The following is a 56992-nucleotide window of genomic DNA, read 5'->3' as shown; positions in this document are numbered from 1 at the left end:
GGTAAAACCGCTGGAGAAGGTCAGTTCCAGCTGGTCGACAATCACAAAGTCACGGATGGTCAGCAGGGTCAGCATGAATACAGGCTCAGAGCAGTTGTTCGCCCCAGTGCAGCTTCTGGCGCAAGACATCGTAGTAGTTGTAGCCCAGCGGGTGCAGCAGGGTCAGGGCGCGTTCCGAGCGGCGGATCAAGACCCGGTCGGTTTCCTGCAGGTCAACATGGAACTGGCCATCGAAATGGACCCGGCTCTCAAAGCCCCGCAGCAGCACAAACTCAATCTCGGCCCGGTCGCTCACGGCGATCGGTCGGTTACTCATGGATTGCGGGCAAATCGGCACCAGTGCCAGCGCAGGTACAGAAGGGTGCAGTATGGGGCCGCCAGCGGCCAGTGCATAGGCGGTGGACCCGGTCGGTGTCGACACAATCAAGCCATCGGAGCGCTGGCTGTAGACAAACTGGTTGTCGATGAAGATCTCAAACTCGATCATGGCGCCAAGTGCGCCACGACTGAACACCACATCGTTGAAGGCGCTGCCGCTGGCGATGACGGCACCATCACGCATCACGGTGGTTTCCAGCAGCATGCGCTCTTCGGGTACAAAGCGGCCTTCCAGCATGCCCTGAATCACAGAGAGCATGCGGTCCAGCGGAACGTCGGTCATGAAGCCGAGCCGGCCCTGGTTGACGCCAATGATGGGTACTTCATATCCTGCCAGCAGGCGGGCGATACCCAGCAGGGTACCATCGCCACCAATCACTATTGCCAGGTCTACCTGGCTGCCGATGGCATCCCGCTTCAGCAGTGGAAAGTCGTGCGCGTGGCCGGTGGGGACGGCTTCACCATCCAGATAGACGGCCAGACCTTGCTCGCGCAGGAATTCGGCCAATTGCAGGACCGACACCAGAACATCCGGTGTGCGGCGGCGTCCAATGATGGCAATGCGCGGGAACAGTTTGTTCATGCCGGCATTAAAGCACAAGCCGGGGAGGGCGACCAGCGCTTGTCATGGTCGCCCGGGCGGGGGTGACCACGGCCCGAAGTTTGTGGTAAATAGAAAGCATGCTGAATCCACGTGCCCAATTGCTGCTGAAGACCCTGGTTGAACGTTATATTGCTGACGGTCAGCCGGTGGGCTCACGCACCTTGCTGCAGCTGTCCGGGCTGGATCTCAGCCCGGCGTCAGTGCGCAATGTCATGGCACAGCTGGAGGAGCTGGGCTTCATTGCCAGCCCGCATACCTCGGCAGGCAGGATACCCACGACATTGGGCTACCGCTATTTTGTGGACACCCTGATGACGGTCAGCTCGGAGTCCGGCGAGGTATTGCGCCAGCAACTGGCATCGCAACTGCACCCGGATAGCCCGCAGCGCCTGATGAATACCACCTCGCAGTTGCTGTCGGAATTGACCCGCTTTGCGGGTGTGGTGGTGACCCCCAAGCGCAAGAATCTCGCGATTCGCCATATTGAATTCCTGCGAATGAGCCCGCAGCGGGTGCTGCTGATCCTCGTCGCCACCGATGGCAGCGTACAGAATCGCTTTCTGCAAACCGACCGCGACTACTCGGCGGCTGAATTGACCGAGGCCGCCAATTTCCTTAATCAGCACTATGCTGGCTGTACCTTTCTGGTGATGCGTGCCCGCTTGCAGCAGGAGCTGCAGCAGTTGCAAAGTGATATGACCGCATTGATGAGTACGGCATTGGCAGTGGGCGAGGCTGCGCTGGCGGAGGAAGAGGAAGAGGTTGTGCTGTCTGGAGAAGGTAATCTGCTGTCCAGTTCCGACTTGGGCGGCAATCTGGAGCAGATGCGCCGTCTGTTCCAGGTGTTTGAACAAAAGACCGTCTTGCTGCAATTGCTGGATGTTAGCCAGCGGGCGCAAGGCGTGCAGATTTTCATCGGCGGTGAGTCCGGCCTGTTGCCACTGGACGATTGCTCGGTGGTGGCGTCACCCTATGAGATTGATGGTGAAGTGGTCGGCACCCTCGGTGTGATCGGGCCGACCCGCATGGCTTATGAGCGGGTGATCCCGATCGTGGACGTCACCGCCAAGCTGTTATCCAATGCCCTGTCAGGCTGAGTGCGCTTGCGACAGCCTGAGTTGTCCCCTTACTGAAAGTGACCATGTCCTACCCGATCGCCGAACCTGCCTTTCAGCACCAGCACGCTGCCCGTGTCGGGGTGTTGCTGGTGAACCTGGGTACGCCGGAGGCCCCCACGCCCAAGGCGTTGCGTCCCTATTTGCGGCAATTCTTGTCGGATCGTCGGGTCATCGAGATTCCACGCCCGGTCTGGTGGTTGATCCTCAACGCCTTCATTCTGCCATTCCGCCCACGCAAATCGGCGGAGAAGTACGCCACCATCTGGACCCCGGAAGGCTCACCCCTGAAGCTGCACACCGAGAAGCAGGCCAAGTTGCTGAAAGGCTTGCTGGGTGACCGGCTGGGAGATCATGTGATGGTGGGCTGGGCCATGCGCTATGGCAAGCCGGCGGTGGCCGATGTCCTGGCCGAGATGAAGGGCAAGGGCTGTGACCGCATCCTGCTGCTGCCCATGTACCCGCAATACGCGGCGAGCAGTGTGGGGTCTGCCATGGACGAAGTGTTCCGTGCCTTGCAAGGCATGCGCAACCCGCCTGAGCTGCGGGTGATCAAGCATTTTCATGATGAACCTGCCTATATCGAGGCGCTGGCAGACAAGATACGGCGGCATTGGGCGTTGAATGGGCGGGGTGACCACCTGCTGCTGAGTTTCCATGGTGTGCCGCGTTTCACGCTGGACAAGGGCGATCCCTACCATTGCGAATGCCTCAAGACCGGGCGGTTGTTGCGTGAAGCGCTGGGTTTGCCCACCGAGCAGGTGACGGTGGCTTTCCAGTCCCGCTTTGGCAAGGCAGAGTGGCTAAAGCCCTACGTGGTCGATAGCCTGAAGAAGCTGGGCAAGGCCAAGGTCGGCAAGCTGGATGTGATCTGCCCTGGCTTTGTGGCGGACTGCCTGGAAACCCTGGAAGAAATTGCCATGGAAGGCAAGGCCACTTTCCTGTCAGCGGGGGGCGGCGAATTCCGCTACATCCCGTGCCTGAATGAGGACGCGCCTTTTATTGCGGCGCTGGCCGGTCTGGCTGAGCGCCACATGCAAGGCTGGGATCTGGCCAAACCCGATCCCGCCGTGCTGGAGCAGCGGCGGCTACAGGCCAAGGCGGCAGGCGCCGAGGCCTGAGCGTTCAGCGAAGGGGCGCCAGCACCCCATCGGCTTGGCGGGCGAAGCCATAGGCCCGTTCCACCTTGCACACCCGGGTGGCCATCACTTCGTACCATTTCTGTTTGCCCAGCTCACGGGCGATGACATGCTCAGCCTGCTCTCGCCAGGCCTGGATGCTGGCTTCATCCTGCCAATAGGACACCGTGATGCCAAAACGGTCATCGCCCCGCACGGACTCTACCCCCAGATAACCCGGTTGCTGCGCGGCCAGCGCCACCATGCGGCTGGCCATTGCGGCATAACCTTCGTCACCCTCGTGACGTACGGAACTGAAAATGACCGCGTAGTAAGGGGGCTCAGGCAGGCGGGCGACGGGATCGTGTGACATGGACTTTCCTTTATTTGCGCAGCATCAGTACGTTGCCAGACAGGCACAGGGCCATGCCGAAAAAGGCAGACAGATGCCACTGATAGTCTTCAAAAAAGGTGGACAGCAGCAGCGCCACCAGCGGGATCAACACCCCGGCGTAAGAGGCTTTGGCAGGACCAATGCGCGCAATCAGCGTCAAGTAAGCGCCAAAAGCCAGCACTGAGCCAAAAAAGGCCAGATAGAGCAGGGACGACACATAAGGTACGGTCAGCGGGATACTGGGCACATGCCCCTGCAGCAGGCTGACCAGTAGCATGGTGCCCGCGCCATAGGCCATGCTGACAGCGTTGCCCGACATCACGCCCATATTGTCGCGGGCATTGCGCGCCGACAGCAGATTGCCCGCACTGGCAAACAAGGCCGCCAGAAGCCCCAGTCCTATCCCCTGCAGGGTTTTGGCGTCGCCGCGCAGGCTTTGCAGCTCCGGCAGAAAGACCAATGCTACCCCAAGCATGCCCAGTAACGCCCCACCTGCTGAGCGACGGGTGATGGGGATCTGGAAGAAAACGCGGCTGCCGAGCAGATTGACGCCAATGATGGCGGTAAACAGCACCGCCACCAGGCCGGAGCTGATGTGCATCTCGGCCAGATAGATCAGTGCATAGTTGATGCCATACTGGCACAGGCCCAGCAGGAGCAGCCAGCCATGCTGCTGCAGCGTGAAGCGGACCGGCAACTTGCGCCACCCTAGCCACAGCCAGAGCATCAGGCTGGCCAGCCCAAAGCGCCAGGCCAGCGAGACGGTGACCGGCACCGTACCCAGCTGGAAGGTGATGGCAATCCAGGTGGAGCCCCAGATCAGAATGGTGGACAAATAGAGTTGCCAGGTTTGCATCATTTTCTTTCATGATCCGGCGGCACAGGCCGCCGGGGTAGATCAGCGTTGCTGCATGGCATGAACCAGACCCGCAACAGGTGGGGGCAGGATGCCTTGCAATGCGCTACGTTCAGGTTGGAACAGGCTGGCAATGAAGTAGGGGTGGCCCTGCAGCTCAATGGCACGTACCTCGCCCGCATCGTCGTGCCCCACGGCACGCAAGGGGCCCTGTTGCAAATGCGCGGTCAGGCGTGGGCTCGGCCCATAATTGCAGCGGAAGCCTTCTTCAATCCGGGTGCGACCGTATAGTCGGGCCAGCTGGCTGTTTTCTGACAGCATGATGCCAGCTTTGACATCAATCAGGCTACAGCTGAGGCGGCTGATGACCGCGTGGGGCGAATCCGGGTCGATCTCGGCATGGGTCGCCTCGGCCCAGCCCAGCACATGGCGTGCGTACTCCAGCAAGGCGTGCTGGAAGCCGCCACAGCTGCCCAGAAACGGGATGTGCTGTTCTCTGGCGGTGCGGATGGCCAGCAAGGCACCCGCTTCACTGCGATAGGGGCTGCCGGGCACGCACCAGATACCATGAAAATCATTGAACAGCGCGGGGTGATCAATCTCATCGGTAGTCAGCCAGTGCGACTGAATGTCGTGGCCACTGGCCTCCGCGGCCAGCTGCAAGGCCACGGGGATGGCCTGATGGGCCGTGATGTCTGGTGAATAGTCGCCTACAAGGGCAACCCTCAGCGTTTTCATGGGGATTTCCTGTCTGGTCTTGTTCAAGGGGTTGGCGACGTCGCAGGGATGAATTCTGGCGGGCTGGGCGCACCGGAGCAAACGGAATATACTGTTACACTGCATAAATTCTATTCATGAACATGGCTCAATCCCCACTCGAGCTGCGCCACTTGCGCACTTTGCTGACGCTGGCGCGTACTGGCAGCCTGACCGACACCGCACGGGAACTGCACCTGACCCAGTCCGCCATTTCTTATCAGATCAAGGCGCTGGAGGCGCATTACGGCTGTGCCCTGTTTGCCCGCAAATCGGCGCCACCCCGGTTTTCTCCCGCGGGGCAACGACTGTTGCAGCTGGCCAGACAAATGCAGCAGGCACAGGCCGAGGCGGAGCAGGACCTGCAAAGGATTGTCCGTGCGGAGGCTGGGCAACTGCGCATCAGTGTGGCCTGTCATTCCTCATTTGACTGGCTGCTGCCCGCCAACGAGGGATTCCGCGAGCGTTGGCCTGATGTGTCACTGGATTTCCTGCTGGGTTGGCAGGCGGAGCCGGTGGCCCTGCTGCGCGAACACAAGGCGGACCTGGTCATCCTGTCTGAGCCGATCCAGCCGCAGGATGTGGTGCTGCACCCCTTGTTTTCCTTTGAGATTGTTGCGGTACTGCCCAAGGCGCATCCCTTGCTGCAGCGGGCGGTACTGGAACCGCAGGACTTTATCGGCGAAACCCTGATCAGCTACCCGCTGCCCGACCATCGGCTGGATCTGGTACACAAGGTGCTGCGCCCGGCCGGGATTGAGGTGCGACGTCGTACGGTGGAGCTGACGGCAGCCATCATCCAGCTGGTGGCATTGCGACAGGGTGTGGCGGCGCTGCCCGCCTGGAGTGTCAGTGACTATGCGGGCAAGGGCTACGTGGAAACCCGGCGCATTACGGCTGAAGGCTTGCGTTGCGACCTGTTTGCAGCCACCCGGGCGGCGCAGGCAGATGAGCCCTTTGTGCAGGACTTTCTGCAGGAGGTTCGGCTTGCCGCTGCAGAGCGCGTGACACCGGTGGCCGCTGTGATGGCGGAGAGCTAGTTCGGGCTGGATATAGATATTGAAAAGATCGAACGATCGTGCTTTAATTGGATTTATTGAGGTTGGTTTCCATGGGAAAAGGTAGTAACACTCGGGCGTTGATCATACGGACTGCCATGCAGGTCGCCAGTGAGGTGGGGCTGGATGGTTTGACGTTTGGCGATCTGGCCAAGAAGCTGAAGATGTCGAAGAGCGGCCTGTTTGGCCACTTTGGCTCGCGAGAAGAGTTGCAACTGGAGGTCATGGCCCAGTCGTTGCAGGAGTTTGGCGAGGTGGTGGTCAAGCCGGCCATGAAGCAACCTCGCGGTATCCGGCGCCTGCGTGCCTTGTTTACCGGATGGCTGGAAGAAGCAGCCTTGCCCTGCAATTGCCTGCTGGCGGGCGCTGCGTTTGAGTTTGAGAAAAAGCCGGGGCCGGTTCAGGATGCGGTGTTCAGCCATTATCGTACTTGGCAAGGCTTTATTGAGAAAGCCACCCTGCTGGCTGTAGAGGAGGGTGAGCTGCCTGCGGATACCGATGCAGAACAGATTGCCTTTGTGACGCTGGGTCTGGTGTTTGCAACCTATGTGTACCGGGGCCTGGAAACCACCGAAATGGTACGAGAGCGCACCACCCGCAGTTTTGAGCACATGCTGCAACAGCCACCCAGGTTACCTGCAGCCCGTTAGCATGTTTTGACCGGATTAACCCTGATCACGGGTTAATCCCTCTTTGAGTAAAGAGAGGATCACCATGTCATCCAACAGTGACGTCGCTTACATCAAAAAAAACACGAACGTTCGCACTAATAATAAAAGCGCTACCCTTGTAAAACGCCTGATCCCCTGGCTGAGTGCGCGCTATCCCGGCTACATGAGTCGTTGGGCACTACGGCAGTTCACCACGCCGCCCAAACCCCAGGAAACGGCAACACAACGCCAATGGCGTGCCAAGGCCGAGGTGATTCCGCTGTGGCATGAGCAAAGTCGCTGGTTGAATACCCCACAACGGGGCGGGCAGTTGCTCCGCTGGGGGCAGGGTGAGCGAAAAATCCTGCTGGTACATGGCTGGGGTGGCTGGGCGACACAGTTTGCGGCCTGGTTGCCGCCATTGCTGGCCAGTGGCTGTCAGGTGCTGGCGCTGGACATGCCGGGGCATGGTGAATCGCCCAAGCGCCAGGTCACCCTGTTTGATTTCATGGCTGCGCTGCGGCTGGTGGAGCGGCTGATCGGGCCGGTAGATGCCGCAGCGGGTCACTCGCTGGGGGCCTCCGCCTTAACCCTGACGGCAGCGGAGGGATGGTCCGCCGGGCGGCTGGTCATGCTGGCGGCAGCTGAGAACATTGAGATGGCACCTCGCCAGTTTGCGCGTATGGTGGCGTTGCCAGACAACATCCGCCTCAACATGCAAGAAGCGATGGCGCAGCGGCATGGTGTGTCGTGGCAAGAACTGGATGGTCGACTCATTGCGCACAATGCCCGTTATCCTGCTTTGGTCATTCATGATCGCCAGGACAAGGAAATCCCCTATGAGCAAGGGGTGCAGCTGGCTGCACGCTGGCCCGGCGCGCAACTGGTGACCACTGAAGGGTTGGGCCACCGCCGTATCTTGCAAGACAAGGGCGTGATGCAACAGGCCATTGATTTCATGCTGTTGGACTAGCAAGGTGTCGCCAAGCATCGGAACGGCGTCTACACTTGCAGCATGCGGTTTCTGCACCGTTCCTCTTTTGCTGATGATCACACCGCGTCTGGCCAGATGCCCAGGCGGAGGTGGCGTCTTGCCTCCAGCTGGACGCAGGTGCTGGCGTACGGCGCACTGCTGACCAGTGTTCTGGTGCTGGTCGGGTGGCTGATGTCGCTACTCCTGTTTGGCAAAGCCGTGCAAGGGTGGTGGGGGCTATTGGCCTTGCCCGGTTTCGGCATCGGCCTGCTGATACTAGCGCTGGGTCGGGAAAACCGGCGTCTGAGGCAGCGCCTGCGTGAGGCTCGTCAGCGCGAGCAACGTCAGCAGGTGTTGTTTGATCTCTCCATCGACTGGGTGTGGGAGATGGATGCGGAGTATCGGTTTACCTACATCGAGGCGGGCATGGGGGCCGCAGTCCGCTTGTCGCCTGAGGGTATCCTGGGCAAAACGCCGTGGGAGCTGCCCTATCTTGGCCCCTGCAATGACTGGGGTGCCTTCCATGAGGTGTTTGCAAGGCGGCAGGCGGTGCAACGACTGGAGCTGATCCGCCAGCGTGATAATGATCCCCCCAGCTATGTAGCCATCAGTGGTATCCCGGTGTTTGATGCTGCCGACCAGTTTACCGGCTGGCGCGGCATTTCACAGGACATTACCGCGCAAAAACGGGCCGAAGTGGCTCTGCGCCAACACCGGGACCAGTTGCAACGCACGGCGGATGCGCAGACCGAGCGCCTGATGGCCGTATTTGATGCCAGCCCTATGGGGATGGCGCAGGTGATCAACCGGCACTTCGTGATGGTCAATCAGGCTTTCCTGGAGCTGTTTGGCTGGCCTGCTGAACAGATGTTGGGGCACTCGACCCGCATGGTTTTTGAAAGTGATGCGGCCTTTATGGACGTGGGGCAACGCGTTACGCCGGTCCAGTTCTCCGGGCTGACCCATACCGTCAATACCCCTTTTGTCCGGGCTGATGGCCGGGTATTTGACGGCGTGGCCTATGGTCGGGCGATTGACATTCATGACCCGTCCAAAGGCCAGATGTGGTTATACCAGGATGTCTCCGCGGAACGGGAGGCCGCCGCAGCACTGGCGCGCAGCGAGCACGCCTATGAAGAAGCGTCCAGCATTGCCCACATTGGGCATTTTCGCTGGAATGTCAGCGAAGGTGTCATTTGGTCGGCGGAGACGTTTCGTTTGCATGGCTTTGATCCGGCTGAGCCTACTCCGGACTTGGACCAGATTTTGCAGCGCATCCATCCGGAAGATGCAGAGCATTGGTTCCGCTTGGCGGCACTGGCGGTGGAAGAGGGCCTGACTTGCGACTATCACTATCGCGTGGTGCACCCGGATGGCAAGGTTTTGATTCTCAAAGAGTGCAATCGCCTGCTGCTGGATGAGTTTGGTAACATCGTGGGCCAGTTTGGAACGGTGCAGGATCAGACCGAGATTTTTCAGGCCGAAGATGCCTTGCGACTGGCGCGGGATGAAGCCGAGCAGGCCAATCGTGCCAAGTCTGTATTTCTGGCCAATATGTCACACGAGTTGCGCACGCCCATGCACGCCATCCTCAGCTTTGCCGAGCTGGCCGCTGACCGGCTGGACAAAGCGCCCGCAGAGAAGATTCAACATTACCTTGGCAACATCCGTCAGGCGGGGCAACGCTTGCTGGGATTGCTGAATGACTTGCTGGACCTCTCCAAAATGGAGGCGGGCAAGATGAGCTATCAGATGACATCGCAGCCCTTGCTGCCATTGGTGCATGATGCCATTGCCGAACTGCAGCTGCTGGCCATGGCGCGAGCGCAGCACATTGAACTGCTGGCAGAGCGTGAGGACCTGGTGCTGCCGTTTGATGGTATGCGACTGGGGCAATTGCTGCGCAATCTGCTGGCCAATGCCATCAAGTTCAGCCCCGAGCGTGGCTTGATCCAGGTCTCCATACGCCAGGGCACCCTGCCGGGTCGAGGTGTGGCTGCCGTGTTGCTGGCGGTGCAGGATCAGGGGGTGGGTATTCCGCACGGCGAACTGGAAAGCGTATTCGACAAATTCATTCAGAGCAGTGCCACGCGCTCCAACGCGGGTGGTACCGGACTGGGCTTGCCGATTTGCCGGGAAATCGCCCGCGGACATGGCGGCATGATCTGGGCCAGCAACAATGATCCCGGCCCAGGGGCGACGCTTACGGTGGCCTTGCCCTTGATGGCTCATCCTCAGCCCGAATGGGTTCGCGCTTGAAAACCAGAAGGTCTGTCCCCAATTAGGCTGCATGCGGCAAAGCCGTTTTGTCAGTCAACGAGGATAGCCATGAGTGTGAACAAGGAAACGCTGGGTTTTCAGGCAGAGGTCAAACAACTGCTGAAGTTGATGATTCACTCGCTGTATTCCAACAAGGAAATCTTCCTGCGCGAGTTGATCTCCAATGCATCGGATGCCGCAGACAAACTGCGGTTTGCCGCCATTGCGGATGGCAGCTTGCTGGCGAATGACCCTGAACTGCAAATCCATGTGTCCTTCGACAAAGATGCCCGTACTGTCACCATCGCGGATAACGGCATCGGCATGAGCCGTGAGGACGTGATCCAGCATATCGGCACCATTGCCAAGTCCGGTACCCGCGAATTCTTTGAAAAGCTGTCCGGCGATGAGCGCAAGGATGCCAACCTGATTGGCCAGTTTGGCGTGGGTTTTTACTCCGCCTTTATCGTGGCAGACCGCGTGACGTTGACCACCCGTCGTGCTGGCAGTACGGCGGATGCCGCCGTGCGCTGGGAGTCTGCGGGTGACGGTGAGTACACGCTGGAAAACGTCAGCAAGCCGGGCCGGGGTACCGAGATTGTGCTGCACCTGCGTGAGGGTGAAGACGAGTTCCTCAATGAGTGGCGTCTGTCCAATGTCATCAAGACCTACTCGGACCATATTTCCTTGCCTATCCTGTTGCACAAACCCAAGCGGGACGACAAGGGTGAGCTGCTGAACGAAGAAGAGATCGAAACGGTTAACCAGGCTTCGGCCTTGTGGACCCGGTCCAAAGCGGACATCAGCAAGGAACAGTACGAAGAATTCTACAAGCACGTGGCGCACGACTGGGAAGCCCCGCTGGCGTGGAGTCACGCCAAGGTTGAAGGCCGCCAGGAGTACACCGAGCTGCTGTACATCCCGCAGCGCGCACCGTTTGACCTGTACGACCGTGAACGCCGCCAGGGCATCAAGCTGTATGTGCGCCGTGTCTTCATCATGGACGATGCCGAGAAGCTGCTGCCGCAATACCTGCGCTTTGTGAAGGGGGTGGTCGACAGCAATGACCTGCCGCTGAACGTCAGCCGGGAAATCCTGCAAGACAGCAAGGATATCGACGCCATTCGTGCCGGTTGCGTGAAGAAGATTCTGAGCCTGCTCGACGAGCTGGCGGGTTCGGAAGAGGACGAAGGCAAGGAGAAATTCCGTACCTTCTGGAGCCAGTTTGGCACCGTGTTCAAGGAAGGCATTGGCGAGGACTTTGCCAATAAGGAACGCATTGCCAAGCTGTGCCGTTTTGCCAGCACGCTGGCGAACACGGCCGAGCAGTCGGTGTCGCTGGACGACTATATTGCCCGCATGAAAGACGGGCAGGACAAGATTTACTATGTGACCGCAGACTCCTTTGCCGCCGCTGCCAACAGTCCGCATCTGGAAATCTTCCGCAAGAAGGGCGTGGAAGTGTTGCTACTGTCCGACCGGGTGGACGAATGGCTGGCATCGTCGCTCACCGAGTACAGCGGCAAGAAACTGCAGTCGGTCAGCAAGGGCAGCCTGGACATGGATGCGCTGGCCGATGAAGCCGAGAAGGCCGAGCAGAAAGCCGCTGAAGATGATTTGAAGCCGGTACTGGAGAAGGTGCAGGCCAGCTTGGGTGAGCGCATCAAGGAAGTGCGCGTAACCCATCGTCTGACCGACTCACCGTCCTGCCTGGTGGCGGACGACCACGCCATGAGCGGACATCTGGAGCGACTGTTGAAGTCCGCCGGGCAAAACGTACCGGGCAGCAAGCCGATTCTGGAGCTGAATCCGTCGCACGCACTGGTGAAAAAGTTGTCTGCCGAGCCTGCGCACTTTGATGATCTGGCCCATGTGTTGTTCGAGCAAGCCTTGCTGGCAGAGGGTGGCCAGCTGGAAGACCCGGCGGGCTTTGTGAAGCGCGTCAACAGCCTGTTCCTGTCAGGCCTGTAAGCCAGAGAGGGCGACGTGAAACTGTTCGACTGGTTGCGTCGCCCGCCGCCTCCTCCAGAAATCTTGCTGCCGCAGTGGCAGGCCGTACTGGATCTGCCGCTGTTCGTCGGTTTGAACCGTGATGAAGCCTGGCGCTTGTGTGTACTGGGCGAACGGTTTCTCAGCCGCAAACAATGGGTCGGCACCGAAGGTTTGGTGGTGACCGATGCCATGCGCCGTCTGCTGGCGCTGACCGCCAGCCTGCCCATTCTCAATTTGAACGAAGACAGTTTTGACGACTGGCGCGGGGTCATCCTGTACCCGGCACCCTTTGTGGTGCGCGATGCGCGCCCGGAAATGCTGTCTGTGACACAGTGGGGTGGGGTAGGGGTGGTGCATGAGGAAGACCAGATCCAGCTGGGGCAGGCCAGGGGCGACGGTCCCATTCTGCTCTCCTGGCCGGATGCTGAGCGGGCCAGTCGGCAACTGGATGGTTTTAATGTCATCCTGCACGAAATTGCCCACAAGCTGGACATGCTCAATGGGGTGGCCGACGGTTTCCCGCCTCTGCACCGGGGCATGCAGCGCATGCGCTGGACAGAGGTCTGGCAATCCAACTATCGCCTGATGCGCTGGCAGGCGCGCATGGGGCAGTTGCCGCACTGGCTGGATGCTTATGCCTGCAGCAGCCCGGCGGAGTGTTTTGCTGTACTGAGCGAGACGTTTTTTGAGCTACCCTTTGCCGTTGCCGCAGATTACCCGGCCCTTTATCAGCAACTGGTGTTGTTTTACCGGCAAGACCCCCGTGCTCGAATGATGGGCCCGCGCCGGGCTGAAAGTACGACCTGACTGGCATTTTCCCTGTGCTTGGCTACACTGCGAGCATGACCGGATGAGTGCTGGCATGCTTTCAGACCCTGATGTTTCCTTGCTGACTGACCTGCTGACGGTGGTGCAGGACCCCATCTTGCTGGTGGATGCGGGCGGCCGGGTGCAGGCATGGTCATCCGGTGCCAGCCAACTGCTGGATTTACCCCCGGATGCCCACGGTTGCCTGATCAACGACTGGGTTCCCGATTGGGATGTGATGTGGCTGGAGTGGCCTTCTGCCACCCAGCAAAGCATCAAGCCACTACCGGTGGCGACCCGGGCTGGCATGCAGGTCATGCAGCTTCGTCTGCAGCGTTTATCCCGCCATGGGGTGCCGTGCTGGGCGCTGCAGCTGCTAATGCCGGAAGCGCACACTGCCCAGGCATTGAACCGGTCCATCCTGAGCAGCGCCAACTTTGCCATCATCGCGACTGATCCTGAGGGTTTGATTCACACTTTCAATCCCAGTGCGGAGCGTTTGCTCGGCTACACGGCCGCTGAGGTCGTCGGGCAAATGACCCCGGCACCCTTTCATGACCCGGGCGAGGTGGTGGAACGGGCCCGGATGCTGAGTGAGGAATTGGGGCAAACCATTCTCCCAGGGTTTGACAGCTTCGTTGCCAAGACCCGCTCGACACGCACCGCGGATGAACGGATCTGGACCTATGTCCGCAAGGATGGGAGCAGGCTGCCGGTGCTACTGTCCGTAACCGCACTGTCGGATGCTTCAGACAATATTATTGGTTACCTCGGCATTGCCTTTGATGTGACCCGCACACAGACCATTGAGGCGGAACTGCAACGCGCCCGGAATTTCCTCAACAGCATGATCGAGGAGCTGCCTAACGGCGTGTTCGTCAAGAGCGGCAGGCCGGAAGACTTTGGCAAGGTTTTTCTCTGGAACAAGGCGTGTGCGCAGACCTTGGGCATTCCGTCTGCGAAGATCATCGGGGGCTATGAGCGGGAACATTATCCTCCCGAGCTGGCGGCGTCCTTTCTGGAGAAAGACCGTCAGGTGTTTGAGTGTGGTGTGGAAACCCTGCCAGTGCAGCAAATGCTCTCTCACACCGGGCAAGAGTTGCTGCTCTCCATCACCAAGATTCCCATTTACGATGAGGTGAATCAGCCCCTCTACATGCTGGGTGTAGTGACGGACATTACCCACTCTGAACGGACCCTGCGGGCATTGGCCGAGCGGGAAGCGGAGATGCGCAAGCTGGCCGTAGTCGCCAGCCGCACCGACAACGCGGTGGTGATTACGGATGCAGCGGGTCGTGTTGAGTGGGTGAATGCGGCGTTTACCCGCATCAGTGGCTACGCGCTGGATGAGGTACGTGGTCGCAAGCCCGGGGACGTCCTGCAAGGCCCGGGTACTGAGCCGGTGACCGTCGAGTATATGCGACGACGCCTCGCTCATGGCAAGGGGTTTACCGTTGAAATTCTGAACTACCACAAGTCAGGCCACCCTTACTGGCTGTCCATGGATGTGCAGGCGGTACGCGACGAGCGGCAGCAATTGATCCAGTATGTGGCGGTGCAACGCGACATTACGGCGCAGAAAGACAGCGAAGCACGCATGCTGCTGCAAAACCGCTTGCTGGGAGCGGTGCGTTTCGGCCTGACCCTGTACATTGCCGAGCAAGACCCACGGCGGGTTTTCCAGCTCCTGCTCAATGAGATGCTGGTGTGCACCGAGAGTGCCTATGGAGGCATGCTCGCCATGCAGGGTGAAGGCCCAGGGCCGTTGGTCGAGGCGGGCAGTCTGCCCGCACTGGGTGATACCGTGTCCATGGTGAACCACTTGCTGGATGCCAGTCGTCGCAGTCGTGGCCCGGTGAGCCTGAACTGGCCACCTGGCGCCCGCAACAGTCAGCCTGTGCTGGCACTCCCGTGCTTTGCACTGGATACCTTGCTGGGGCTCATCGTTCTGGCAGGGAGGCCGGAGGGTTACAACGACGATTTACTGGAGCTGATCCAGCCGGTTGTGGTCAGCGTGACCAGTGTGATTCAGGCGGTGCGCCATGAACAAGAGCGCCAGAACTTGCTGGACGAGCTGGCGCAGTTCCGGCAATGGCTGGACAGCACGCTGGACATGATCTGTTGTTACGATCCGCAACAGTCCCGATTAACCTATGTTAACCAGGGCATGCGGGAGCGCTTGGGCTATCTGGAGCATGAGCTGGATCAATTGCCGTTTGATGTGTTGCTGGATCCGGCAGAACAGCTGGTATTTCAGCAAAAGCTGGCGCTATGCCTCTCGGGGCAACATCGTGCACTGCAGTTTGAAACCGTTTTCCTGACCGCATCACGTGATGCTTTTCCGGTTGAGATTCTGCTGCAGCTGAATCATGACCACCTCTCCCGCCCCTTGTTTGTCTCGATCGCGCGCGATGTTTCCGAGCGTCGCAAGATGGAGCGGATGAAGTCCGAGTTCATTTCGACGGTCAGTCATGAGCTGCGCACCCCGTTGACCTCCATTGTCGGATCGCTCAGCCTGTTGACGGCAGGGGCAATGGGCGGCTTGCCACAGCCTGCCATGGAATTGCTGGGGATTGCACAGCGCAATGGCCAGCGCTTGCTGGCATTGATCAGCGATATCCTGGATATCGAGAAAATGGAAAGCGGGCGCTTGCGCCTGCAATGTGAGCTGTGCGACCTGATGCCATTGCTGCAGCAATCACTGGACAATAACACCGGCTATGCTGACAGCTTTGGCGTGTCTATCCAGGCCGGAGGAGCATGGTTACCTATTAAAGTCTGGGCAGATCCTGGCCGGCTGGCACAAGTGCTGAACAACCTCATTTCCAATGCCATCAAGTTCTCGCCCAAAGGGGATCGGGTGCTGGTGTACATGCAGCAGCAGGGGGCGCGTGTCACCATCGTGGTGGAAGACCGTGGCTCCGGTATTCCTGAGGCTTTCCGCAGCCGTATTTTCCAGAAGTTCAGCCAGGCTGATGCCAGCGATACCCGACTCAAAGGGGGAACCGGGCTGGGCTTGTCCATCAGCAAAATGCTGATTGAGCAGATGCAGGGAGAGATCGGCTTTGACAGTCAGACCGGTCTGACCCGCTTTTTCTTCAGTTTGCCTGTCACCGAGACACAGGAAGGGATGTCCATATGACTGAGTTGCAACGCATCATGTATGTCGAAGATGAGCCGGATATTCAGACCGTAGCCCGGCTTGCGCTGGAAATGATCGGCAAGTTCACTGTGCTGGTGTGCAGTTCCGGGCAAGAGGCGCTGGACAAGGTCACGGAATTTGCGCCCCAGATGGTGCTGCTGGATGTCATGATGCCCAATATGGATGGCCCGACCACATTGTCTCACTTGCGGGGGCTGTCCGTGATGGCAGGTGTGCCGGTGGTATTCATGACCGCCAAGGCTCAGCCTTCCGAGGTTCAGCAGTTTCGTGATCTGGGCGCAGTGGATGTGATTCCTAAACCGTTTGATCCCATGCAATTACCGAGCCAATTGCGTAGCATATGGACACGCTGTCAATAGGAGTCCAAGCCTCATGGCTGATTCACCGGTGCCCGATGATTTTGCTGCTGTACTGGCAGAGCTGAAGGCCAATTATCTGCAAGAGTTGCCTGACAAGCTGCTGCAGGTTGAGCAAGGCTTGCAGCAGGCGTTTTTGGCAGGCGCGTCCGATGACGACTATGCAACCCTGGTCCGGATCGTGCACTCGCTCGCTGGATCGGCGGGCTCGTTTGGCTTGCCCGAGCTCTCAAAGGTTGCCAAAGCCATGGAACTGGCTTTGCGTGCGCAAACGCCTGCGGCGCTGGCACAAAGCCCGGCCATTCAGTCAGACCTCATTCAGCAATTTGCCTTGATGCGCAGTCAGTGTGTTGCTGCAGACAGTAAGCCCGTATCCAATCGGCTGCAGCCTGCGGTGCGCCGGGCTTCTGCCGCTGTCGCCGCATATGGTAACCGGGTGCTGCTGGTGGAAGACGAGGTTGACACAGCGGAGCTACACGCTACCCAAATCCGCTTTTTCAATTATGAAGTGATGGTGTTGCATGACCATACCCGGCTGAGGGAAACGCTGGATTCCCTGGGGGATGTCGCCATCATCCTGATGGACATGAGCTTTCCGGACCACCCGCTGGGTGGTGCCGAGGCGCTGATGACCTTGCAAGGCAGCGATCATGAAACACTGCCGGTGCTGTTTCTGTCCAGCCGCGATGATTTTGAATCCCGCTTGCACGCGGCGCGGGCTGGTGGCAATGGTTACTTGCTGAAGCCGGTGGAAATTGCCAATCTGGTTGAAGCGATGGACAGGCAGCTGAACCGGGTGCGGCCGGAGCCCGAGCGCATTCTGATCGTGGACGATGACCTGGCGGTGTCCCACCTGTATGCCCGTGCCTTGCAGCAAGAAGGCATGGTGGTGCAGACGGTATCGGAGGCTTCGCACATCGAAGCGGCGCTGGCTGAGTTGCATCCGGATCTGGTTCTGCTGGATTTGTACATGCCGGTCTGGAGCGGCATGGAAATCGCTGCCGCCATACGCCAGCATCCCGCCTACGTCAGTTTGCCGATTGTGTTCCTCTCCTCCGAGGAGGATGTCAGCCGACAGCTCAGTGCCATGCGGCAGGGGGCCGATGAATTCCTGACCAAGCCCATTCAGCTGCCGCACCTGATTGAATCGGTGCGCACCCGGGTGGAGCGCTATCGTGCCTTGCGCGGTTACATGCTGAATGACAGCCTGACCGGGGTGCTGAATCATGCGGCAATCATGAACCGGCTGGATGTGGAGCTGGCACGCGCCATCCGCACCCAGAGCCCCTTGTCGATTGTCATGCTGGATCTGGACCACTTCAAGCGGGTGAATGATGATTATGGCCATCCGGTTGGCGATCGCGTGCTGAAGAGCCTCACCTACATGCTGCGCCAGCGCTTGCGTAGCTCGGACAGTGTGGGGCGCTATGGTGGCGAAGAGTTCATTCTGGTGATGCCGGATACCCCGCAGGATGCTGCGGTCAAGGTCATGGGCCAGCTCTGTGAGGCGTTTGCCAGCCTGCAACAGTATGCCAATGAACGCGCCTTCCAGGTCAGCTTCAGCGCCGGCGTGGCCAACTTTCCCACCCTTGTTCATGCCGTTGACCTGATTTCTGCTGCAGACCAGGCCTTGTATCTGGCCAAGCAAAGTGGACGGCGACAGGTGCAACGATACACCAAGCCCTCATGATGAATGTAACCATGCTCAGACCGGTGCAGATTGCTGTGGTAGAGGACAGCGAGACCTTTCGCCGCCTCTACCAAAGCCTGCTTGGCGGGTTTGAGCATTGCTCGGTCAGCATGTATGCAACAGCAGAGCAGGCGCTGCCTGGTTTGCAGCAAAACCCGCCAGATTTGCTGATTCTGGATTATGTGTTGCCTGGCATGAACGGGCTGGAGCTGTTGCAAGCCCTCGATGGCACAGGGGTGCAACCGCAGGTGCTGCTGGTGACGGCACAAAGTGACCGCACGCTGCAGATGCAGGCCTTGCGCATGGGCGTGACAGACATCATCAGCAAGCCGCTGGATGATGTGCTGTTTCAGCTGCGTGTACGCATGTTGCTGCAAGGGATACAGGAACGTCAGGCCCGCCTGCGGCAAGAACATGCGATGGCGACCCTCTCAGCTGCAGCCCCCATCGGCATGGCGCTGCTGGCAGCGGATGGCCGCTGCATCAGCCTGAACCCGGCACTGTCACGCCTCTTGGGCTGCTACCCCCCCTTGTCACCGGATTATCGCTTGGGTTTGCAGCTGGAGCAGATGGGGCTGCAGGCAGGTAGTCACTGGTTGCTGGAGGAGGGGGTTGGGCTGGATGCGCGCGAGGCATTGCTGATGCTGCCGGATGGTCGTGAACAATGGCTGCGCCTGCACCGGGCCTGTACCTTAAGTCCTGAAGGAGAGCGGACCATCTGGCTGCATGTGGAGGACATCCAGGTAACCCGGCAGCTGTTGAGGCAATTGCAGGAGAGCCAGTTGCGGCTACAGTTTGCGCTTGAGCTGACCGAAGACGGCATGTGGGAATGGGATATCCCCAGTGGTAACCTGCTGCTGAACCAGCGCTGGCTGGACATGCTGGGGCTGGATGCATCCTTTCCGCATCACGTGTCCGCCTGGGAGCCGCTGGTGCATCCCGATGATGTGGGCCCAGCCATTCAACGACTGCAAGCCATGCTGGATGGTGTTGCCCCTGCTTATGAGTTTGAGCATCGACTGCGCCACCGGGACGGGCACTGGGTCTGGGTACTGGGGCGCGCCAAGGTGGTGGTATACGGCCCGGAGGGCAAACCGGTGCGAGTGGTTGGCACCAATGTGGATGTTTCGGCCCGACGAAATGCCCTGGAAGCCAGTATGGAGATGGGCGAGAAACTGCAGATGGCAACGGCGACGGCCGGGATTGGCATCTGGGAGCTGGATCTGGAGAGCAACCAGTCACGCTGGGATGCCCAGACCTATCGCTTGTTCGGTACTCAGGCGGATGATCCCCGCAGCACGCAAACCATCTGGAATGAACAGTTAAGCGAAGCCGATCGCCAGCGCATGGCAGACAACATCACGATTGCGCGCATGGGCGACGGCATGGTGGTGGACGAGTTTGCAGTGGTCTGGCCGGATGGTAGCCCGCATGTGCTGCGGGTGCATGCTCGCGTGGGTCGCAAGTCGGAGGGCGGCGCCGGGCGGCTGATCGGGGTCAATATCGACGTGACCGAGGACCGCAAGCGCGAACAGGCTCTGGCCGAGGCTGAGGCACGCTGGCGCTTTGCACTGGAAGGCAGTGGTGACGGCGTGTGGGATTGGCAGGTGCAGCGTGGTGATGCCTATCTGTCCCCCCGCTGGCTGCAAATGCTGGGTTATGAGGCCGATGAGCTGCCCATGCATGTCGGGACCTGGCTGAATCTGTTGCACCCTGAGGACAAGCCTCGGGTGCTGGATGCCGTGAATGCCTGTATTGGTGGGGTGATACCCCATTTCCAGTTTGAATGCCGCATGCGCAACAAACAAGGGGGATACCAATGGGTGCTGGACCGGGGAACAGTGATCGAGCGGGATGCCGCAGGTCGAGCCGTCCGCATGATTGGTACGCACAGTGACCTGACGCGACTGTACGACGCGGAGTCCGCATTACGTCGCTCTGAGGCACGCTTGCTGGACATTACCGACCATTTCCCGGGGGTCATTTATCAATGGGTCTACAACACCCGCTTGCGGGAAGGCACTTTTACCTATGTGAGTTCACGGCATCAGGACCTGTTTGGCATTGCAGCGGAAGCGATCATGGTGAACGACGATCTGTTCACCAACTGCATTCATCCTGATGATCGTCAGGCATACCTCGACAGTGTGGATGCCGCAGTGGCGGAGGCCGGTGAGTGGCGCTATGAAGGGCGTTTCAGACGGCCAGACACGGGGCAGGAAATCTGGTGGCAGGGGGCTTCCAGTCCGCAACAGGAAGAAGGGCTGTTGATTTATAACGGGGTATTGCTGGACATTACAGAGCGGAAGCGGATGGAGCGCATGCGGGATGAGTTCGTGGCGACGGTCAGCCATGAACTGCGCACACCGCTGACCTCCATCCTCGGCTCGTTGAAACTGGCGGACTCTGGCCAGTTGGGCGATGTTCCCGCGATGGTGGCCGAACTGCACCGCATCTCCATCCGCAATGCGGACCGGCTGCTGCTGTTGATCAATGATCTGCTGGACATGTCCAAGATCGAATCCGGCATGTTGTCCCTGCAGCTGGAGACCCTGCCGCTTTTACCGATCGTGCAGGACGTGATGGCCATGAATCAGGCCTATGCCCAGTCGTTTGGCGTCACACTGCTACTGGAGGCCCCCGCTGGTGATGTCGCGGCCACAGTGGACCGCAACCGCTTGCAACAGATCCTGACCAATCTGTTGTCGAATGCCTGCAAGTTTTCGCCAGCGGGTGAACAGGTGGTGTTGTCGCTCAAGGCACAGGGTGGACAGGTATGCCTGTCGGTGACCGATCATGGGCCAGGGATACCCGATAGCTTCCGCCATCGCCTGTTCTCCAAGTTTGCCCAGGCGGATTCTTCCGACACCCGCCAGAAGGGGGGCACCGGGCTGGGGCTGGTGATTACCAAGGCCTTGGTCGAACGGATGGCGGGTCAGATTCAGGTGGAGTCTGTCCCCGATGTGGAAACCCGCTTCAGCGTGATATTGCCGGAGGCCGCGGCGACACGGACCGCCGTTGCCACTGCCGACGGTATACCGGCCAGCGCCACATAAGCTGCACCAGTAGCCAGCCAGCGCCACCAATCAGGCTTGCCAGCGCAAACAGGCCCATCACAAATGGCCAGCCCATGCCGGCAAACCAGTGCAACCAGCCTTGTAACCAGTCCATGAAGGGGAGCTGGTCCCAGTTTGGCATGGCGGGTAGCTGCCCGCTATGCCCACCGGTCAGCCATTGCCCCAGTGTCCACGCGGCGACATAGAGCGGCACGATGGTCAGCGGATTGCTGTAGAGCGTAAACGCCACGGCCACGGGCAGATTGACCCGGAACAGCAGGGACAGGATCAGCGCGGTCAAGACCTGAAAAGGGCCGGGTATCAGGCCAGCATAGGCCCCGACCAGCACACCACCTGCCACCGTGTTGGCACCCAGCCGCCACAGGCTGGGGTGATGCAGCAGGCCCCGGAATGGACGCAACCAGCGGCTGCGCTCAATCAGGTTACGGGTCGGGTGCAGGGAGCGTTTCAGTGTACGGCGCAGCATGCGTGTGGGCAAGTCCAGGATATATCCTGGCTTGGACTGCGCGCCGGGCAGGCGGTTCCCGTGTATTAACGGTGCAAGCGATCGGGCAGACTGCGAATGGCCTCCGCATTGCTGGGAGAGAATACCACTTCGGCAGCGGCTTTCCACGGTAGCCAGCGGTAAGCGATATGCTCATCCACGGCGAGCGTCACGGCTTGTGTCTCCGGCACGCACAGGGCAAACCAGTGCTCGCGGTTGTAGCGAGTGCCGGGCGCATAGCGGTGACGCCACTCTTCGTAAATCTCATAATCGACCGCATATTGCCAGTCTTGCAGCAGGGCAGGTGGGCTGGACAGGCCGGTTTCCTCCAGCACTTCCCGCCGGGCGGTATCCTGCAGGGATTCTTCACCCTCCCGGCTGCCGGTGACCGATTGCCAGTAGCCGGGATGTCCGGCGCGCTCCAGCAGCAAGACCTGTAGATCAGGGGTATGAATAACAACCAGAACCGAGACCGCTTGCTTGTACGGCATGGCATGCCTTTGAGAGGAGGGTGGCGTATTGTAGTTCGCCTGCCCCGGGCTGTGCAGGCTTTCACGCCATCCGGAACTTCCCGCATCGGCAATTTGGCATGGCGAGGGTATAATGCCACCCACGATACCCATAAATTGACCTGATCGCCCCCCTGTGTTGTGTTGAATCGCGACAGACCCCGAATCGAGGAGTTAGCATGGATGAAGAGTTGCGCAAGAGCGCACTGGAGTATCACCGTTACCCCACCGGCGGCAAGATTCAGATTTCCCCCACCAAGCCTCTGACCACCCAGCGTGACCTTTCCCTGGCCTACTCGCCGGGCGTGGCCGCTGCCTGCGATGCCATTGTGGAAGACCCGCGTGAAGCGATGACCCTGACCGCCCGCGGCAATCTGGTGGCGGTGATTTCCAACGGTACTGCCGTGCTGGGCCTCGGTAATATTGGTGCGCTGGCAGGCAAGCCGGTGATGGAAGGCAAGGGCGTGCTGTTCAAGAAGTTCGCCGGTATTGATGTGTTTGATATCGAAGTGGACGAGAACGACCCCGACAAGCTGGTTGACATCATTGCGGCACTGGAGCCGACCTTTGGTGGGATCAACCTGGAAGACATCAAGGCACCAGAGTGCTTCTACGTTGAGAGCAAGCTGCGCGAACGGATGAAGATTCCGGTGTTCCACGACGACCAGCATGGCACCGCCATCATTACCGCTGCAGCGGTATTGAACGGTCTGCGGGTGGTGGAAAAGGAAATCGGCAAGGTGCGGCTGGTGGTGTCCGGTGCTGGCGCAGCGGCCATTGCCTGCCTCGACTTGCTGGTGGCGCTGGGCATCAACCCGATGAATGTGCTGGTGTGCGACTCCAAGGGTGTGATCTACACCGGGCGCGACGAGAAGCTGGACCCGTCCAAGGCACGCTACTGCCGTGACACCGAAGCGCGCAGCTTGAAGGATGCCATTGCGGGTGCAGATATCTTCCTCGGACTGAGTGGCCCGAAGCTGGTGACGCAGGACATGGTGCGCTCGATGGCGGACAAACCCATCATCCTGGCGCTGGCCAATCCGGACCCGGAAATCCTGCCGCCGCTGGCCAAGGAAGCCCGCCCGGATGCCATCGTGTGTACCGGCCGTTCGGATTTCCCGAACCAGGTCAACAATGTGCTGTGCTTCCCCTTCATCTTCCGTGGCGCGCTGGATGTGGGTGCCACCACCATCAACGAAGAAATGAAGCTGGCCTGCGTGCGTGCCATTGCCGATCTGGCACTGGCCGAGCAAAGCGATGTGGTGGCCTCGGCCTACGCCGACCAGACCCTGTCGTTTGGCCCGGAATACCTGATTCCGAAGCCGTTTGATCCGCGCTTGATCATCAAGATTGCCCCGGCTGTCGCCAAGGCGGCGATGGAGTCCGGTGTGGCGACGCGCCCGATCGAGGACTTCACCGCCTACATCGACAAGCTGACCCAGTTCGTCTATCGCACCAACATCTTCATGAAGCCGGTGTTTGCGGCAGCGAAGAAGGTGGAAAAGAGCAAGAAGCGTGTGGTGTACGCCGAAGGTGAGGATCAGCGCGTGCTGCACGCTGTGCAGGCAGTGGTGGATGAAGGCTTGGCCTCGCCGATCCTGATCGGTCGCCCGGCGGTGATCCAGCAGCGGATTGAAAAGCTGGGGCTGCGCATTCGCCCGGGCGAGCACTTTGAGCTGGTCAACCCGGAGTACGACCCGCGCTACCGTGAATATTGGAGCCTGTACTACGAACTGATGCAGCGCAAGGGCGTGACCATTGCGGACGCCAAGCGGGAAGTGCGTCGCCGGGTGACCATGATTGCCGCGCTGATGATCCGCCGTGGCGATGCGGATGCCATGATCTGCGGCATGATGAGCCACCATCACCTGCACTTGCAGACCATTACCGACATCCTCGGCTATCAGCCTGGCGTGAAAACGCTGGCGGCCATGAATGCGCTGATCCTGCCCACCGGCAACATCTTCATTGCTGATACCTACGTCAATCACGATCCGACCGCCGAGCAGCTGGCCGAAATCACCCTGATGGCGGCAGACAGCATTCGTCGCTTCGGGATTGTGCCGAAGGTCGCGCTGTGCTCGCACTCCAGCTTTGGCAGCCTGGCTTCGCCCAGCTCGCTGAAGATGCGCAAGGTGCTGGAACTGGTCAACCAGATGGCCCCTGAGCTGGAAATCGACGGTGAAATGCATGGTGATGCGGCCTTGAGCCCGGAAATCCGTCAGATGATTTTCCCGAACTCGCGCCTGAAGGGGGCGGCCAACCTGCTGATCATGCCGACGCTGGATGCTGCCAATATCTCCTTCAACCTGCTGAAGACCAGCGCGTCGGACGGGGTGACCATCGGGCCGATCCTGCTGGGGGTGGGACATACGGTGCATATCCTGACCCCGACCTCGTCGGTGCGCCGTATCGTCAACATGACCGCGCTGGCGGTGGTGGATGCCGGTTCGCGTCAAGCGTAAACGTTGCATCCTCGATAAGGGCTGCCTAACAGGCAGCCCTTTTTCATTTGTTTTATTGATGAAGTTCGTGCAGCCAGCGGGGCTTTTGACTACACTAGCAGTGTTCACGCAAACAGGCAGGAGATGGTGATGGCCGATGATTTCAGTGATCCGTTCAAGATGTTTCGCGATCTGTGGAAGCCCCTGGAAACCCCGATGCCAACCCTGCCGGGCTTATTCAGTGCCGAAGAGCTGGATCGCAAGATTACCGAATTGAAGACAGTAGAGAACTGGCTCACCGTTAACCTCAACATGTTGCAGATGAGCATCAAGACGCTGGAAATGCAGCGTGGTGCATTGGCCGCCATGCAGGCGGTTGCCAAACCGGACAAGGATTCCAAATGAGTACGCATGAACTAACCGAGTTGCCGCCAGGGCGACAACCTGCGCTGCGGGTGATGCCCATGCCGCGTGATACCAATATGCACGGCGCCATTTTCGGCGGCTGGATGATGGGGCAGGTGGACTTGGCCGGTGCCGCTGAGGCGATGATGGTGGCTCAAGGTGCCGTGGTGACCGTGGCGGTCAATGCGTTCCAGTTCAAGGAGCCGGTGTTTGTCGGCGACGTGGTGAGCTTCTATACCGAGCCACTGCGGATCGGCAATACCTCGGTGACCATCAAGGTGGAAGTCTTCGCCGAGCGTAATCCGGAGGCAGTGCAAGTGGTCAAGGTGACCGAAGCCACGCTGACCTATGTGGCTGTCGGGGCCGATGGCAAACCCCGCACCATCCCGCCGCGCAAAACTGCGCCTTGATCCGGATCTGAAGACCACATGACCCTGACTGAACTGCGTTACATCCTGGCGGTGGCCACCACTCGCCACTTTGGCCGTGCGGCAGATGCTTGCCATGTGAGCCAGCCGACCTTGTCGGTGGCGGTGAAGAAGCTGGAAGAGGAGCTATCACTGCAGATTTTCGAGCGCAATGGCGAAATTACCCTGACGCCGATGGGTGAGCAGATCGTCGCGCAGGCCCAGCGTGTGCTGGAAGAGGCCGATGCGCTGAAGCAGATGGCCAAGGCGGGACAGGATCAGTTATCGGTACCACTGCGGCTGGGCGTGATCTATACCCTGGCGCCCGGTATTCTGCCTTGCCTGATACCCCGGTTGCAGCCGCTGGCCCCGAAAATGCCGCTGCTGATTGAAGAGAACTACACCAGCCGTTTGTGCGAGCTGCTGCGGCAAGGCAAGCTGGACGCGATGCTGCTGGCACAGCCTTTCAACGACAATGGGCTGGAAGTGCTGCCCTTGTTTGATGAGCCCTTTGTGGTCGCCACCCCGCATGAGCATCCTTGGGCCAAGGCTGGCCAGCCGGTGCCACCCGCCCAACTGGCGGAGGACGATGTGCTGTTGCTGGGGGCGGGCAACTGCTTCCGTGATCAGGTGCTGCAAGTGTGTCCAGCCTTGAACCGAGGGGGGCAAGCGGGCCTGCAGCGTACGCTGGAAGGCAGCTCGCTGGCTACCATCCGCCAGATGGTGGCGTCCGGCATGGGCATCACCGTATTGCCGGTAACGCAGGTCGCTGAAGGTGAGCCCAGCCATCGCCTGCTGTCCATCCTCCCGTTTGCGGGCGGGGCGCCCAATCGCCGTATTGTATTGGCGTGGCGCAAGCGTTTCCCACGCCCACAAGCCATCGACGTATTGCAGCAGGCGTTGCGTAGCTGTGTGCTGTCAGGCGTGGACTGGCTGGAGCAGCCACAGGCTGCTTGAGCCATTCAGGCGCGTACGAGGGCGCTCAGTGCGTCCTGGTAGCGGTCCAGCAATTCTTCCTGGCAGGAAATGCTGACATTGAGGTTGTGCAGCAGCCCGTTGCTGAGCCGGTATACCCAGCCGTGCACCTTCAAGGGCTGCTGACGCAGCCAGGCATCTTGCACCACCGTGGTCTGGCAGGCATTCAGTACCTGCTCGATCACGTTCAACTCGCATAGGCGTTCGCTTTGCAGCTCGTTTGGCAGGGTTGCCAACAGGCTCGTATGCTTCTGGCGAATGTCGTGGATGTGGCGCAGCCAGTTATCCACCAAGCCGACCCTACGGCCCTGCAATACCGCATTGACTCCGCCGCAACCATAGTGTCCGCACACAATGATGTGCTTGACGGCCAGCACGTCCACACCGTATTGCATGGTGGAGAGGCAGTTGAGGTCACTGTGTACAATCAGGTTGGCCACATTGCGGTGTACAAAGACCTCGCCTGGCAGCAAGCCAATCAACTCATTGGCGGGGACGCGACTGTCGGAGCAGCCGATCCACAGGTATTCTGGCGCTTGCTGATGGGAGAGGGTCTCGAAGAAGGCCGGGTCTGCCCGGCTGACCTTGCTGGCCCATTGGCGGTTGTTGTCGAACAGGGTCTGGATGGATTTCATGGCGTGGGCCTGCGGCTGTGGTCGGGCGATGGTAGGGGAGACGGGCGGACATGGCAAGTACAACAGGGCGCGATCAGGGTGAACCCAGTGCGGGCTGGCCGGTCTCAGAACCTGAAGTGGCGGGCATGATGGTGGTGTCGTCCGGCTTACGGTGCCGCGGGCGTGCTGTGCATCATGGCATACATGGCAGATAAAGGGTGATCCATGGGTTTGAGCTGGCAGATGTTTCGTCGGGATGTACGGCATAACAGTGTGCTGTTTGTGGCATTGCTGTTGGCGGTGGCAGCGCTCAGCAGTGTCTTTCTGGCTACCCAGCGACTGCAGAGCGGCCTGCAGCAGAAAGCAGCCTCGCTGATTGCTGCAGACGTGCTCCTGCGGGCGGATGAGCCCATCCGGGCTGAGCTGCTGCAGCGTGCGCAGCAGTTGCAATTGCGAACAGCGCGAACCGTGCAATTCCCCAGTATGTTGCTGGTGGGCGAGCGCAGCATGCTAGTGAGTGCCAAGGCGGTAGAGGCAGGGTATCCGTTGCGCGGTGAACTGACTCTGGATACGGGGCAGGGGGCAAAAACGTTGCAGGCCGTGCCTGCGCCAGGCACAGTATGGCTGGATCCGCAGATCATGCGACGCATGCAGCTGAAGCCTGGCGCGGAAATCCAGCTTGGGGAAGCCCGTTTTCGGGTGGCAGCCAGCTTGCAGCAGGAGCCGGATGCTACGTTGTCCTTTGCCGCACTGGCCCCTCGCCTGATGTTCAACTGGATGGACCTGCCGGGCACGGGCTTGATTCAGCCAGAAAGCCGGGTGTCTTACCGCCTGCTGCTGGCCGGTGAACCAGCAGCACTGGCGCGCTGGGTGGCAGCCAGCAAACCGGGGCTGCAACGGGGCGAAAGCATCGAGCAAATCAAGGATGCCCGCCCGGAGATGCAGGACATGCTGGAGCGAGCGGGCTACTTCCTGACGCTGGCAGCCTTGCTGAGTTCGGTGCTGACGGTGGCTACCGCTTGGCTCGCCAGCCAACGCTATGTGCAACGCCACCTGCTCAACTGGGCGCTGATGAAGAGCATGGGGGAACGCAGCAGTCGCCTGTTTCGCCTGTACCTGCTCCAGTTCCTGTGGCTGGGCGGGCTGGCTTCTGCGCTGGGTGTGCTGTTGGGCTGGCTGGGGCAGGCTGCGCTGGTGACGATGCTGGGCAAGCTGGTGATGCAGGACTTGCCCCCACCATCGCTCTTGCCATTGTTGGGCGCTTTCCTGTTCGGTTTGCTGCTGATGCTGGCGTTTGTGTTGCCACCGCTGTGGTCGCTGCGGAAGATTCCAGCCTGGCAAGTGTTGCGGCAAGGTGAGGTGCGACTACCGCCGTGGTCTACCGCCCTGCTGCTGGGCGGATTGCTGCTGGCGCTGGTCGCTTGGGCGTTGACCCGTAATGTGCTGGCGGGCGGCATCATGCTGGCGACCGTGCTGGTACTGGGTCTGCTGGCCGCAGGGCTCTGTCTGCTGTGGCTGCGGCTGCTGCGACGCCTGGCCGCCCGCTGGCCACTGCCGGTGCGGTTGGGGCTGTCAAACCTGTGGCGGCAACCGGGCCTGACATCGCTCAAGGTGGCCTCGCTGATGCTGGGCTTGACGGCACTGCTGCTGATTGCGGTCACCGGGCGTGATGTCCTGCAATATTGGCAGCGTCAACTACCGGCTGGGACACCCAACCGCTTTGTCATCAACCTGCAGGAAGACCAGATGCCGCAGTTCCGGCAGGTGTTCCGTGAGGCGGGGCTGCCGGAACCCGTGTCTTATCCGATGATTCGCGGCCGCTTGCTGTCCATTGCAGGGCGTGAGGTCAAACCCGAGCAATACCCGGACCCGCAGGCACGGCGGCTGGCGCGGCGTGAGTTCAACCTGTCATGGGGTACCGCGCTGCCTGCAGATAACCGCCTGCTACAAGGCCAGCCCTGGGGGCCAGGCAGCCGGGGTGGCTGGTCGGTGGAGGAGGGGATAGCCCGCCAACTGGGCATCCGTCTGGGCGACGAGCTGCGCTATGAAGTGGCCGGGCAGGTGGTCAGCGGCAAGGTACAGCAGATTCGGGCGCTGGACTGGGGGTCATTCCGTGTCAATTTCTTTGTTATCGCCACGCCGGACTTGCTGCAGCAGCACGCGGGCAACCGCATCAGCAGCTTTTATTTGGCACCACAGCAAGCCGCACTCGGTGACAGGCTGGTACAGCGGATGCCGAACATCTCGCTGATCGACGTCACGGCTGCGCTGGATCAGGTGCATCAGATTGTGACGCAGCTGGGGCGCGTGGTCAGCTTTGTGCTGATGTTCAGCATCCTCAGTGGTTTGACGGTGCTGGCGGCTTCAGTACAGGGCAGTTTGCCAGATCGGCTGCGGGATGCCGCAGTCTTGCGGGTGCTGGGCATGCCAAAACGGGCCTTGCGGCTGGCACTGGTGGCGGAATTCAGCATGCTGGGCGCACTGGCGGGGATGCTGGCGACGGCGGGGGCGGAGGGCGGTGCCATGCTGCTGGCGCGTTATGTGCTGGAGATTCCATACCAAGGGCACCCGATGCTATGGGCGGGCGGCATGCTGGGTGGTGCATTGGTGGTATGGCTGCTGGTATGGCCTGCTGCACGTCGGGTCAGCCGCCAAACGCCGATGCAGGTGTTGCGCGAAGCTTAAGGGCCGTCGGCACGGGGCTGCGCTGGCCACTCGATCACAAAGCGTGCTCCTCCGAGCGCCGAGGTTTCGACCCGGGCTTGGCCACCGTGTGCGGCGGCAACCCCGGCCACGATGGCCAAACCCAGGCCGTGACCGCCCGTTTTGCGATCGCGACTGTCATCCAGCCGGACAAAGGCATCAAATACCCGCTCGCGATCGGCTTCGGCAATACCCTCGCCATCGTCCTCGACGGCCAGCCGATAGTGCCCGTCCAGCATCACGACACTGATCATGATTTGCTGCCGGGCGTAGCGGCTGGCGTTGGCCAGCAGGTTGTCAACTGCGCGAGCCAACAGGCGGTTGTCGGCCTGCAGCTGCTCGGGTGTTTCGCCCATCCGAAGCCAGTGCCAGCGCAGACCGGGGGTGAGTACCCGCGCCTTGAGCAGACGCTCCTCCATCCAGTTGGCCACATTCAGCCATTCTTTCTGTAATGGTGTCTGCGGGCTGTTCAACCGGGCATGGATCAACATTTCGTCGATCATGGCTTCGACCTCACTCAGGTCCCGCTCAATCGCCGAGCAGGTATGGAGGATCGTCGGGTCGTCATGACCCTGCAGCATGGCCAGCCGATAACGCACCCGGCTGAGCGGGGTGCGCAGCTCGTGGGCTACGGCATCGGTCAGCGCCTTCTTGCTGTGCAGAAGTTGCTGGATGCGTTGCAGCATGTGGTTGAAGGCCTCACCCAGCGGACGGATGCTGGAGCGCTTGCGCAGCTCGACCTGTATGTCCAGCCGGTTGGCAGAAAACAGGCGGGAGGCGCGCTCCAGTGCGCTGAGGTCTTTCCACAGCGGATACAGGCGCACCAGCACGACCAGCGACAGTACCAGACCAATCAGGACCATCAGCAGGTAGTCCAGCCATTGCAGTTCGTCGAGGAACATCAGGTAGCGCAAGGGCCCGGCTACCAGCACATAGCGGGCATCCGGCATGCTCTGCAGAAACAGGTAGTCTTTCTCCAGCATGACGATATTGCCGCGACGCAGTTCGCGGCGATCATTCGGGCTGAGGTCAAAGTGGCTGAGGGACTCAATGCGTAGACGAAACGACAGGTTGCGATCGTTGGCCGCTAGCGCCTGCTGCCATTTCTCGGGGGGGACATCCTTGAGCTCGGTACTGATTTGCGATAGTGCGGAGGTCATCAGGTCGACCAGATAACGGTCCCCCGCATTTTGCACCACCCGTTGATAGATCCCGCCTATCAGGATCACCACCACCAGAAAGGCGGCAATCAGCAACAGATAGAATTGGGTAAACAGGCGGCGCATGTATTACCACCCTGTCGCCATCAACAGGTAGCCCTTGTTGCGTACGGTCTTGATCAGTCGTGGCTCATGCGGGTCATCTCCCAGCTTCTTGCGCAGGCGGGAGATGGCGATGTCAATGCTGCGGTCGATACCGTCATAGCTGAGGCCACGCATGGCGTGCAGCAATTCATCCCGGCTGAGCACCTGCCCGGCACGGGACACCAGCAGGTGTAACAGGTCGAAGTCGGTGGTCGACAGGTGCAGTGCCTGTTGTTGCAGCCAGGCCTCTCGCTGAGTCAGGTCCAGCGTCAATGGTCCGACAGACAGGCTGCTGGCTGGCTTGATTGCCTGCAGCGGGGGGGCCACCGTGCTTGTGCTCTGCCGCAGCTGGCTGCGGATACGGGCCAGCAGAATGGTGGGCGGGGACGTTTTGAGCACGAAATCATTCGCCCCGATTTCCAGCGCCAGGATCTGGTTCATATCACTATCGAGTGAGGTGAGCATGATGATGGGGCCGGCGTATTGGGGGCGCAGCTCGCGGCATACCGTGAGGCCATCCTTGCCGGGCAGCATGATGTCGAGCAGCACCAGCGCAGGTTGCAGGCGCAGGATGGTTGCTACCGCCTCATCACCACGCGGGCAGAGTTGAACCTCCAATCCATGTTGCCCCAGAAACTGGGCAATCAAAGCGCCCAGCTCGGCATCGTCTTCCACAAAAACCAGGGTCGAGTTCATGACCTGTATTGTCGGTCAGCACGGTGATTGTTGCCATCTGTTGTTACATGTCGTTACACAGCCGAAACATTTGGAAACAGAAGCTAGAACTGGATTGTGGCTCAATGTGACTCACGGTGCTACCGCCGGTTTGGTGGTGGCAAGTTCAAGCGTATACAAAGAGAGGTTTATCATGAACAAACTGGTTTCCATGATCATTGCTGCCGCCCTGTCCACCTCGGTGTTCGCTACCACCCCAGCCACCAAGCCGGCTGCTGCTCCGGTGGCTGAAGCGCCGGCCTCCACCGCGGCTGCCAAGCCGGAAGCCAAGAAAGCTGAAAAGAAAGCTACCAAAAAAGTGGTGAAGAAGGCTGAGAAGAAGCCGGAGCAAAAGACCCAGGCCGCCAAGAAGCACAAGAAGGCTGCCAAGAAGGCTGAGCAAAAGACTCAGGCTGCCAAGAAGCATAAGAAGGTAGCCAAGAAGGCTGAGCAAAAGACCCAGGCTGCCAAGAAGCATAAGAAGGTAGCCAAGAAGGCTGCCAAGAAAGCCTGATGCGCTGCTGCAAGCATTGGCTGCAGACGTTACCGCACAGCCGGGTGGCCTGATCAGGCCACCCGGTTTGTTTTTGGGATGGAATTCAGGAGCAGGTCATGTCGTACCTGAGATGGGCCATCGGGATGCTGATGTGTAGCGCGCTGGCACAGGCAAACCCTTTGTTCTTTGGGCGCGACGAGCGGGTTCGCATGCCGGTGCAGCAGGCTCCGTGGTCTGCGCTGGGCCAGCTGGAGACCCGCTCCGGGCAGATTTGTACGGTCAGTCTGGTTGCCTCGCAATGGGCGCTGACAGCCGGGCATTGCCTGTTTGATGAGAAGGGCAGGCCAGACCCGGTCATTGGTGTTGATTTTGGCCTGGAGGGGGAGAGGGTGGCAGCCCATGTGCGGGTGGTGAAGCGCTATCTACAGCCCGCTTTGCGTGCGGGCCTGCGCGTACATGCAGATGGTTTGTCCATCCGCAACGAAGCTTCATCACTGGATTACGCGCTGTTGCACTTGCAATATGCGCTCCCGATACAGCCCATTGCCCTGTTCAAAGGCAATCAGGCTGATCTGCGGCAAGCCCTTGCCAAGACAGGCTGGCGTGTGACCCAGGCAGGCTATCCGGACGATGACCAGACCCATCTACTGGGGCATCCGGGGTGCCGGGTGACTGCGCTGACACCTGACCATGTGCTGACCCACCGTTGTGATACCCTGGCTGGGGACAGTGGCTCGCCGTTGCTGATGCAGCAGGACGGGCAATGGGTGCTGATCGGCGTACAAAGCTCTGCGCCCGCCGCCGCAGACCGGGCGCGTGAGGATAACCGGGCCGCCAGTCTCACGGGGATGCAGGGCTGGCTGCGTCGCTACTTGCCGGATTAAATGTGCCGGATCAGAGGGTATGACCCGCCGCGATGAAGGTGTTTTCCATCAATGAGGCGCGGGTCATCGGGCCTACGCCACCCGGTACTGGCGTGATCCAGCTGGCGCGCTCGCGTGCAACCTCATATTCAATATCACCGGTGATGCGATCATCATCCAGCCGGTTGATGCCCACATCCAGCACGATGGCTCCCGGCTTGATCCAGTCGCCCTTCACAAACTGTGGGCGGCCGACAGCGGCCACCACAATGTCGGCACCGCGTACCTTGGCGGGCAGGTCATGCGTGGCACTGTGGCAGATGGTTACCGTGCAACGGGCCATCAGCAGCTCCAGGGCCATGGGCCGGCCAACAATATTGCTGGCGCCGACCACCACTGCATCCTTGCCGACCAGGTTTTCACCCGTTTCTGCCAGCAGGGTCATCATGCCCTTGGGGGTGCAGGGGCGCAGTGTCGGCATTTTCTGGGCCAGACGGCCAATATTGTAGGAGTGGAAACCATCCACATCCTTGGCGGGGTCAATGGCAGCGGTAATCGCATCGGCGTCGATATGCGCCGGTAGTGGCAATTGCACCAGAATACCGTCCACTTCCGGGTCAGCATTCAGACTGTGCACCAGCGCCAGCAGTGCTTCCTGGCTGGTGCTGGCAGGCAATTCATGGGAGATGGAGCGAATGCCGGATTTGGCGCAATCCTGCTTCTTGCTGCGCACGTAGATGGCGGAGGCCGGATCTTCGCCAACCAGCACCACGGCCAGCGCGGGCGGGCGTTTGCCAGCCTGGGTCAGACGCTCGGTCTGCTGGGCCAGTTGCTCAATGATACGGGCGGCGACGGCTTTGCCGTCCAGAATGCGTGCGCTCATGGGGAAGTAGGCTCTCTTTGCACCGGGGAGCCGCCATTATCGCATAAAACCGCTTTTCTCATTTCGGTATTTGACGCGGTGCGCAACACACGGTATAGTCTCTGGCTCTCGGTCGGGGTGTAGCGCAGCCTGGTAGCGCAACTGGTTTGGGACCAGTGGGTCGGGAGTTCGAATCTCTCCACCCCGACCATCTCTGTTTTTCTCGTGTTTCTCTGGCCGGTCCGGCCTGTTTTCCTGCTGATTTAAAGTGTTGTTTCTGCGGCTTGCAGAAAAGGTGGCCCATTGCTTTGGCGTGCCGTACTGGACGCAGTGTCGGATAGCGTTTTTTGCATGCACAGGCAGCGCATGTGCCATGAGAAAGCGGCTTGATCGGGTCTGTTGTTGGAGTCTGGCGCTGAGAGGGTGTGACGGGCACGTGCAGAAATGCCGGGATACTGGCTTTCCGGTGTAAGGATTTGCTTGCTTGTGATTTGGCTGAAACGCCGAAGATGATATGGCTCCCCGACCTGGACTCGAACCAGGGACCTGCGGATTAACAGTCCGTCGCTCTACCGACTGAGCTATCAGGGAACAGGTGTGTACTGCGTGAATTGTGTCTTGGCTCCCCGACCTGGACTCGAACCAGGGACCTGCGGATTAACAGTCCGTCGCTCTACCGACTGAGCTATCAGGGAACAAGAGAGGCCGAATATTAAAGACCTTCCGCCCTGTGGTCAAGCCCCTGCGCGGATTTTTTTCAATGGCGGGTTCAGGGCAGGGTGTCGATCTGTATCCAGACCTGATATTGCTGCGTACGCTCGGTGCTGCGTTGCCCCAGCAGTTGCCGCTGCTGTTGGTCTAGCTGCTCCAGTGCATCACCAATGGCGAACCAGCCGCGTTGTGGTACATCCACGGTAGTCTGTAATTGCTGCAGCTGTACCGTATTGCCCTGAAATGCCGAGAGCTGTGGTCTGAGCTGGACGCGATAGGTGCCGCCCAGTACGCTGGCCTGCAGCGTGAAACCGCTTTGCGCTTCCTGCCAGCTGCTGTTGCCGTTTTGGGTCATCAGCCGTTGCTGGCTGAGGCTAAAGGCGAGTGGCGTATCTGCTTGCCCCATCAGGGTCTGGGTCAGTTCTCGTGAGCGCTGCCCCTGTTGCTGTCCGATGCGACTGCTGCCGGTACCTAGAATAAGCTGGCCATGCTTGCCGATTGTCACCTGGCCTTGTAGCTCAAATTGCTGTTGCTCGTCCTGTCCTGTCAGTCGCTGACGCAGCTGAATGCGCAGCTGGCGCGCCGGGGTGTCCAGTAGGGGCAGGGTCTGTTGCAGGCGATCCAGCTCTGCCGGGTCGCCGCTAGCCAGCAGCTGGCCTTGCCAGGCGGAGAGGCTGAGCCGCGGGAACTGCTCACGCAGTACCGGCAGCAGATCTTGCGCTGTACGGTAATGCAGGGTCAGGCTAACCGGGCCTGCAGCCAGGGCCATGCCGGGGCAGGCAGCCAGCAGCACCAGCCCGCTACAGAGTTCACGACGTGTCAGTGGCATATGGCCTCCTCGCTGTTGCAGCAGATCAGTTTTTACCGGATCGCCAGATCGAAAAAATGATCCACAGGCTGTTGAAGAACGCCAGAATGAAGGCAATCAGGCCAAAGGTCTTGGGCCCGCCCGGCACGGTCATGGCAATTGAGGAGCCGATGATGAGGGCGGCGGTGACGATCCCCAGGGTCAGCCGGTTGGCGCTTTTGTCGAGCTGATGGCCAAAACTGTCCAGCCGTTTCAGGTCCAGGTCAATGCGTACATTGCCGCGGCGTAATTCTTTAAGCAGGCGGCCCAGGTCGCGTGGCACGCCAGACAGTAGCCCGAAAGCTTCGCGCAGGCCATGCTTGCCTTTTGCCAGCAGGGTTTCCGGGTGGAAACGGTGCAGGATGACCTTTTTCACATAGGGCGTCAGGTGCTCCACCATCTGGAATTGCGGGTCCAGCTGGCGGCCCAGGCCTTCCAGGGTAATCAGGGCCTTGAACAGCAAGGTCATGTCTGCAGGCAGGGCAATCTCATGCTCCCGCATGATGGTGACGATATCGGTCAGCAGGCTGGTGATGCGCAGGTCCTGCAGGGAGACATGCTCATAATTGAAAATGAATTCGTTGATGTCAGAGGCCAGCTGCTCGTCGTCCAGCGTATTGCCGGACACCCACTCCTGCAGCACATCCGCAATGCCATAGGCGTCGCGGCGGGAGAGCGCTGCCAGCAAGTCTACGACCTGATCGCGCCGGGTCTGCGACAGCCAGCCCACCATACCAAAGTCAATGAAGGCGATACGGTTGCTGGGCAGGTAGAACACATTGCCGGGGTGCGGGTCGGCATGAAAGTAGCCGTCGATCAGGATCATCTTCAATACGCTATCGGCACCACGTGCCGCCAGCGTGCGGCGATCCAGCCCATTGGGAGCCAGCTCTGACAGCTGGTTGCCGGGGATGCCCTGAATCCACTGTTGCACATTGACGTGTTCGTTGGTGTACTCCCAATACACTTGGGGTACCAGAATGTGCGGATCGTCTGCAAAATTGGCGGCAAAGCGCTGCATATTGCGCGCTTCGGTAGCCAAATCCAGCTCGCGGCGCAGCGACTTGGCGAATTGCTCGACGATCTGGCTGGGGCGGTAACGGCGCGTTTCCGGAAACTCCAGCTCGACCAGCTGGGCAATGTAGCCAAGGATGCGCAGATCTGCGTCGATTTTGGGGCGGATGCCGGGACGGCGCACCTTGACCACGACCGCATCACCATTATGCAACTGTGCCAGATGAACTTGCGCAATGGAGCCCGCTCCCAAGGGCTCAGGGTTGATCTGGGCGAACAGGGTTTCCGGCGGACTACCCAGCGCCGCGGTCAGGGTGGGGTGCAGTTCCTCCCAGGGTACCGGGGGGACATGGCTTTGCAGCTTTTCGAACTCGGTAATCCAGTCGGCCCCGAACAGGTCGGAGCGGGTGGCCAGCACTTGACCCAGCTTGACGTAGGTGGGGCCCAGCTCTTCCAGCGCCTTGCGCAGGCGTACGGGAGCCTCCTGCTGCTCGCGCTCGGGTTTGCTCGGAATGTGCAAAATCTGCCCGGCACGCTCCAGCAGGCCGGTGATGCCCAAGCGACGCAAGAAGTCGCCCATGCCATAACGAATCAAAACCGAGCTGACTTCCCGCAGGCGGGGGAGATCACGCATCGCACTCAGGGTTTCTCGCAGCATGCCCGGAAATCCTTGCTTGTCGGGGTGAAGAATGGGGTAGCTGGTGTGGTGGCGGATGTCGGTCAAACTTGACCTGATTGCTTTACACCATCGTCATTGTACATTACAGTTGAGCCATGAAAAAACTGACACTCACCCTAAGTGCTTGTTTGTTATTGGCTTTTGGCGGTGCGCAGGCGGATGACGATCCGCTTTCCCAGCTCATTTTCAATAACTTCAGCATACCCACTCAAGGCGAGCAGGGCAACGATAGCGCCCAGGCAGAGGCTCCTGTCAAGAGCAAGTCTGACGATATGCTGGTGTCAGCCCTGTCGCTGATCGGGGTCAAGTACCGTTTTGGGGGCAATAGCCCGGAGACCGGGCTGGACTGCAGCGGTTTTGTCCGCTATGTGGTCAGCCAGTCGCTGGGCATGGTGTTGCCGCGCAGTGCCGCCGAGATTGCCGGTGTCGGCAAGATGGTGGGCATGAATGAGCTGCAGCCGGGGGACTTGGTATTTTTCAATACCATGCGTCGTACCTTCTCCCATGTCGGCATTTATCTGGGTGATGGTAAATTCATCCACTCACCACGCGCCGGCAAGTCCGTGCAGGTGGTGAGCATCAGTGACAGCTACTGGGTGAAGCGATTTGATGGCGCCCGTCGCTTGAGCATCAAGCAGTAATCCTGCGAGGCTCAGGCAAGCCCCTGCCTGCCTGAGTGACACCCCCAGGATTTCGCACAGCCACTTCTGTATCGGGAGTGGCTGTTTTGCTTTGGGTGAGTCCCCGTGACAAATATTGCGCTGCGACATCATGTCGCAGCCATTGCTGGTGCCTGAGTGGCGTATTTCAGCCTTTTCAAGGCGTGTCAAGACTGGTTTGCGAGCTAAGTTATCGGTTAAGATTGCTGCAAAGCAATATCTGCTAAACCGGTTTCTGAACTTCAAATCGTCTTATCATGCAACTCAACGAACAAACCATTTCCACCCTGGGGCTTCAATTCGGTGTTGCCGCACTGATCTGTTACATGGGCTTCATCGTCTATGACTTGGCCAAGCAATCCAAGGCCGGGCGTTATGGAACGATGGTCATGTTCAGCAGCCTGGGCATGGGGGCAGTGGGCTTCATTATCAAAACGGTGCTGACCAAGCTGGTTTGACCGTAAACCTGATGGGGGAATCATGAGCGACACACTGGGGCCAGGCCTGGTCCAAAAGCAGGCCAATATCTACTTTGATGGCAAGTGTGTCAGCCATGCTGTTACCCTGCCGGATGGCAGCCGCAAAACAGTTGGCGTCATTTTCCCGGCGCAGCTCACCTTCACTACGGGGGCGGCAGAACGCATGGAACTGGTGGCTGGTGCCTGCCAGGTTCGATTGCCGGGTCAGGCTTGGAAGGCCTTTCGCGGTGGTCAGCACTTTGACGTTCCGGCCAACAGTCAGTTTGACATCGACGTCAGCGAGACCTTGCACTACGTTTGCCATTTCCTCTGAGCGACGGTCGGTGGTGCTGGCGCTATACTGCCTGCCATGAGTGATGAAATTTTCATGCGCGAGGCCTTGGCCTGTGCCTCCCGTGCTGCGGAACTGGGCGAGGTGCCTGTCGGCGCGGTGGTGGTGGTGGACGGCCAGATTGTCGGTCGCGGCTACAATCAACCGATTGCCCGGCACGACCCGACGGCTCACGCCGAAGTCATGGCGATTCGCCAGGCTGCGCGCAGCCTGGGCAACTACCGCTTGCCCGGCGCCAGCCTCTACGTCACGCTGGAGCCTTGTGTCATGTGCAGTGGGGCGATTCTGCATGCCCGCATTGCCCGCGTGGTGTTTGGTGCGGCAGACCCCAAGACCGGGGCCTGCGGCAGCCAATTGAACCTGTTTTCCCATGAGCGCCTGAATCATCATGCCACCGTTGTAGGCGGCGTGATGGCCGCTGAGTGCGCGCAACTGCTGACCGGCTTTTTTGCGGCCCGCCGGGCAGCCTCCCGTCCCGGCCAGCCCTAGACCCCTTCGCCAGCTCGTCCTTGGTTTTTCGGTCCTGATCTTCTTTAATGAAGCGAGGACTGGAAAAGGTGAAGACGTTGGCTGACGCCTCCCTATACACCGGTGTTGTTGCGGTGACTGTAACCGCCATGCTGGCTCTGCTGGCGGGGTATGGGACGCATGCGCGCACGGCCTGGCTTGCCTGCCTGGCGCTGCTGCTGGAAGTTGCATTGCACCTGTGCCAGCTGCTGTGGTCCATGCAGTGGCCGGTTCTTGCCGCGTTTACCCACATCCTGGTGGCTTTGTCCTGGGCTGTGGTACTGGAGTCTTTATATCGCCCCCAGCGCCTGCGACTGGCCCTCTGGCAGTGGTGCGCCGGAGCGGCAATGGTCTTGCCCGTCCTGAAAGGCCTAGCCTTGCTGCGCGTGGCCGGCCTGTCAGGTTGGCCGGAGCTGTTGCCGGGGTTTGTCCTGCTGGTGTTTCTGCTGCTCCACCTGCAGAACATGCGGCGGGAACGCCACACCCTGCTCCTGATTTTTTATGTGGTGTACACCCTGAGCCTGTTGCTGCGTGTGATGGTCCCCGCGCTGCATGGGGTGTCTGAACTGGGGCCGGTGGTGCTTGCGCTGGCGCTGCTACAGCAGCAGACCCGTCTGAGTCGCGTGCAACTCGATCATGTCGAGGAAGAGGTGCAAGGGCTGGTCAAGACGCGAGCCATGATGGCGGAGCAGCTGGTTGAACGATTGCGCCAGCAGCAGCTGCGCTATGAGGCCTTACCGGTCATCCTGCATGTGGAGGATGGTGATCACCTGATTACCGCCGTCAGTAGTGTATGGCTCAGTACCCTCGGCTATGACCGGTCGGAGGTATTGAACAGCTCCGCTTTGCAGTATTGGCCTGAAGATGCCCGCCGCTACATGATGGACATAGGCTACCCACGCTTGCAAATCAGTGGCGTGTTGAGCGGGGTGGAGCTGAACATGCAGCAGCGGGATGGCTCGCTGCTGTCTGTGCTGGTCTCGGCGGTGCGGGAAGAGGAAGACGGACAGCCGCAGGTGGTGATGGTGGCAGTGGATATTACCGAGCGCAAAAAAGTGCAATCCGCGCTGGTTTCCAGCGAGCAGCGGTTTCGCCGGGTGTTTGATGTGGTGCCCAATGTGGCGGTGTTCGGCATCAATGCCAATCGGCAGTTGAATTACTGGAATGCGGCCTGCACCCGTATGTTTGGTTATGAGTCTGCTGAATCTCTGGGCAAACAGCTTGAACAGCTGTTACTGACGGCTGCAGATCGGCCGGCCTATATTGACCTGATACGTCGCACCCTGGCCTCAGGGGATGCACCCGCACCCCAGGAATGGCTGGTGCGGACCAAGGGGGGCGAGGGCATTGCGGTGTATGTTACCCAAGTGCCCATCCTTAACCGGCAGGGGGATCCGGAAATCTATGCGCTGGCGCTGGACGTCTCGGAGGTCAACCAGCTGCGCAATGAGCTGGCGCTGACCTCGCAGCGTTTCGCCGGCTTTGCGGAAGCGTCCATGTTTGGCGTGTTTGCCACCGATGCGCAAGGCTGCTTTGAGTTTGTCAACGCCCGTTACTGTGCCTTGACCGGCATGCTGCCAGGAGAGCTGCTGGGCAAGACTTGGCATGTGGTGCTGGAGCATGTGCATCCAGACGATGTGAACATTCTGCGCGACAACTGGTACTCGCTGCTGAGTCGTCAGCGGGAGGTGGTGTCCGAGCGGCGTTTTGTCCACCCGAATAACCGCATCATCTGGACCCGGGTGCACATCATTCCCACCATTGAGGATGGACGTAGCATTGGTGTGGTGGGCACCATGGAGGATGTCACCGAGCAGCGTGAAATTGAAATGGCATTGCGTGACAGCCAGGAGCGGTTCTCGCGGGTGTTTCACATGCTGCCGGATGTGATTTTCATTGTTGATTTGCAAGATGACCGGGTGGTGGATGTCAACGAACAATGGCTACCTACTACCGGCTATTCCCGAGACGACAGTGTCGGGGCGGTGGCGGGGCAGCTGGAGATCTGGCAGGAGCCCAGGCAATGGGTGGCCTTGCGCGAGGAGATGGAGCGTGCGGGCACGGTATCCCGCCAGGATCTGATGCTGCGTCGAGCCGATGGCCTCACCTTTGTTGGGGAGGTGACGTCCAGAATTGCGCAGGCGGTGGGGCAGCGTCTGATGATCATCATGGTGCGTGACGTCACCGAGTTGCGTGCCAATGAGCGCGCCGTGCGTGAATTGACGACGCGGCTGGAGGAGCGGGTGCGTGACCGTACCCGGGCACTGGAAAGCAGCAACCGTGATTTGGCCGAAACACTGAACACCCTGCAACTGGCGCAAGACGAACTGGTCAGGACGGAGAAGCTGGCAGCGCTGGGGGCCATGGTGGCGGGGGTGGCGCATGAGCTGAACACCCCGATTGGCAATAGCGTCACGGTGACCAGCACCTTGGTGGAGTTGACCCGAACCTTCATGCAGCAAATGGAGGGAGGCAGCATCAAAAAATCCACGTTGCAGTCGTATCTTGAGTCCAGCCAGACGGCGGGTGAGCTGTTGTTCCGCAACCTTGAGCAGGCGCGGGATTTGATCGCCAGTTTCAAGCAGGTGGCCGTGGATCAGACCAGCGCCAAACGCCGACAGTTCAGCTTGTTGCAAACACTGGAAGAGGTGCTGGCCATGCTGGCGACCAGCCTCAAGAAGACACCTTACCAGATTCAGCTTGAGGTTGATGCTGGTCTGAAGCTGGACAGCTTTCCGGGGCCGCTCGGCCAGATCATCACCAATCTGGTGAATAACGCGATATTGCACGGTTTTGAGGGGCGGCCCGCCGGCACCATCCTCATTCGCGGGCAGGTGTTGCGTGATGGCTGGGTGCAGCTGGTGGTGCAGGATGATGGGCGTGGCATTGCGCTAGAGCAACAGCGCCACATATTTGATCCCTTTTACACCACCAAGCTGGGACAGGGAGGAAGCGGCTTGGGCTTGCATATCGTCTATAGCATCGTCAACCGGATACTGGGTGGCAAGATCCGGGTGGAAAGCACGCCAGGGGCGGGTGCCACCTTCATCATGGAGCTGCCGATGGTAGCGCCGGAGCCAGAAACAGCGGGGGCAACATGATCCATCTCACGCGAAATGAAGGTGATGAGTGGCTGGACCTAGAGGACGAGGAGACGGCTGGGGTTGAGCACGTTGAAGCGGGTTGGCGGGTATTGATTGTGGATGATGAAGAGGATGTGCACCGCGCCACCACCTTTGCGCTGAAAGACCAAGTCATTCTGGGCAAACCCTTGACCTTCCTGCATGCGCACAGTTCAGCGGATGCCCGCCTGATCCTGTCCAGTGTGCCGGATATTGCGGTGATCCTGCTTGATGTGGTGATGGAGTCAGAGGACAGCGGGCTGCGCTTTGTGCGCGTGATTCGTGAAGAGCTGATGATGACTGAAACCCGCATCATCCTGCGGACAGGGCAGCCAGGGTATGCGCCGGAACTTGCCGCCATCCGCGACTATGACATCAACGATTACAAAACCAAATCCGAGCTGACCCTGACCCGACTGGTCACCACGCTGACCACGGCCATACGCTGTTTTGAGCAGATTCGCATGATCTCCAACAGCCGTCGGGGCCTGAACCTGATTGTTCGCTCGGCGGCCGATCTGTTTGCGCGACGGGCGCTGGAGGCTTTCTCTGAAGGGGTGCTGACCCAGCTGTCTGCCTTGCTGGGCTTGCGGCCAGACGGCCTGATCTGTGCCCAGAACGGCTCACCGCTGGAGCCTACGCAGCGTGAGGACTGGTATATCGTCGGTGCCGCTGGCCAATATGGTCACCTGATTAACCAGCGCCTGAGCACCATGCCCAACCCTGCGGTGCTGGATGCCATTCATCGTGCCGTGATGGCGCAAGGCAATCTGTATGAGCCGCATTGCACTGTGCTGTACCTCAAAGGGGTATCAGACCGCGAAGCAGTGGTTTACCTGGCCAGCAATCAACACCTGACCGATGACGATCGTCAGTTGATTGAAGTGTTTTGTGCCAACATTTCAATCGGCTTCGAGAATGTGACCCTGTTTCAGAAGCTGAATGCGGTGGCCTACACCGACCCGTTGACCGGGCTGGCCAATCGGGCGCGCTTCATTGCGCTGCTGGATGAGGCATTGGAGGGTGAGCAACGCCCCAGCCACTGTGTGGCGCTGATGGACATTGACCACTTTTCAGAGATCAATGATGCCTTGGGTCATGCCAATGGTGATCTGCTGCTCAAGGCCATTGGGCAACGGCTGAAGGAGACCTTTGGCGACGCTGTGCTGATTGCGCGGGTAGGGGCTGACACCTTTGGCCTGCTTTGTCCTAGCGGAGCGCTGGACCCGCAGCGCATCATTGATCTATTTAACAGTCCGTTTGCCGTCAACGCCTACTTCCTGCGGATCAAGGTCAGCGTGGGGCTGGCGCAGTTGTCGGAGACAACGGGTGGCGGCATCGGGGCGCTGAAGGATGTCAATATTGCGCTCAATCGCGCCAAGCAGGATCAGCGGGGCCGCTTTGTCTGGTATGCGCAGGCAATGGCATCGGAGACCCGCCAGCGCCTCACCATGCTGCATGACTTGCGCGCAGTGATCGAAGGGCAGGGCATGCAGTTGTATTACCAGCCCCAGATTGAGTTGAGCAGCGGACAGGTCATCGGGGTGGAGGCACTGTTACGCTGGCAGCTGCCCAATGGGCAGTTTGTACCGCCAGACCGCTTCATCCCGTTGGCAGAGTATTCCGGCCTGATCATCGACCTGGGGGAATGGGTATTTCGCACCGCCTGCCTGCAGCAGTTGGAATGGCAGCAACTTGGGGTGGGGGCCTTGCGCATGGCCGTCAATGTGTCGCTGTCCCAGTTCCGTCATCAGGGCTTTGTCTCCATGGTGAAGCGTGCACTGACCGAGCTGGGGGTATCGCCCGACATGATCGAGCTGGAGGTGACTGAGTCGATGGCCATGCACCGGATCGACGAAGTGCGCACCGTGTTGCGCCAATTAACGGCGCTGGGCATCACGGTGGCCATAGATGACTTTGGAACCGGCTTCTCTTCACTGAGCTATTTGCAGCGACTGGACGTGAACCGGTTGAAGATTGATCGCGCTTTTGTCAACGACCTGGGGCGCCAGTCCGAGCGTGCCTCCATTCCGGAGATGATCGTCAAGCTGGGGCAAAGCCTTAATCTGAAAGTCATCGCCGAGGGGGTGGAAACGCCCGAGCAGGCCGACCATTTGCGTGAACTGGGCTGCGACGAGGTGCAGGGCTATCTGTATGCCAAGCCCATGCCGGCGGATGACTTCGTGCGCTGGTTTCTCATGCTGCCGGAAGGGCGGGTCAAACAGGCTTAGCCCATGATGGCATGGTTCCTGCTGCTCAGGGTTTTTCGGCAAAGTGGAGTGAGTCATGCAGCTGGAGGCAGGCTGGTTGGTGGAGCGGGTGGCATCTGCAGATATTCCCGCCGTGTATCGCTTGATACAGGCGGCGTTCCTGCCCTACGTCGGGGTTCTGCCAAGCCGTCCGACTGCGCTGGACATGGATGAAGCAAGCTTGCACGCCAGTTTGCAGCGCCCCGGCGGCACCCTTTTGGTGCGTGCTGGCCAGGAGGCGATTGCAACCGGGGCCTGGGTCATGATCGATGGTCGGGCATGGCTCAAGCGCATTGCAGTGCACCCTGACCAACAGGGTACGGGGGTGGGGCGATGCCTGGTGAGGGCGCTGGAGCAGCAGGCCATGGCTGCGGGCGTACGGCATCTGCAACTGGGGACGCGACGTCGACTGCCGGGCAACCTGGTTTTTTACGCCCGGCTGGGGTACTCGGAATGTGGGCGTGAGCCTTATCCCGCCGGTGTTGATGATGAGGTGGTGTGGATGGACAAAACCTTGCGGCCTTGATGGCGTGCATGTCATGCGCAGGAGATGAATGTCTGGTATACTCGGCGATTAACTTTGATCCGCTCGCTATGTGTGGGCTTTTGAATCTGAACTGTCGCTGGAGTATCTCATGGCTATCGAACGTACCCTGTCCATCATCAAGCCGGACGCTGTTGCCAAGAACGTGATCGGTGAAATCTACAGCCGCTTTGAAAAAGCAGGCCTGAAGGTGGTGGCTGCGCGCATGGCGCATCTGTCCCGTGCGGAAGCCGAAGGGTTCTACGCTGTGCACAAAGAGCGCCCCTTCTTCAAGGATCTGGTGGACTTCATGGTATCCGGCCCGGTGATGATCCAGGCGCTGGAAGGTGAAGGCGCAATCGCCAAGAACCGCGAACTGATGGGCGCAACCGACCCGAAGAAGGCCGAGAAGGGCACCATCCGTGCTGACTTTGCGGACAGCATCGATGCCAACGCGGTGCACGGCTCTGACGCTGTGGAAACCGCTGCAGTGGAAATCGCTTACTTCTTCCCGCAATCGAGCGTGTTCAGCCGCTAAGCGAACCGTTCTCCGGGTAAAGGGCGTCGACTGCTAGGCAGGGTCGACGCCATCGTTTTTTATGGCGCGGCCTGCTGATGCAGGGTGAGGCTGCGAGGTGTCAGTGAGGTGAGCATGACCAATTTGCTGGATTTTGATTTGCCGGGCATGACCGCCTTTCTGGTGGAGCAGGGCGAAAAGCCTTTCCGCGCCAAACAATTGCTGCGCTGGATTCACCGGTTTGGCGAGTCGGATTTCGAGAACATGTCCGACATTGCCAAAGCGACACGGGAAAAGCTGGCGCGCCATTGTGAGATCACGCCACCTACGCTGGTGGCTGAGCAGCAGTCAGAAGATGGTACTCGCAAGTGGGCGCTGAATGTGGGTACGGCCGGTGCCATCGAAACTGTCTTCATTCCGGAAGATGATCGTGGCACCCTGTGTGTCTCTTCCCAGGTGGGCTGTGCGCTGGAATGTACCTTCTGCTCCACCGGGCGGCAGGGTTTCAACCGCAACCTGTCGGTGGCCGAGATCATAGGCCAGCTGTGGTGGGCCAATCGTTCCCTCGGGCATGACCCCAAAGGGGAGCGCATCATTTCCAATGTGGTGATGATGGGGATGGGGGAGCCACTGGCCAATTACGACAATGTCGTGACTGCCATGCGCCTGATGCTGGATGACCACGCATATGGTCTGTCCCGCCGTAGAGTTACCTTGTCGACCTCGGGTATTGTACCCGCCATGGATCGCTTGCGTGAGGATTGTCCGGTGGCGCTGGCGGTCAGCCTGCATGCGCCGAACGATACCTTGCGTGACGAAATCGTGCCCATTAACCAGAAGTACCCGCTGCGGGAACTGATGGCTGCCTGTCTGCGCTATCTGGAAAAAGCGCCACGCGATTTCGTGACGTTTGAGTATGTGATGCTGGACGGTGTCAATGATACTGACCGTCATGTGCAAGAGTTGCTGGCGCTGGTCCGGGATGTGCCGTGCAAGTTCAACCTGATTCCCTTCAACCCTTTCCCCAACTCAGGCTACCGCCGCTCTCGCAGTGAGCAGATTCGCCGTTTCCGTGATACTCTGATCGCCGCTGGTTATGTGGTAACGGTGCGCAAGACCCGCGGCGATGATATCGACGCCGCCTGCGGGCAGCTTGCAGGACAAGTGCATGACAAGACGCGCCGTCAGATCAAATGGCAGAAGCTGAGCGAGGAGTCACGGTGAATATGTGGCGTAAAGCGTGCGGGGTAATGTTGGTATTGATGGCGGGCATGGCGGTGGCGGAGGATGATCCACCGGCCTTGAAGGACCAGCGTGCCCGGGTACATGCCGAGCTGGCATTCTCATACCTGCAGATCAACAACCTCAATGCGGCGCTGGAAGAGGCTGAAACCGCCAAGAACGCCTACCCCGAAATTTCAGTGGGCTACCACGCGCTGGGCGTGGTGTACATGGCGCTGGATGAGCCGGAGCTGGCTGAGCGCAACTTCAATCAGGCGCTGAAACTGGAGCCCAAGAACTCCGAGTACAACAATAATTACGGCTGGTTTGTCTGCCAGCGCAATCCGGCCAAATCGCTGGATTACATGCTGATGGCGGCGCGCGATCCGCTATATAAATTCCCGGATCTCGCCTATTACCGAGCCGGGGTGTGTGCACGAAAAGCGGGCGATTTGGCTGCGGCGGATGCCCACTTCCTGCGTGCCCTTAAGCGTAACCCCGAGATGATTCCGGCGATGTATGAGTTGGCGCAGCTGCGCTATCTGAGCAAGGATTTCGACACGGTGTCCGAGTTGCTGCAGAAAATGCAGGAGGCCAATATACAGGCCCCCGAGCTGCTGTGGCTGGCGGCCCGCACCTATCGGCAGATGGGGCGGCAGGATGCGGTAGACAGCACTTCGGCACAGCTGCAGAAATTGTTCCCGAAGTCGCGTGAGGCCGAGCTGCTGCGGCGGGGAGCCTGGGATGAGTGAGGCGATACCAGAAGCCGGAGGCATCATCAGCCCTGCCGCATTGGGGCAGCATCTACGGCAAGTCCGAGAGTCACAAGGCCGTTCGCTGGAAGAGGTGAGCCAGCAGCTGAAGTTTTCGGTAAGCCAGTTGCGGGCGCTGGAAGAGGGGCAGCTGGATGGCTTCTCCAGTCCGGTCATCCTGCGGGGGGCGCTAAAGAATTATGCGCGCCTGCTTGATCTGGACATGGACGCACTAATGGTTCAGCTTGATGTGCTGATTCCCGCAACGGTACCGCGTTCAAGTAGCCCCATTCGCGCTACCCCCGTTGAGGTGCGCAATCGCTCACGCTTCCCGGTTGGGCGAGCTTTGTTCACCGTGCTGATTGCAGGCGGTCTGGGCGCTGCGGGTTGGTGGGGCTGGCAGCATCAGCAGCAGCTGCAACAGTGGTGGGCGAGTTTGCGCCAGCCTGCCGCCAGTGTGCCAGCGGCCAGCGGCGTGGATCTGGAGGTCATTCTGCCTGCTGCCAGTGAGGGCGAGCCCTTGGTGGGTGCCGCCGCGCCCCTGGACGTCAGTGCCAGCGGCGTATCGGCTTCCGCGCCGCTTGATGGTGGCACGCAATTGGTATTGCTGACGGAAGAGGCGGCCTGGATCGAAGTGTTTGATGGCAAGGGTGGCAAGCTGTATTCCCAGCTGACCCCGCCGCATCAGACGATCACCTTGAGTGGTACGCCGCCGCTCAAGCTCAAGGTCGGCAATGCCGGTCACGTCAAGCTGGAGTACAATGGCCAGCCAATCGACCTGCAGCCCTATGTGCAGGCCAATGTGGCGCGGTTGACGCTGCCCCAGGCCAGCTCCGAATGATCCTGTCTGTAGAAAACAGTTTTAGAACATGACGTCCATGAGTATGCCCCGCCGCCCAACCCGGCAAGTCCGCATTGGCCATGTCCTGGTCGGTGGCGATGCCCCGGTCATGGTGCAGTCGATGACCAATACCGATACGGCCGATGTCGCCGCAACGGTGGCGCAGGTTCATGCGCTGTGGAAGGCCGGCTCGGAGGTCGTCCGCATTACTGTCAACTCAGCCGAAGCTGCTGCTGCAGTGCCGTTGATCCGCCGTGAGCTGGATGCCATGGGGTGCCCGGCGCCGCTGGTGGGTGATTTCCATTTCAATGGTCATCGCTTGTTGCGCGACCATCCGGCGTGTGCCGAGGCGCTGGCCAAGTTCCGCATCAATCCGGGCAATGTCGGGCGCGGTAGCAAACGTGATGAGCAGTTCGCCTTCATGATCCGTACTGCCGTCGAGTACAACAAGCCGGTGCGTATTGGCGTCAACTGGGGCAGCCTGGATCAGGAACTGGCCGCCCGCATGATGGATGAAAATGCCCGCCGGGAGACTCCCCTGTCGCCTGACGCCGTGATGCGCGAAGCCTTGATTGTTTCTGCGCTTGAATCTGCGGCCAAGGCCGAGGAATTGGGCTTGTCGGGCGACATGATTACCTTGTCCTGCAAGGTCAGCCATGTGCAGGATTTGATCGCGGTGTACCGTGAGCTCTCCCGGCGCTGTGATTATCCCTTGCACCTAGGCTTGACCGAGGCCGGCATGGGCAGCAAAGGCATTGTGGCGTCTACGGCCGCCCTGGCTGTGCTGCTGCAAGAGGGGATCGGTGATACCATACGCATTTCCCTGACGCCGGAGCCGGGTGGCGACCGCACCCGTGAGGTGGTGGTGGCGCAGGAGATTCTGCAAACCATGGGCCTGCGTTCGTTCACGCCGCTGGTGACGGCCTGTCCGGGTTGCGGTCGTACGACCAGTACCTTTTTCCAGGAGCTGGCCAGCAAGATCCAGCAGTACCTGCGCGATCAGATGCCGGTATGGCGTCTGGCATATCCCGGTGTTGAAGACATGTCGGTGGCGGTGATGGGCTGTGTGGTGAACGGCCCGGGCGAATCCCGGCTAGCGGATATTGGCATCTCCTTGCCGGGGACGGGTGAAGTACCGGTCTGCCCGGTCTATGTGGATGGCGAGAAGACGGTCACCCTGAAAGGCGAAGGTATTGCCGAAGCCTTCCAGCAGATTGTAGAAGAATATGTGCGCACCCGTTACTGTGAGGGTGGCGCCAAGCGACGTAGCAGCAAGACCATTCCCATTCACGCGGTGTAAGCCTGCTTGCACCCCTGTTCAACCTCATTCAACCAGAATCCTGTTTCGAGTCATGGCCAAAACCCTGCAAGCCGTTAAAGGTATGAACGATATCCTGCCGGTCGCCAAAGCGGCGCCGGAATTCCAGTCCGCCCGTTGGGAGGCGCTGGAAACGGTGTTGCGCGAGTGGCTGCACGCCTATGGCTACCGTAATATCCGGACCCCGATTGTGGAGCCGACCGAACTGTTTGTGCGCTCCATCGGTGAGGTAACGGACATTGTCGAAAAGGAAATGTACACCTTCACCGACCAGCTCAATGGCGACAGCCTGACGCTGCGACCGGAAGGCACCGCCTCGTGCCTGCGCGCGGTGCTGGAGCACAATCTGCTGTACGACAGCCCGCAGCGGCTGTGGTATGCCGGGCCGATGTTCCGCCATGAGCGGCCACAGCGCGGCCGTTACCGCCAGTTCCACCAGGTCGGTGTCGAGGCGCTGGGCTACGCTGGGCCGGATATGGATGCCGAGCAGATCATCATGCTGGCGGACCTGTGGCAGCGGCTGGGCCTGACCGGCATGCGCCTGCAGCTCAATACGTTGGGCGAGAAGGCCAGCCGCGCGGCACACCGTGAGAAACTGATTGCCTATCTGGAAGCCCATCAGGATGTGCTGGACGAAGAAGCCAAGCGGCGGATGTACAGCAATCCACTGCGGGTGCTGGACACCAAGAATCCGGCCATGCAAGCCATGGTGGAAGCCGCGCCCAAACTGATTGAGTTTCTGGACGATGCCTCGCTGGCCCACTTCGACGGATTGCAGGCCCGCCTCAAGGCAGCGGGTGTCGATTATGAGATTACGCCGCGTCTGGTGCGCGGGCTGGACTATTACAACCTGACCGTATTCGAGTGGGTGACGGATCACCTGGGTGCACAGTCTACCGTCTGCGGAGGTGGGCGCTACGACGCGCTGATCGAGCAGATGGGCGGCAAGCCGAACACGGCAACCGGCTGGGGCATGGGTCTGGAGCGCCTGCTACTGATCCTGGAATCGCAGCAGCGGCCGTTGCCGGTGCAGGCTTTGGATGCCTATCTGGTGCATCAGGGCGAGGCCGCCACGGCACTGGCCTGGAACGTCGCCATGCAGCTGCGGTCTGAGGGGTGCTCGGTACAGCAACATATGGGCGGCGGTAGCTTCAAGTCCCAAATGAAGAAGGCAGATCAGGCCGGTGCCCGCTTTGCCCTGATCATCGGCGATGAAGAAGCGGCGGCCGGGCAGGTCACCGTGAAAGACCTCCGTGAGGGTGGCGAACAACAACGGGTGGCGGTGACTGCAGTGGCTGCCCTTTTGCGTAGTAACGCACACGACTGAACATCAAAGAAATACCGATAAGGCTGGAGTGAAGGCATGGCAGCTTACGATTTGCAAGAGCAGGAACAGATAGATGCCCTCAAGGCGTGGTGGGCAGACAACGGCAAACTGGTTATTACCCTGGTGGTAGTGGCCCTGCTGGCCCTGGGCGGCTATAAAGGCTGGCAGTATTGGCAGAATCAGCAGGCAGAAGCTGCGGATACCCGCTTTGAGGCGGTGCAGCAGGCACTGCAGTCGGGCAAGGTCAAGCAGGCGCGTGCTGAGCTGGCACAGCTGCAAAAGGAGTCCGCGCAGTCCGCCTTTACCTCTCGTGCAGCCCTGCTGACGGCACGTGCTGCATTTGAGGCGGGTGATACCAAGACGGCGCTGGCGGACCTGAAGTGGGTGGCTGAGCACGCCGAGGAGGCGCCGGTGAAAGACATGGCCCAGTTGCGCATGGCCACTGTCTATCTGGATACCAAGCAGTATGATCTGGGTCTGTCCGCGCTGGCCAGCATCAAGGGCGAGGGCTTGCAGGCTTCTGCGCTGAGCCTGAAAGGGGACTTGCTGGTGGCCATGAACAAGCGCAAGGAAGCCCGGCTGGCCTACCAGCAAGCGCTGGAGCGGGCCAAGTCGGATGAGCAATTGAAGGCCCGTCTGGAAATGCAAATCGATGCACTGGGAGACGTGAAATAATGGCTGTTACCACCCGTATCCTGTTGGCTGCTGCGGCAACTGCTGCGCTGGGCGGCTGCTCATTGTGGACGTCTGGCGAAAAGGCCAATCCGCCGACACCGTTGACCGAGTTTGCACCTTCCGCGAGTCTGGATGTGCGTTTTCAGAGTCAGGTCGGTTCGGCGGGTGATTTCTGGTTCAGTCCGGATGAAACGCAAGGTCATGCATTTGCGGCTGGGACCGACGGTTTGATCCGGCAGGTGGACGGGGGGAGCGCCATCAGCACGGGAAAGACCCTGTCTGCCGGGGTGGGCGCAGGTGGCGGCAAGGTGGTGGTGGTTAGCAGCCGTGGTGAGCTGATGGCGTATGAAGCCAATGGCCGCCCGGCATGGCAAACCCCTGTTGGCAGCGAAGTATTGGCCGCGCCGCTGGTGGGTGAGACCACCGTACTGGTGCGTACGGGCGATGGCAAGCTGACGGGCTATGATCTGGGTAATGGTGCACGCAAATGGCAGATCAGCCGTAACCAGCCTGCGCTGGCCTTGCGTGGCTATAGTGCTGGCACCCTGGATCAGGATACGGCGTATGTAGGGCTGGGGGGTGGCAAGCTGCTGGCCATTGACCTGACGCGCGGCACGATTCTGTGGGAAGCCACTGTCGCGCTGCCACGTGGTGCTACCGAGCTGGAGCGTGTGACCGATGTGGTGGGCGCGCCCGCCGTGTATGGTCAACAAGTGTGTGCCGTGGCCTATCAAGGCAAGGTGGCCTGCTTCGATGCGCGTAATGGACAGCAACAGTGGTCACGCGATATCAGCAGTGAGCGTGGCCTCAGCATGGATGCACGCAATGTGTACGTGACCGACAGCAACGGCTCGATTGTGGCGTTTGATCGGCGTAACGGTGCCAGCGCCTGGAAACAGGACCGCTTGCGCTACCGTGCTGTCAGCGGCCCGGCTTCGCTGGGGCGGTTTGTGCTGGTGGCTGATGGCCTGGGCGTGCTGCATGCCTTGAGTGCAGATGATGGCCATCTGGTAGCACGGCGACAGCTGGATGGCAGCGCGGTGGTGGCTCAGCCGCGTGTGATGAATGAAACGGTGCTGGTGCAAACCAGCAACGGCAGTGTTTACGGCATCAGCTTGCGCTGAGGCCAGCAGGAATAAGCATGAAACCCACGTTGGTACTGGTTGGACGGCCGAATGTCGGCAAGTCGACCCTGTTTAACCGCTTGACCAAGTCACGTGATGCCTTGGTGGCGGATTTCCCCGGCCTGACGCGTGACCGTCACTATGGTCATGGCAAGGTCGGCAGCAAGGATTATCTGGTGGTCGACACCGGTGGTTTTGAGCCGGTGGTGAAAGAGGGCATCCTGCACGAGATGGCCCGCCAGACCCTGCAAGCGGTAGATGAAGCCGATGTGGTGCTGTTTCTGGTCGACGCCCGCCAGGGCCTGGCCCCGCAAGACAAGCAAATTGCGGATCAGCTGCGCAAGACCGGGCGCAAGGTGTGGCTGGCCGTCAACAAGGCCGAAGGCATGCGGCGCGATGTCGTTACCGCTGAGTTTTTTGAACTTGGTCTGGGCGACCCGCTGGCGATTTCTGCCGCCCATGGTGATGGTCTGCGTGAATTGATCGATCTGGTGCTGGCCGATTTCCCGCCCGCAGCGGAGGAGGAAGACAGCCAGCATCCCAAGATCGCCATCATCGGGCGCCCCAATGTGGGTAAATCCACGCTGGTGAACAGCATCCTGGGTGAAGAGCGGGTGATCGCGTTTGATGCGCCGGGTACCACCCGTGACAGCATCTATATTGATTTCGAGCGCGAAGGCAAGCCTTACACCATCATCGACACGGCGGGTGTGCGCCGTCGCGGCAAGGTAACCGAGGCGATCGAGAAGTTCTCGGTGATCAAGACGCTGCAGGCGGTGGAAGACGCCAATGTGGCGGTGCTGGTACTCGATGCCAAGCTGGAGATTTCCGATCAGGATGCCAGCCTGGCCGGCTTTATTCTGGAAAGTGGCCGTGCGCTGGTCATTGCCATCAACAAGTGGGATAACCTGCCGCTTGAGCAGCGCGAGATGATCAAGCGCGAAGTTGAGCGCAAATTGAACTTTTTGAGCTTTGCCAAGCTCCACTTCATATCGGCACTGCAGGGTGATGGTGTGGGGGGCTTGTTCAAGTCCATCGACAAAGCGTACAGCTCGGCGATGGTCAAGCTCAGTACTCCGCAACTGATCCGTGCCTTGCAACTGGCGACCGAAAAACAGGCGCCGCCGCGCGCCGGCATGTTCCGCCCGAAAATGCGTTATGCGCATCAGGGCGGCAGCAATCCGCCGGTAGTGGTGGTGCATGGTACGTCGCTGGAGCATGTGCCGGACAGCTATTGGCGATATCTGGAGCACAGCTTCGTCAAGATGTTCCAGCTGGAAGGGACGCCGTTGCGGGTGCAATTCAAGCGGGGCGACAACCCGTTTGCGCCGAAGGAAGCCCCGATCCCGGGGCGAGCCAGCAGCAAACCGGGTGCACGCCGCAAGCCAGTGAGCGCGCCGACACCCCGCAAGCCGCGTGGCGCACCGCGAGGTGGCAAGAAGTCTTGACCGGAGGCCGGGCTGGCTGTATGGCCGGTTGGTATTTTCCGGTGAAATCCATTACAGTGAACCATATGCTGGCCCCCGCCCTCTCCGTGGAGAGGGCATTATAAGAACCTACCATGATCGGAGAAGGCTGCAATGAGTGCCAAAGGGCAAATCCTACAAGACCCGTTTTTGAACATCCTGCGCAAGGAACATGTTCCGGTTTCCATTTACCTGGTAAATGGCATCAAGCTGCAAGGGCAAATCGAGTCGTTTGATCAATACGTGGTGCTGCTGCGCAATACGGTGACCCAGATGGTGTACAAACACGCCATCTCTACGGTTGTGCCCGCCCGCCCTGTATCCATTCCGTTCGAGCAACCCGCTGCGGATGCCTGATGTTTTGACGCCGGGGGGATTCTCCCCCGGCACTGCCTGCAAGAGTCCCTCTGGTGTTTGACCGTCCTGATGCTGGCGATCGTGCCGTGCTGGTGGCGCTGGATTTTGGCGACCCCGATTTTCTGGAAAGTTTTGCCGAGTTGCGCGAACTGGCCCGCAGTGCCGGGATCGATACCCTGCATGAGGTGACCGGGCGTCGTGACCGGCCTGATCCCGCCTTGTTTGCTGGTAGCGGCAAGGTGGAGGAAATCGCCACAGTGGCGCGTGCAGTCGAAGCGTCGGTGGTGATCTTCAATCATCAGCTTTCTCCCGCGCAGGAGCGTAATCTGGAGCGGGCTTTGCAATGCCGGGTCATTGATCGCACTAGCCTGATTCTCGACATTTTTGCCCAGCGTGCGCAGAGCTTTGAGGGGAAACTGCAGGTGGAGCTGGCGCAGCTGGACCATCTCTCCACGCGCTTGGTGCGTGGCTGGACTCACCTTGAGCGGCAAAAGGGTGGTATTGGCTTGCGTGGCCCGGGTGAAACCCAGCTGGAAACCGACCGTCGCCTGATCGGCAAGCGGGTCAAGCTGTTGCGTGAGCGTCTGGCCAAGGCGCAGAAACAGCGCAGTGTGCAGCGGCGTTCTCGCCACCGTGGTGGTGTGTTCTCGGTGTCCATTGTCGGCTATACCAATGCGGGCAAGTCCACGCTGTTTAACCGGCTGACCAACGCCCGTGCTTATGCCGCGGATCAACTGTTCGCCACGCTCGATACCACCAGTCGCAAAGTGTTTCTGGGTGAAAACGAGTCGGTGGTGTTGTCTGATACCGTCGGGTTCATCCGGCAATTGCCGCACAGCCTGGTGGCCGCCTTCCGCGCCACGCTGGAAGAAACCGTGCACGCCGATCTGCTGCTGCATGTGGTGGACAGCAGCCATCCGCTGCGTGATCAGCACATTATTGAAGTCAACAAGGTCTTGCGCGAGATCGGTGCGGAACAGATTCCGCAAATTCTGGTCTTTAACAAGGTTGACCTGCGGCCCGGCCAGTTGGCCGGGGTTGAGCGGGACGATTATGGTAAAATCAGCGCGGTTCGCGTCAGTGCCTTGACCGGCGCGGGGCTGGATGCCCTGCGTGAAGTGTTGCGTGAGGTGCAGGTGGGTAGCGTTGAGGTGGCGATGCCGGATGCCGTAGGCCCGGACTGGTCGCCACTGGATGGTTGAACTGGTTCCTTTGACCTGGAAGCAAGGAAGACGATGAGCGACTCCCAATGGGGTAACCGTGGACAAAATGGTCCGCCGGATCTGGATGAATTGTTCCGCCGCCTGAACGCCCGGATTGCCGGGATGTTTGGCGGTGGCAAAGGCGCTGGCCCGGGCGGCAATGGCTCGGGCAATGCCGGTGCTGCTGGCGGTGCAGGCCTAATCATCGGCGTACTGGCCACGCTGTGGCTGGCGTCAGGCTTTTATGTGGTGGACGCCCGCGAGCGTGGCGTGGTGTTGCGCTTTGGCAAATACCATGAGCTGACCCGTGAAGGTTTGAACTGGCACCTGCCGTTCCCGATGGAAACGGTAGAGAAGGTGAACCTGACCGAAGTGCGCAGCGTGGAAATTGGTTACAAAGGGGATACCAAGAACAAGGCGCCTGAAGAGGCGCAAATGGTGACCCAGGACCAGAACATCATTGATGTGCAATTGTCGATTCAGTACGACATTGAAGACCCGGTCAAATTCAAGTTCCAGAACATGATGGACGGCAACCGCAGCGAGAGCGAAGTGGTCAAGCAAGTGGGTGAAGCTGCCATTCGCGAAGTGGTGGGGCGTAACAAGGTGGATGCGGTGCTGAACGAAGGCCGCCTGCGTATCGCCGCCGACGTCAAGGCCACGGTGCAGGAAGTGCTGAAGCGCTATCAGACCGGTATCCGCATTACGCAGGTCAACATCAGCAATGTACAGGCACCGCAGCAGGTGCTGGATGCGTTTGATGACGCCACCAAAGCAGTGCAGGACCGCGAACAGCGCAAGAGCCTGGGCGAGGCCTATCGCAGCAAGGTGGTGCCAGAAGCCGAGGGTGAAGCCGCCAAGCTGCTGGCAGAAGCCAAGGGTGACCGCGATGCAGTGATCGACCGTGCCAAGGGTGATGTGGCCCGCTTCATGCGCGTGCTGCCAGAGTATGCCAAGGCTCCCGCCGTGACGCGTCAGCGTCTGTATCTGGACATGATGCAGCAGGTGCTCAGCAACACCAGCAAGGTGCTGGTGGATCAACGTA

51 protein-coding genes and 3 tRNA genes (2 of these 54 cut by a window edge) are annotated in these 56992 nt (G+C 59.9%); 39 read left to right on the top strand and 15 right to left on the bottom strand.

All coding sequences use genetic code 11. From position 1 onward, the window contains the following. Nucleotides 1-75, bottom strand: partial view of a DNA repair protein RecN gene (recN, locus tag ACE3O2_RS11460; protein ID WP_374337601.1) — the beginning only. Its footprint begins 1584 nt before the window's first position; the window shows 75 of its 1659 coding nt (coding positions 1-75); its start codon is at nt 73-75; its stop codon lies off the left edge, out of view. 10 nt (nt 76-85) lie between these two features. Next, entirely contained in the window at nt 86-961 is an 876-nt protein-coding gene (locus ACE3O2_RS11455; protein ID WP_168877116.1) for an NAD kinase, read from the bottom strand. A 98-nt stretch (nt 962-1059) separates the two neighbouring features. Here ACE3O2_RS11455 and hrcA point away from each other — a divergent pair, with 98 nt between their 5' ends. Together hrcA and hemH are read left to right on the top strand one after the other, a co-directional pair. Then, nucleotides 1060-2079 carry a heat-inducible transcriptional repressor HrcA gene (gene hrcA, locus ACE3O2_RS11450; RefSeq protein ID WP_168877115.1) on the top strand — a complete coding sequence of 340 codons (1020 nt, stop codon included), beginning with the start codon at nt 1060-1062 and terminating at the stop codon, nt 2077-2079. A gap of 44 nt (nt 2080-2123) precedes the next feature. After that, complete coding sequence (gene hemH / locus ACE3O2_RS11445; RefSeq protein ID WP_374337599.1) at nt 2124-3218, top strand: ferrochelatase; 1095 nt, start codon at nt 2124-2126, stop codon at nt 3216-3218. A 4-nt stretch (nt 3219-3222) separates the two neighbouring features. Here the strand turns inward: hemH and ACE3O2_RS11440 are convergent, their stop codons facing one another. Genes ACE3O2_RS11440 through ACE3O2_RS11430 form a run of 3 tightly spaced genes read right to left on the bottom strand, consistent with a single transcriptional unit; the run spans nt 3223 to nt 5203 of the window. After that, the gene (locus ACE3O2_RS11440) at nt 3223-3588 is read right to left on the bottom strand and encodes an antibiotic biosynthesis monooxygenase (protein ID WP_374337597.1); all 366 of its coding nucleotides are present in this window, start codon (nt 3586-3588) and stop codon (nt 3223-3225) included. A gap of 10 nt (nt 3589-3598) precedes the next feature. Then, nucleotides 3599-4468, bottom strand: a complete 870-nt coding sequence (locus tag ACE3O2_RS11435) for a DMT family transporter (RefSeq protein ID WP_168877112.1) — start codon at nt 4466-4468, stop codon at nt 3599-3601. 39 nt (nt 4469-4507) lie between these two features. After that, nucleotides 4508-5203, bottom strand: a complete 696-nt coding sequence (locus ACE3O2_RS11430) for a CTP synthase (protein WP_374337595.1) — start codon at nt 5201-5203, stop codon at nt 4508-4510. 116 nt (nt 5204-5319) lie between these two features. Here ACE3O2_RS11430 and ACE3O2_RS11425 point away from each other — a divergent pair, with 116 nt between their 5' ends. The 10 genes from ACE3O2_RS11425 (at nt 5320) to ACE3O2_RS11380 (ending at nt 21225) form a co-directional block, all read left to right on the top strand. After that, on the top strand, nt 5320-6261 hold the full coding sequence (locus ACE3O2_RS11425; RefSeq protein ID WP_374337594.1) for a LysR substrate-binding domain-containing protein: 942 nt from the start codon (nt 5320-5322) through the stop codon (nt 6259-6261). A gap of 71 nt (nt 6262-6332) precedes the next feature. Continuing rightward, nucleotides 6333-6929, top strand: a complete 597-nt coding sequence (locus tag ACE3O2_RS11420) for a TetR/AcrR family transcriptional regulator (RefSeq protein ID WP_374337592.1) — start codon at nt 6333-6335, stop codon at nt 6927-6929. Nucleotides 6930-7113: 184 nt separating this feature from the next. After that, on the top strand, nt 7114-7902 hold the full coding sequence (locus ACE3O2_RS11415; RefSeq protein ID WP_374337590.1) for an alpha/beta fold hydrolase: 789 nt from the start codon (nt 7114-7116) through the stop codon (nt 7900-7902). A gap of 138 nt (nt 7903-8040) precedes the next feature. Continuing rightward, nucleotides 8041-10161 carry an ATP-binding protein gene (locus ACE3O2_RS11410; protein ID WP_374337588.1) on the top strand — a complete coding sequence of 707 codons (2121 nt, stop codon included), beginning with the start codon at nt 8041-8043 and terminating at the stop codon, nt 10159-10161. 69 nt (nt 10162-10230) lie between these two features. Next, a complete protein-coding gene (gene htpG, locus ACE3O2_RS11405; RefSeq protein ID WP_374337586.1) occupies nt 10231-12132 on the top strand; it encodes a molecular chaperone HtpG in 1902 nt (633 codons plus the stop codon). A 15-nt stretch (nt 12133-12147) separates the two neighbouring features. Continuing rightward, on the top strand, nt 12148-12960 hold the full coding sequence (locus ACE3O2_RS11400; protein WP_374337584.1) for a zinc-dependent peptidase: 813 nt from the start codon (nt 12148-12150) through the stop codon (nt 12958-12960). Nucleotides 12961-13015: 55 nt separating this feature from the next. Beyond that, entirely contained in the window at nt 13016-16102 is a 3087-nt protein-coding gene (locus ACE3O2_RS11395; RefSeq protein ID WP_374337582.1) for a PAS domain S-box protein, read from the top strand. After that, on the top strand, nt 16099-16482 hold the full coding sequence (locus ACE3O2_RS11390) for a response regulator (RefSeq protein WP_374337579.1): 384 nt from the start codon (nt 16099-16101) through the stop codon (nt 16480-16482). The genes ACE3O2_RS11395 and ACE3O2_RS11390 overlap by 4 nt, the downstream gene beginning before the upstream one ends. A 13-nt stretch (nt 16483-16495) precedes the next feature. Further along, nucleotides 16496-18169, top strand: coding sequence for a diguanylate cyclase (locus ACE3O2_RS11385; protein ID WP_374337577.1), 1674 nt, complete (start codon nt 16496-16498; stop codon nt 18167-18169). An 11-nt stretch (nt 18170-18180) separates the two neighbouring features. Next, a complete protein-coding gene (locus ACE3O2_RS11380; RefSeq protein ID WP_374337575.1) occupies nt 18181-21225 on the top strand; it encodes a PAS domain-containing protein in 3045 nt (1014 codons plus the stop codon). On the opposite strand, the gene ACE3O2_RS11375 is transcribed toward ACE3O2_RS11380, so the two are convergent. Beyond that, nucleotides 21146-21712 carry a DUF2062 domain-containing protein gene (locus ACE3O2_RS11375; protein ID WP_374337573.1) on the bottom strand — a complete coding sequence of 189 codons (567 nt, stop codon included), beginning with the start codon at nt 21710-21712 and terminating at the stop codon, nt 21146-21148. The two genes, ACE3O2_RS11380 and ACE3O2_RS11375, sit on opposite strands and share 80 nt — an antisense overlap. Nucleotides 21713-21777: 65 nt before the next feature. After that, a complete protein-coding gene (nudB, locus tag ACE3O2_RS11370; RefSeq protein ID WP_374337571.1) occupies nt 21778-22221 on the bottom strand; it encodes a dihydroneopterin triphosphate diphosphatase in 444 nt (147 codons plus the stop codon). Between the two features lie 197 nt (nt 22222-22418). Here nudB and ACE3O2_RS11365 point away from each other — a divergent pair, with 197 nt between their 5' ends. The 4 genes from ACE3O2_RS11365 to ACE3O2_RS11350 all read left to right on the top strand — a co-directional run bounded on the left by ACE3O2_RS11365 (nt 22419) and on the right by ACE3O2_RS11350 (nt 26452). Further along, complete coding sequence (locus ACE3O2_RS11365; RefSeq protein ID WP_374337569.1) at nt 22419-24704, top strand: NADP-dependent malic enzyme; 2286 nt, start codon at nt 22419-22421, stop codon at nt 24702-24704. 129 nt (nt 24705-24833) lie between these two features. Next, nucleotides 24834-25088, top strand: a complete 255-nt coding sequence (locus ACE3O2_RS11360; protein ID WP_168877098.1) for a PhaM family polyhydroxyalkanoate granule multifunctional regulatory protein — start codon at nt 24834-24836, stop codon at nt 25086-25088. After that, a complete protein-coding gene (locus ACE3O2_RS11355; protein WP_374337567.1) occupies nt 25085-25498 on the top strand; it encodes an acyl-CoA thioesterase in 414 nt (137 codons plus the stop codon). The genes ACE3O2_RS11360 and ACE3O2_RS11355 overlap by 4 nt, the downstream gene beginning before the upstream one ends. Before the next feature lie 18 nt (nt 25499-25516). Next, nucleotides 25517-26452, top strand: a complete 936-nt coding sequence (locus tag ACE3O2_RS11350) for a LysR substrate-binding domain-containing protein (RefSeq protein WP_374337565.1) — start codon at nt 25517-25519, stop codon at nt 26450-26452. Between the two features lie 5 nt (nt 26453-26457). Here ACE3O2_RS11350 and can read toward each other — a convergent pair whose 3' ends face one another. Next, the gene (gene can, locus ACE3O2_RS11345; protein ID WP_168877095.1) at nt 26458-27105 is read right to left on the bottom strand and encodes a carbonate dehydratase; all 648 of its coding nucleotides are present in this window, start codon (nt 27103-27105) and stop codon (nt 26458-26460) included. Between the two features lie 222 nt (nt 27106-27327). Here can and ACE3O2_RS11340 point away from each other — a divergent pair, with 222 nt between their 5' ends. Continuing rightward, a complete protein-coding gene (locus ACE3O2_RS11340; RefSeq protein WP_374337563.1) occupies nt 27328-29769 on the top strand; it encodes an ABC transporter permease in 2442 nt (813 codons plus the stop codon). On the opposite strand, the gene rstB is transcribed toward ACE3O2_RS11340, so the two are convergent. Together rstB and rstA are read right to left on the bottom strand one after the other, a co-directional pair. After that, complete coding sequence (gene rstB, locus ACE3O2_RS11335) at nt 29766-31073, bottom strand: two-component system sensor histidine kinase RstB (RefSeq protein ID WP_374337561.1); 1308 nt, start codon at nt 31071-31073, stop codon at nt 29766-29768. The two genes, ACE3O2_RS11340 and rstB, sit on opposite strands and share 4 nt — an antisense overlap. A gap of 3 nt (nt 31074-31076) precedes the next feature. Beyond that, a complete protein-coding gene (rstA, locus tag ACE3O2_RS11330) occupies nt 31077-31787 on the bottom strand; it encodes a two-component system response regulator RstA (RefSeq protein ID WP_374337559.1) in 711 nt (236 codons plus the stop codon). On the opposite strand from rstA, the gene asr reads away from it, so the two are divergent. Beyond that, nucleotides 31786-32319, top strand: a complete 534-nt coding sequence (gene asr, locus ACE3O2_RS11325; RefSeq protein ID WP_374337557.1) for an acid resistance repetitive basic protein Asr — start codon at nt 31786-31788, stop codon at nt 32317-32319. The two genes, rstA and asr, sit on opposite strands and share 2 nt — an antisense overlap. A gap of 98 nt (nt 32320-32417) precedes the next feature. Beyond that, a complete protein-coding gene (locus tag ACE3O2_RS11320) occupies nt 32418-33185 on the top strand; it encodes a serine protease (protein ID WP_374337555.1) in 768 nt (255 codons plus the stop codon). 10 nt (nt 33186-33195) lie between these two features. On the opposite strand, the gene folD is transcribed toward ACE3O2_RS11320, so the two are convergent. Continuing rightward, nucleotides 33196-34047 (bottom strand): bifunctional methylenetetrahydrofolate dehydrogenase/methenyltetrahydrofolate cyclohydrolase FolD, encoded by an 852-nt coding sequence (folD, locus tag ACE3O2_RS11315; RefSeq protein WP_168877089.1) that lies wholly within the window; start codon nt 34045-34047, stop codon nt 33196-33198. Nucleotides 34048-34160: 113 nt separating this feature from the next. On the opposite strand from folD, the gene ACE3O2_RS11310 reads away from it, so the two are divergent. After that, a tRNA-Pro gene (locus ACE3O2_RS11310) sits at nt 34161-34237 on the top strand. 304 nt (nt 34238-34541) lie between these two features. On the opposite strand, the gene ACE3O2_RS11305 is transcribed toward ACE3O2_RS11310, so the two are convergent. From ACE3O2_RS11305 to ACE3O2_RS11290, 4 genes are all read right to left on the bottom strand, one after another. Beyond that, a tRNA-Asn gene (locus ACE3O2_RS11305) sits at nt 34542-34617 on the bottom strand. 28 nt (nt 34618-34645) lie between these two features. Beyond that, nucleotides 34646-34721: transfer RNA gene (locus ACE3O2_RS11300), tRNA-Asn, on the bottom strand. A gap of 74 nt (nt 34722-34795) precedes the next feature. Beyond that, nucleotides 34796-35566 carry a secretin N-terminal domain-containing protein gene (locus ACE3O2_RS11295; protein WP_374337553.1) on the bottom strand — a complete coding sequence of 257 codons (771 nt, stop codon included), beginning with the start codon at nt 35564-35566 and terminating at the stop codon, nt 34796-34798. Between the two features lie 25 nt (nt 35567-35591). After that, a complete protein-coding gene (locus ACE3O2_RS11290) occupies nt 35592-37256 on the bottom strand; it encodes an ABC1 kinase family protein (protein ID WP_374337551.1) in 1665 nt (554 codons plus the stop codon). A 116-nt stretch (nt 37257-37372) separates the two neighbouring features. Between ACE3O2_RS11290 and ACE3O2_RS11285 the strand changes: the two genes are divergently transcribed. The 19 genes from ACE3O2_RS11285 to hflK all read left to right on the top strand — a co-directional run. Continuing rightward, nucleotides 37373-37918: a C40 family peptidase gene (locus tag ACE3O2_RS11285; protein ID WP_168877086.1), complete on the top strand. Its 546-nt coding sequence runs from the start codon at nt 37373-37375 to the stop codon at nt 37916-37918. Nucleotides 37919-38193: 275 nt separating this feature from the next. After that, nucleotides 38194-38394: a DUF2788 domain-containing protein gene (locus ACE3O2_RS11280; RefSeq protein WP_374337549.1), complete on the top strand. Its 201-nt coding sequence runs from the start codon at nt 38194-38196 to the stop codon at nt 38392-38394. A gap of 19 nt (nt 38395-38413) precedes the next feature. Further along, nucleotides 38414-38728 (top strand): pyrimidine/purine nucleoside phosphorylase, encoded by a 315-nt coding sequence (locus ACE3O2_RS11275; protein WP_374338094.1) that lies wholly within the window; start codon nt 38414-38416, stop codon nt 38726-38728. 36 nt (nt 38729-38764) lie between these two features. Then, nucleotides 38765-39235, top strand: coding sequence for a tRNA adenosine(34) deaminase TadA (gene tadA / locus ACE3O2_RS11270; RefSeq protein ID WP_374337547.1), 471 nt, complete (start codon nt 38765-38767; stop codon nt 39233-39235). A gap of 47 nt (nt 39236-39282) precedes the next feature. Next, a complete protein-coding gene (locus ACE3O2_RS11265; RefSeq protein WP_374337545.1) occupies nt 39283-42354 on the top strand; it encodes a PAS domain S-box protein in 3072 nt (1023 codons plus the stop codon). Beyond that, nucleotides 42351-44606: an EAL domain-containing protein gene (locus ACE3O2_RS11260; RefSeq protein ID WP_374337543.1), complete on the top strand. Its 2256-nt coding sequence runs from the start codon at nt 42351-42353 to the stop codon at nt 44604-44606. Before ACE3O2_RS11265 ends, ACE3O2_RS11260 begins: the two co-directional genes overlap by 4 nt. A 55-nt stretch (nt 44607-44661) precedes the next feature. Then, nucleotides 44662-45150, top strand: coding sequence for a GNAT family N-acetyltransferase (locus tag ACE3O2_RS11255; RefSeq protein ID WP_374337540.1), 489 nt, complete (start codon nt 44662-44664; stop codon nt 45148-45150). Between the two features lie 109 nt (nt 45151-45259). Beyond that, a complete protein-coding gene (gene ndk, locus ACE3O2_RS11250) occupies nt 45260-45685 on the top strand; it encodes a nucleoside-diphosphate kinase (RefSeq protein WP_168877080.1) in 426 nt (141 codons plus the stop codon). Between the two features lie 114 nt (nt 45686-45799). Continuing rightward, entirely contained in the window at nt 45800-46888 is a 1089-nt protein-coding gene (gene rlmN / locus ACE3O2_RS11245) for a 23S rRNA (adenine(2503)-C(2))-methyltransferase RlmN (protein WP_168877079.1), read from the top strand. Nucleotides 46889-46890: 2 nt separating this feature from the next. Then, entirely contained in the window at nt 46891-47637 is a 747-nt protein-coding gene (gene pilW / locus ACE3O2_RS11240; protein ID WP_374338092.1) for a type IV pilus biogenesis/stability protein PilW, read from the top strand. Beyond that, nucleotides 47630-48478, top strand: coding sequence for a helix-turn-helix domain-containing protein (locus ACE3O2_RS11235; RefSeq protein ID WP_374337537.1), 849 nt, complete (start codon nt 47630-47632; stop codon nt 48476-48478). Before pilW ends, ACE3O2_RS11235 begins: the two co-directional genes overlap by 8 nt. 28 nt (nt 48479-48506) lie before the next feature. Beyond that, a complete protein-coding gene (ispG, locus tag ACE3O2_RS11230; protein WP_168877076.1) occupies nt 48507-49778 on the top strand; it encodes a flavodoxin-dependent (E)-4-hydroxy-3-methylbut-2-enyl-diphosphate synthase in 1272 nt (423 codons plus the stop codon). Nucleotides 49779-49830: 52 nt separating this feature from the next. Then, complete coding sequence (gene hisS, locus ACE3O2_RS11225) at nt 49831-51123, top strand: histidine--tRNA ligase (protein ID WP_374337535.1); 1293 nt, start codon at nt 49831-49833, stop codon at nt 51121-51123. A gap of 36 nt (nt 51124-51159) precedes the next feature. Next, entirely contained in the window at nt 51160-51798 is a 639-nt protein-coding gene (locus tag ACE3O2_RS11220) for a YfgM family protein (RefSeq protein ID WP_374337533.1), read from the top strand. Continuing rightward, the gene (gene bamB / locus ACE3O2_RS11215) at nt 51798-52922 is read left to right on the top strand and encodes an outer membrane protein assembly factor BamB (RefSeq protein WP_374337531.1); all 1125 of its coding nucleotides are present in this window, start codon (nt 51798-51800) and stop codon (nt 52920-52922) included. Before ACE3O2_RS11220 ends, bamB begins: the two co-directional genes overlap by 1 nt. A 17-nt stretch (nt 52923-52939) precedes the next feature. Continuing rightward, nucleotides 52940-54370, top strand: coding sequence for a ribosome biogenesis GTPase Der (der, locus tag ACE3O2_RS11210; protein ID WP_168877072.1), 1431 nt, complete (start codon nt 52940-52942; stop codon nt 54368-54370). 132 nt (nt 54371-54502) lie between these two features. Next, on the top strand, nt 54503-54745 hold the full coding sequence (gene hfq / locus ACE3O2_RS11205) for an RNA chaperone Hfq (RefSeq protein WP_168877071.1): 243 nt from the start codon (nt 54503-54505) through the stop codon (nt 54743-54745). 53 nt (nt 54746-54798) lie between these two features. Further along, nucleotides 54799-55947 carry a GTPase HflX gene (hflX, locus tag ACE3O2_RS11200; protein ID WP_168877070.1) on the top strand — a complete coding sequence of 383 codons (1149 nt, stop codon included), beginning with the start codon at nt 54799-54801 and terminating at the stop codon, nt 55945-55947. A 33-nt stretch (nt 55948-55980) separates the two neighbouring features. Further along, nucleotides 55981-56992 carry the 5' portion of an FtsH protease activity modulator HflK gene (gene hflK, locus ACE3O2_RS11195; RefSeq protein WP_374337528.1) on the top strand. 164 nt of this gene lie beyond the right edge of the window, so 1012 of the gene's 1176 nt are visible here — the first part of the coding sequence; its start codon is at nt 55981-55983; its stop codon lies off the right edge, out of view.

Source organism: Leeia sp., assembly GCF_041909055.1.
Classification (GTDB): domain Bacteria; phylum Pseudomonadota; class Gammaproteobacteria; order Burkholderiales; family Leeiaceae; genus Leeia; species Leeia aquatica.
This window is presented reverse-complemented; position numbering and strand designations above follow the sequence as displayed.

Bases quoted from the DNA above. Each gene is read 5' to 3' on its own strand.
- ACE3O2_RS11455 (WP_168877116.1), bottom strand. From the start codon at position 961: ATGAACAAACTGTTCCCGCGCATTGCCATCATTGGACGCCGCCGCACA.
- hrcA (WP_168877115.1), top strand. From the start codon at position 1,060: ATGCTGAATCCACGTGCCCAATTGCTGCTGAAGACCCTGGTTGAACGT.
- hemH (WP_374337599.1), top strand. From the start codon at position 2,124: ATGTCCTACCCGATCGCCGAACCTGCCTTTCAGCACCAGCACGCTGCC.
- ACE3O2_RS11440 (WP_374337597.1), bottom strand. From the start codon at position 3,588: ATGTCACACGATCCCGTCGCCCGCCTGCCTGAGCCCCCTTACTACGCG.
- ACE3O2_RS11435 (WP_168877112.1), bottom strand. From the start codon at position 4,468: ATGATGCAAACCTGGCAACTCTATTTGTCCACCATTCTGATCTGGGGC.
- ACE3O2_RS11430 (WP_374337595.1), bottom strand. From the start codon at position 5,203: ATGAAAACGCTGAGGGTTGCCCTTGTAGGCGACTATTCACCAGACATC.
- ACE3O2_RS11425 (WP_374337594.1), top strand. From the start codon at position 5,320: ATGAACATGGCTCAATCCCCACTCGAGCTGCGCCACTTGCGCACTTTG.
- ACE3O2_RS11420 (WP_374337592.1), top strand. From the start codon at position 6,333: ATGGGAAAAGGTAGTAACACTCGGGCGTTGATCATACGGACTGCCATG.
- ACE3O2_RS11415 (WP_374337590.1), top strand. From the start codon at position 7,114: ATGAGTCGTTGGGCACTACGGCAGTTCACCACGCCGCCCAAACCCCAG.
- htpG (WP_374337586.1), top strand. From the start codon at position 10,231: ATGAGTGTGAACAAGGAAACGCTGGGTTTTCAGGCAGAGGTCAAACAA.
- ACE3O2_RS11395 (WP_374337582.1), top strand. From the start codon at position 13,016: ATGCTTTCAGACCCTGATGTTTCCTTGCTGACTGACCTGCTGACGGTG.
- ACE3O2_RS11390 (WP_374337579.1), top strand. From the start codon at position 16,099: ATGACTGAGTTGCAACGCATCATGTATGTCGAAGATGAGCCGGATATT.
- ACE3O2_RS11385 (WP_374337577.1), top strand. From the start codon at position 16,496: ATGGCTGATTCACCGGTGCCCGATGATTTTGCTGCTGTACTGGCAGAG.
- ACE3O2_RS11380 (WP_374337575.1), top strand. From the start codon at position 18,181: ATGCTCAGACCGGTGCAGATTGCTGTGGTAGAGGACAGCGAGACCTTT.
- ACE3O2_RS11375 (WP_374337573.1), bottom strand. From the start codon at position 21,712: ATGCTGCGCCGTACACTGAAACGCTCCCTGCACCCGACCCGTAACCTG.
- nudB (WP_374337571.1), bottom strand. From the start codon at position 22,221: ATGCCGTACAAGCAAGCGGTCTCGGTTCTGGTTGTTATTCATACCCCT.
- ACE3O2_RS11365 (WP_374337569.1), top strand. From the start codon at position 22,419: ATGGATGAAGAGTTGCGCAAGAGCGCACTGGAGTATCACCGTTACCCC.
- ACE3O2_RS11360 (WP_168877098.1), top strand. From the start codon at position 24,834: ATGGCCGATGATTTCAGTGATCCGTTCAAGATGTTTCGCGATCTGTGG.
- ACE3O2_RS11355 (WP_374337567.1), top strand. From the start codon at position 25,085: ATGAGTACGCATGAACTAACCGAGTTGCCGCCAGGGCGACAACCTGCG.
- ACE3O2_RS11350 (WP_374337565.1), top strand. From the start codon at position 25,517: ATGACCCTGACTGAACTGCGTTACATCCTGGCGGTGGCCACCACTCGC.
- can (WP_168877095.1), bottom strand. From the start codon at position 27,105: ATGAAATCCATCCAGACCCTGTTCGACAACAACCGCCAATGGGCCAGC.
- ACE3O2_RS11340 (WP_374337563.1), top strand. From the start codon at position 27,328: ATGTTTCGTCGGGATGTACGGCATAACAGTGTGCTGTTTGTGGCATTG.
- rstB (WP_374337561.1), bottom strand. From the start codon at position 31,073: ATGCGCCGCCTGTTTACCCAATTCTATCTGTTGCTGATTGCCGCCTTT.
- asr (WP_374337557.1), top strand. From the start codon at position 31,786: ATGACCTGTATTGTCGGTCAGCACGGTGATTGTTGCCATCTGTTGTTA.
- rstA (WP_374337559.1), bottom strand. From the start codon at position 31,787: ATGAACTCGACCCTGGTTTTTGTGGAAGACGATGCCGAGCTGGGCGCT.
- ACE3O2_RS11320 (WP_374337555.1), top strand. From the start codon at position 32,418: ATGTCGTACCTGAGATGGGCCATCGGGATGCTGATGTGTAGCGCGCTG.
- folD (WP_168877089.1), bottom strand. From the start codon at position 34,047: ATGAGCGCACGCATTCTGGACGGCAAAGCCGTCGCCGCCCGTATCATT.
- ACE3O2_RS11295 (WP_374337553.1), bottom strand. From the start codon at position 35,566: ATGCCACTGACACGTCGTGAACTCTGTAGCGGGCTGGTGCTGCTGGCT.
- ACE3O2_RS11290 (WP_374337551.1), bottom strand. From the start codon at position 37,256: ATGCTGCGAGAAACCCTGAGTGCGATGCGTGATCTCCCCCGCCTGCGG.
- ACE3O2_RS11285 (WP_168877086.1), top strand. From the start codon at position 37,373: ATGAAAAAACTGACACTCACCCTAAGTGCTTGTTTGTTATTGGCTTTT.
- ACE3O2_RS11280 (WP_374337549.1), top strand. From the start codon at position 38,194: ATGCAACTCAACGAACAAACCATTTCCACCCTGGGGCTTCAATTCGGT.
- tadA (WP_374337547.1), top strand. From the start codon at position 38,765: ATGAGTGATGAAATTTTCATGCGCGAGGCCTTGGCCTGTGCCTCCCGT.
- ACE3O2_RS11265 (WP_374337545.1), top strand. From the start codon at position 39,283: ATGAAGCGAGGACTGGAAAAGGTGAAGACGTTGGCTGACGCCTCCCTA.
- ACE3O2_RS11260 (WP_374337543.1), top strand. From the start codon at position 42,351: ATGATCCATCTCACGCGAAATGAAGGTGATGAGTGGCTGGACCTAGAG.
- ACE3O2_RS11255 (WP_374337540.1), top strand. From the start codon at position 44,662: ATGCAGCTGGAGGCAGGCTGGTTGGTGGAGCGGGTGGCATCTGCAGAT.
- ndk (WP_168877080.1), top strand. From the start codon at position 45,260: ATGGCTATCGAACGTACCCTGTCCATCATCAAGCCGGACGCTGTTGCC.
- rlmN (WP_168877079.1), top strand. From the start codon at position 45,800: ATGACCAATTTGCTGGATTTTGATTTGCCGGGCATGACCGCCTTTCTG.
- pilW (WP_374338092.1), top strand. From the start codon at position 46,891: ATGTGGCGTAAAGCGTGCGGGGTAATGTTGGTATTGATGGCGGGCATG.
- ACE3O2_RS11235 (WP_374337537.1), top strand. From the start codon at position 47,630: ATGAGTGAGGCGATACCAGAAGCCGGAGGCATCATCAGCCCTGCCGCA.
- ispG (WP_168877076.1), top strand. From the start codon at position 48,507: ATGACGTCCATGAGTATGCCCCGCCGCCCAACCCGGCAAGTCCGCATT.
- hisS (WP_374337535.1), top strand. From the start codon at position 49,831: ATGGCCAAAACCCTGCAAGCCGTTAAAGGTATGAACGATATCCTGCCG.
- ACE3O2_RS11220 (WP_374337533.1), top strand. From the start codon at position 51,160: ATGGCAGCTTACGATTTGCAAGAGCAGGAACAGATAGATGCCCTCAAG.
- bamB (WP_374337531.1), top strand. From the start codon at position 51,798: ATGGCTGTTACCACCCGTATCCTGTTGGCTGCTGCGGCAACTGCTGCG.
- der (WP_168877072.1), top strand. From the start codon at position 52,940: ATGAAACCCACGTTGGTACTGGTTGGACGGCCGAATGTCGGCAAGTCG.
- hfq (WP_168877071.1), top strand. From the start codon at position 54,503: ATGAGTGCCAAAGGGCAAATCCTACAAGACCCGTTTTTGAACATCCTG.